This is a genomic window from Paraflavitalea sp. CAU 1676 (genome assembly GCF_029223285.1).
Lineage (GTDB): Bacteria > Bacteroidota > Bacteroidia > Chitinophagales > Chitinophagaceae > Paraflavitalea.
Window position 1 is genome coordinate 1 of the sequence record NZ_JARHUJ010000004.1, and the last position, 57671, is coordinate 57671.

The 57671-nt window shown below is 48.0% G+C and carries 46 protein-coding genes (1 of these 46 running past the window's edge); 26 read left to right on the forward strand and 20 right to left on the reverse strand.

What is annotated here, in order from left to right; translation table 11 throughout:
* The first annotated feature begins 217 nt into the window (after nt 1–217).
* The 8 genes from P2H89_RS13010 to P2H89_RS13045 all read left to right on the forward strand — a co-directional run bounded on the left by P2H89_RS13010 (nt 218) and on the right by P2H89_RS13045 (nt 11350).
* Nucleotides 218–3274, forward strand: coding sequence for a histidine kinase (locus P2H89_RS13010; RefSeq protein ID WP_275827394.1), 3057 nt, complete (start codon nt 218–220; stop codon nt 3272–3274).
* Between the two features lie 2 nt (nt 3275–3276).
* Nucleotides 3277–4020 carry a LytTR family DNA-binding domain-containing protein gene (locus P2H89_RS13015; protein WP_275827396.1) on the forward strand — a complete coding sequence of 248 codons (744 nt, stop codon included), beginning with the start codon at nt 3277–3279 and terminating at the stop codon, nt 4018–4020.
* 215 nt (nt 4021–4235) lie between these two features.
* On the forward strand, nt 4236–5975 hold the full coding sequence (locus tag P2H89_RS13020) for a peptidoglycan DD-metalloendopeptidase family protein (RefSeq protein WP_275827398.1): 1740 nt from the start codon (nt 4236–4238) through the stop codon (nt 5973–5975).
* Between the two features lie 79 nt (nt 5976–6054).
* A complete protein-coding gene (locus P2H89_RS13025) occupies nt 6055–7065 on the forward strand; it encodes an FAD:protein FMN transferase (RefSeq protein ID WP_275827400.1) in 1011 nt (336 codons plus the stop codon).
* Nucleotides 7066–7114: 49 nt separating this feature from the next.
* Nucleotides 7115–8320 carry a Gfo/Idh/MocA family oxidoreductase gene (locus tag P2H89_RS13030; RefSeq protein WP_275827402.1) on the forward strand — a complete coding sequence of 402 codons (1206 nt, stop codon included), beginning with the start codon at nt 7115–7117 and terminating at the stop codon, nt 8318–8320.
* A gap of 15 nt (nt 8321–8335) precedes the next feature.
* Nucleotides 8336–9706, forward strand: a complete 1371-nt coding sequence (locus P2H89_RS13035; RefSeq protein WP_275827404.1) for a DUF1080 domain-containing protein — start codon at nt 8336–8338, stop codon at nt 9704–9706.
* Nucleotides 9707–9803: 97 nt separating this feature from the next.
* Complete coding sequence (locus P2H89_RS13040) at nt 9804–10334, forward strand: NAD(P)H-dependent oxidoreductase (RefSeq protein ID WP_275827406.1); 531 nt, start codon at nt 9804–9806, stop codon at nt 10332–10334.
* Between the two features lie 140 nt (nt 10335–10474).
* A complete protein-coding gene (locus P2H89_RS13045; RefSeq protein WP_275827408.1) occupies nt 10475–11350 on the forward strand; it encodes an SAM-dependent methyltransferase in 876 nt (291 codons plus the stop codon).
* 64 nt (nt 11351–11414) lie between these two features.
* Here the strand turns inward: P2H89_RS13045 and P2H89_RS13050 are convergent, their stop codons facing one another.
* Entirely contained in the window at nt 11415–12671 is a 1257-nt protein-coding gene (locus P2H89_RS13050) for a DEAD/DEAH box helicase (RefSeq protein WP_275827410.1), read from the reverse strand.
* A gap of 535 nt (nt 12672–13206) precedes the next feature.
* On the opposite strand from P2H89_RS13050, the gene P2H89_RS13055 reads away from it, so the two are divergent.
* Both P2H89_RS13055 and P2H89_RS13060 read left to right on the forward strand, forming a co-directional pair.
* Nucleotides 13207–13638: a MarR family winged helix-turn-helix transcriptional regulator gene (locus P2H89_RS13055; protein WP_275827412.1), complete on the forward strand. Its 432-nt coding sequence runs from the start codon at nt 13207–13209 to the stop codon at nt 13636–13638.
* Nucleotides 13639–13650: 12 nt separating this feature from the next.
* Entirely contained in the window at nt 13651–14559 is a 909-nt protein-coding gene (locus P2H89_RS13060) for a hypothetical protein (protein ID WP_275827414.1), read from the forward strand.
* Nucleotides 14560–14645: 86 nt separating this feature from the next.
* Here the strand turns inward: P2H89_RS13060 and P2H89_RS13065 are convergent, their stop codons facing one another.
* Nucleotides 14646–15959, reverse strand: a complete 1314-nt coding sequence (locus P2H89_RS13065; protein ID WP_275827416.1) for a Gfo/Idh/MocA family oxidoreductase — start codon at nt 15957–15959, stop codon at nt 14646–14648.
* A gap of 94 nt (nt 15960–16053) precedes the next feature.
* On the opposite strand from P2H89_RS13065, the gene P2H89_RS13070 reads away from it, so the two are divergent.
* Nucleotides 16054–16917: a diacylglycerol kinase family protein gene (locus P2H89_RS13070; protein ID WP_275827418.1), complete on the forward strand. Its 864-nt coding sequence runs from the start codon at nt 16054–16056 to the stop codon at nt 16915–16917.
* Nucleotides 16918–16967: 50 nt separating this feature from the next.
* Here P2H89_RS13070 and P2H89_RS13075 read toward each other — a convergent pair whose 3' ends face one another.
* The 7 genes from P2H89_RS13075 to rpsF all read right to left on the reverse strand — a co-directional run bounded on the left by P2H89_RS13075 (nt 16968) and on the right by rpsF (nt 23455).
* Nucleotides 16968–17834, reverse strand: a complete 867-nt coding sequence (locus P2H89_RS13075) for a universal stress protein (protein ID WP_275827420.1) — start codon at nt 17832–17834, stop codon at nt 16968–16970.
* A gap of 42 nt (nt 17835–17876) precedes the next feature.
* Nucleotides 17877–19253, reverse strand: coding sequence for an HAD-IB family phosphatase (locus P2H89_RS13080; protein ID WP_275827422.1), 1377 nt, complete (start codon nt 19251–19253; stop codon nt 17877–17879).
* A gap of 573 nt (nt 19254–19826) precedes the next feature.
* Nucleotides 19827–20192 carry an RNA-binding protein gene (locus P2H89_RS13085; RefSeq protein ID WP_275827424.1) on the reverse strand — a complete coding sequence of 122 codons (366 nt, stop codon included), beginning with the start codon at nt 20190–20192 and terminating at the stop codon, nt 19827–19829.
* Nucleotides 20193–20504: 312 nt separating this feature from the next.
* A complete protein-coding gene (locus P2H89_RS13090; protein WP_275827426.1) occupies nt 20505–22127 on the reverse strand; it encodes a L,D-transpeptidase family protein in 1623 nt (540 codons plus the stop codon).
* Nucleotides 22128–22293: 166 nt separating this feature from the next.
* A complete protein-coding gene (gene rplI / locus P2H89_RS13095) occupies nt 22294–22740 on the reverse strand; it encodes a 50S ribosomal protein L9 (protein WP_275827427.1) in 447 nt (148 codons plus the stop codon).
* Between the two features lie 88 nt (nt 22741–22828).
* Nucleotides 22829–23095: a 30S ribosomal protein S18 gene (gene rpsR, locus P2H89_RS13100; protein ID WP_127126808.1), complete on the reverse strand. Its 267-nt coding sequence runs from the start codon at nt 23093–23095 to the stop codon at nt 22829–22831.
* A gap of 3 nt (nt 23096–23098) precedes the next feature.
* Entirely contained in the window at nt 23099–23455 is a 357-nt protein-coding gene (gene rpsF, locus P2H89_RS13105) for a 30S ribosomal protein S6 (RefSeq protein WP_275827431.1), read from the reverse strand.
* 242 nt (nt 23456–23697) lie between these two features.
* On the opposite strand from rpsF, the gene P2H89_RS13110 reads away from it, so the two are divergent.
* From P2H89_RS13110 to htpG, 3 genes are all read left to right on the forward strand, one after another.
* Nucleotides 23698–23907, forward strand: coding sequence for a hypothetical protein (locus tag P2H89_RS13110; protein ID WP_275827433.1), 210 nt, complete (start codon nt 23698–23700; stop codon nt 23905–23907).
* Nucleotides 23908–23969: 62 nt separating this feature from the next.
* Nucleotides 23970–26687, forward strand: a complete 2718-nt coding sequence (locus P2H89_RS13115; RefSeq protein WP_275827435.1) for an alpha-L-rhamnosidase — start codon at nt 23970–23972, stop codon at nt 26685–26687.
* Between the two features lie 140 nt (nt 26688–26827).
* Nucleotides 26828–28720: a molecular chaperone HtpG gene (gene htpG / locus P2H89_RS13120; RefSeq protein WP_345799366.1), complete on the forward strand. Its 1893-nt coding sequence runs from the start codon at nt 26828–26830 to the stop codon at nt 28718–28720.
* Between the two features lie 383 nt (nt 28721–29103).
* On the opposite strand, the gene recJ is transcribed toward htpG, so the two are convergent.
* Together recJ and P2H89_RS13130 are read right to left on the reverse strand one after the other, a co-directional pair.
* Nucleotides 29104–30810 (reverse strand): single-stranded-DNA-specific exonuclease RecJ, encoded by a 1707-nt coding sequence (recJ, locus tag P2H89_RS13125; RefSeq protein WP_275827437.1) that lies wholly within the window; start codon nt 30808–30810, stop codon nt 29104–29106.
* A gap of 122 nt (nt 30811–30932) precedes the next feature.
* Nucleotides 30933–31895 carry a polyprenyl synthetase family protein gene (locus tag P2H89_RS13130; RefSeq protein ID WP_275827439.1) on the reverse strand — a complete coding sequence of 321 codons (963 nt, stop codon included), beginning with the start codon at nt 31893–31895 and terminating at the stop codon, nt 30933–30935.
* 206 nt (nt 31896–32101) lie between these two features.
* Between P2H89_RS13130 and P2H89_RS13135 the strand changes: the two genes are divergently transcribed.
* The 8 genes from P2H89_RS13135 to P2H89_RS13170 all read left to right on the forward strand — a co-directional run bounded on the left by P2H89_RS13135 (nt 32102) and on the right by P2H89_RS13170 (nt 39328).
* On the forward strand, nt 32102–33769 hold the full coding sequence (locus tag P2H89_RS13135) for an OmpA family protein (protein WP_275827441.1): 1668 nt from the start codon (nt 32102–32104) through the stop codon (nt 33767–33769).
* A 140-nt stretch (nt 33770–33909) separates the two neighbouring features.
* A complete protein-coding gene (bamD, locus tag P2H89_RS13140) occupies nt 33910–34737 on the forward strand; it encodes an outer membrane protein assembly factor BamD (RefSeq protein WP_275827443.1) in 828 nt (275 codons plus the stop codon).
* Nucleotides 34712–35053, forward strand: coding sequence for a DNA-directed RNA polymerase subunit omega (locus P2H89_RS13145; RefSeq protein WP_119051715.1), 342 nt, complete (start codon nt 34712–34714; stop codon nt 35051–35053). Before bamD ends, P2H89_RS13145 begins: the two co-directional genes overlap by 26 nt.
* 257 nt (nt 35054–35310) lie before the next feature.
* On the forward strand, nt 35311–36507 hold the full coding sequence (coaBC, locus tag P2H89_RS13150) for a bifunctional phosphopantothenoylcysteine decarboxylase/phosphopantothenate--cysteine ligase CoaBC (RefSeq protein WP_275827448.1): 1197 nt from the start codon (nt 35311–35313) through the stop codon (nt 36505–36507).
* Complete coding sequence (locus P2H89_RS13155) at nt 36500–37423, forward strand: DUF4835 family protein (protein ID WP_275827450.1); 924 nt, start codon at nt 36500–36502, stop codon at nt 37421–37423. Before coaBC ends, P2H89_RS13155 begins: the two co-directional genes overlap by 8 nt.
* Entirely contained in the window at nt 37420–37848 is a 429-nt protein-coding gene (locus tag P2H89_RS13160) for a DUF4296 domain-containing protein (protein ID WP_275827452.1), read from the forward strand. Before P2H89_RS13155 ends, P2H89_RS13160 begins: the two co-directional genes overlap by 4 nt.
* Nucleotides 37849–37926: 78 nt before the next feature.
* A complete protein-coding gene (locus P2H89_RS13165; protein ID WP_275827454.1) occupies nt 37927–38628 on the forward strand; it encodes a CoA transferase subunit A in 702 nt (233 codons plus the stop codon).
* A 37-nt stretch (nt 38629–38665) separates the two neighbouring features.
* Nucleotides 38666–39328 carry a 3-oxoacid CoA-transferase subunit B gene (locus tag P2H89_RS13170; RefSeq protein ID WP_275827456.1) on the forward strand — a complete coding sequence of 221 codons (663 nt, stop codon included), beginning with the start codon at nt 38666–38668 and terminating at the stop codon, nt 39326–39328.
* A gap of 14 nt (nt 39329–39342) precedes the next feature.
* Here the strand turns inward: P2H89_RS13170 and P2H89_RS13175 are convergent, their stop codons facing one another.
* From P2H89_RS13175 to P2H89_RS13195, 5 genes are all read right to left on the reverse strand, one after another.
* On the reverse strand, nt 39343–39918 hold the full coding sequence (locus P2H89_RS13175) for a hypothetical protein (RefSeq protein ID WP_275827458.1): 576 nt from the start codon (nt 39916–39918) through the stop codon (nt 39343–39345).
* Nucleotides 39919–40203: 285 nt separating this feature from the next.
* The gene (locus P2H89_RS13180) at nt 40204–40860 is read right to left on the reverse strand and encodes a response regulator transcription factor (RefSeq protein ID WP_275827459.1); all 657 of its coding nucleotides are present in this window, start codon (nt 40858–40860) and stop codon (nt 40204–40206) included.
* A 181-nt stretch (nt 40861–41041) separates the two neighbouring features.
* Nucleotides 41042–41881: an ATP-binding protein gene (locus P2H89_RS13185; RefSeq protein ID WP_275827461.1), complete on the reverse strand. Its 840-nt coding sequence runs from the start codon at nt 41879–41881 to the stop codon at nt 41042–41044.
* Between the two features lie 35 nt (nt 41882–41916).
* A complete protein-coding gene (locus P2H89_RS13190; protein ID WP_275827463.1) occupies nt 41917–42354 on the reverse strand; it encodes a hypothetical protein in 438 nt (145 codons plus the stop codon).
* 331 nt (nt 42355–42685) lie between these two features.
* Nucleotides 42686–43060 (reverse strand): hypothetical protein, encoded by a 375-nt coding sequence (locus P2H89_RS13195; protein WP_275827465.1) that lies wholly within the window; start codon nt 43058–43060, stop codon nt 42686–42688.
* 905 nt (nt 43061–43965) lie between these two features.
* Between P2H89_RS13195 and P2H89_RS13200 the strand changes: the two genes are divergently transcribed.
* Entirely contained in the window at nt 43966–44625 is a 660-nt protein-coding gene (locus P2H89_RS13200) for a response regulator transcription factor (protein ID WP_275827467.1), read from the forward strand.
* Nucleotides 44626–44777: 152 nt separating this feature from the next.
* Here P2H89_RS13200 and aspS read toward each other — a convergent pair whose 3' ends face one another.
* The gene (gene aspS, locus P2H89_RS13205; protein WP_275827469.1) at nt 44778–46604 is read right to left on the reverse strand and encodes an aspartate--tRNA ligase; all 1827 of its coding nucleotides are present in this window, start codon (nt 46602–46604) and stop codon (nt 44778–44780) included.
* A gap of 223 nt (nt 46605–46827) precedes the next feature.
* On the opposite strand from aspS, the gene P2H89_RS13210 reads away from it, so the two are divergent.
* Nucleotides 46828–47823 (forward strand): zinc-dependent peptidase, encoded by a 996-nt coding sequence (locus P2H89_RS13210; RefSeq protein WP_275827471.1) that lies wholly within the window; start codon nt 46828–46830, stop codon nt 47821–47823.
* A gap of 218 nt (nt 47824–48041) precedes the next feature.
* On the forward strand, nt 48042–48845 hold the full coding sequence (locus P2H89_RS13215; RefSeq protein ID WP_275827473.1) for a zinc-dependent peptidase: 804 nt from the start codon (nt 48042–48044) through the stop codon (nt 48843–48845).
* Nucleotides 48846–48931: 86 nt separating this feature from the next.
* Here P2H89_RS13215 and P2H89_RS13220 read toward each other — a convergent pair whose 3' ends face one another.
* From P2H89_RS13220 to P2H89_RS13230, 3 genes are all read right to left on the reverse strand, one after another.
* A complete protein-coding gene (locus P2H89_RS13220; protein WP_275827475.1) occupies nt 48932–49366 on the reverse strand; it encodes a hypothetical protein in 435 nt (144 codons plus the stop codon).
* Between the two features lie 196 nt (nt 49367–49562).
* Entirely contained in the window at nt 49563–50618 is a 1056-nt protein-coding gene (locus tag P2H89_RS13225; protein ID WP_275827476.1) for an FAD-dependent oxidoreductase, read from the reverse strand.
* Between the two features lie 89 nt (nt 50619–50707).
* Nucleotides 50708–56833 (reverse strand): alpha-2-macroglobulin family protein, encoded by a 6126-nt coding sequence (locus P2H89_RS13230; RefSeq protein ID WP_275827478.1) that lies wholly within the window; start codon nt 56831–56833, stop codon nt 50708–50710.
* Between the two features lie 210 nt (nt 56834–57043).
* Between P2H89_RS13230 and P2H89_RS13235 the strand changes: the two genes are divergently transcribed.
* On the forward strand, nt 57044–57671 hold the 5' portion of the coding sequence (locus P2H89_RS13235) for a DUF4476 domain-containing protein (RefSeq protein WP_275827481.1). The gene runs 224 nt beyond the window's last position; the window shows 628 of its 852 coding nt (coding positions 1–628); its start codon is at nt 57044–57046; the stop codon falls past the right edge of the window.

The window sequence follows — 57671 nt, forward strand, 5'->3', positions numbered from 1 at the left end:
CGAACAGAGTAGTTAAGCCCCTCATGGCCGATGGTACTGCACAACAATGCGGGAGAGTAGGTAGCTGCCATATTTATTGAGCCCTGTAGTAACCCTACAGGGCTTTTTTGTTGCTATACATCACCACTCCCTCGCCCGCCACCCCCTCCCTCATTCCCATCCCGCCGATCCCACCGCAAATCATTAATTTTAGTGGTAACCAACACTACACGATCCCTTGCACAGCGCCAGCATTTGCCGCGTCCTCTGCCTCCTCTGGATGGCCCTTTGCTGCCGCTACGCCAGCGCGCAACACGAGCAAGCCAACCAGCCACCCCTCGATTACCAGTTTACTGAACTCTCTGCCCGCCACGGCCTCCCCACCTCCGAAATACTCTCCCTCTGCCTCGATCATCGCCAGCAACTCTGGATCGGCCACACAGCCGGCCTAAGCCGCTATGATGGCTATAATGTCTACAACTACCTCTATAGCTATAATAAACGCATTGGCAGGGTATACTGCCTCCTGGAAGACACTACCCGCAATACACTTTGGATCGGCGCCGCAGGAGGGCTGTTCTATTACGATGGAACGGAAGTCAACGCCGTCAAACTTCGCGACCAAACGCTCCCTGTATACAGCTTACTCCAGCAGAACCTCCAACTCTGGGTAGGCACCGGCATGGGGCCGGCCCTCCTCGACAGTCAGCGGATCGCTCAAATCATGAAAGCCGACACCGTCAGTCTGATCAATGAAATAATACCGGCCTGGCGTTCACTCAAGCACGATCAACGCGCAAAGCAACTCGCCCTCCACACCAATGGAAACCTGCTCGTTGGTAATGCATCCCGTGTCTATGAAGTTGAGCCAGGCGGAATGAAAGAGATCTGGCGGTCAACACACCCGTCCGATCTACTAAACGGCATCAGTTGTACGGGAAAAGGAGAAGTGATGATCTGTGGCAACTTCAGCGGCGTAAACTATAAAGAGAACAACACCTGGAAAACCCTGCCCATACCATTCATCACGGGAATGGATTTTCACCGGGAACAGGGCAACTGGTATTACTATAATGCAGAGGCGATCTTTCAGGTCGATATAGAAAAGAAAACATTCAAACTGATCGTCTCCATCCCATTCGATCACCGCGAATGGGGCTCTGCCTTTACCTGCGATAAGGATGGTAACTTCTGGATCGCCACCCACGAGGGACTGCTTTATGCAAAGCCGGCAATATTCAAAAGCCACCTGCAGGATGAACCGGAGGGATTCAATGAACTATACAGCCTATGCCTGCTCAAGGACGGAACGATCATAGCAGGAGGCAATCGTGGACGGCTCTTCAAACGAAGTGGGGATCGATTCGTAATGGCAACACCCCGGGATAAGCGGATATTCCCACAGGCAGAAATAAAAAGTATCTGCCAAACCGCTGATGGAGAGATCTGGTACGGGAGCGGTTATCAGGGCCTGGCCCGCCAAACCCCCAAAGGTCTGCAATATTATTATCAGCAGGGAGTCGACAAAACATTCCTGCACGAGCAGCAACTCAGCAACGGAGAACTCTGGACAACGGGCGACAAGAACGTAACACGCATTCATAAGTACTCAAAAGATTCACTCGTCTTTACACAGTACTCCTGGCGTCAGAACATAACCGATAATCCGCAGATCAGGAGTATCGTCGAAAGCCCCAATGGCCGTGTTTACGTTGGCAGTTCCTGGGCGTTGGCCACTGTTCGCGACAGTGCGCTTGAGCCGGTTCCATTGCACAAAGAACAATCATTCGCCATCAACGATATGCAGAAGGACCAGGCAGGTAAAGTGTGGATAGCTACGCAGGGAAATGGCTTATTGCATTGTTCTTTTGCAGGAGATAGCCTCGTTGTAGAGAAACAACTTACGGTAAACGAAGGCCTATCTTCAGACATATTTGTTAAAATACTGGTTGACAAAGACAACATGTTATGGGCACTCGCCTACAACGGGCTCAACAGGATAGAAGAAAGGAATGGTGAATACCATATCGCATCCAGAGAGATCGACAGACAGCTCCTTAAAGGGGATTATCAGAATGCAGACATGCTGCAGGATAATCAGGGTACCATATGGATGGCAACAAGCTCTGGCCTTTTGTCCTTCAACCCCGCGGTCTATACGCAAACACTCTCAGCGCCAACCCTCTTCCTGAGCAGTATTAAATTGATGGGCAACGGACGCACACGCAATCTGCTCCCATACCAGCATGAATTCCTCCCCGCCATCCTTTCGCACAAGGAGAACACGCTTGAAATTCAATTCACAGGCATCAATTATAGTAACCCGGCAGCCGTACAATACGAATACCGCCTCCGGGAGCAGGATACCGCCTGGATCAAATTGCACAACAACAGGCAGTTACTACTGAGCAGTATGCCTGCGGGATCGTACACACTACAGGTAAGAGCAAACGCAGGATCCGATCAATGGAGTAAAACCATTTCCTGGCGCTTTACCATATTGGCACCCTTCTGGCGCACTACCTGGTTCGTCATCCTTGTATTCATAATTGCCGCGTTGATCAGCTTCCTGGTAATAAGAAGTAGAATGAAGAACCTGCGCAATAAAGCAGCAATACAACGCGACTTTGAACGGCAGATCGCAAGAGTAAAAATGAATATGCTCCGCGCACAGATGAATCCGCACTTTATCTTCAATAGCCTCAACTCCATCAATAACTTTATATTGAAGAACGATCCGCAAAACGCCTCCGGATACCTCACCAAGTTTTCCCGGCTCATGCGCATGATCCTGGACAACTCGAGGAACGAGTGGGTGACCCTCGAAAACGAATTGAACGCGCTGGATCTATACATACAGCTGGAGGCGATCCGCTTCGACAATGTATTCAGGTACAAGCTGCACATCGACAAAACGATCAATCCCGCACAGGTGGTTATACCACCGCTCATTATACAACCTTATGTCGAAAATGCGATCTGGCATGGGCTCTTGTATCGGGAGACGCCGGGAGGAATATTAAACCTGGAAATAAAAAGGGTGGGCGATACCCTGGAAATAATCGTGGAAGACAACGGCGTAGGTCGCGAAGCATCGGCCGCCATGCACAGCAGGTCGGCCCTGAAACGCAAAAGCCATGGCATGAAGATTACAGGAGAACGGTTGGATATCGTCAACATGACCTACAATGCCAATACCAGTGTAGCGGTCAGCGATTTGCATGACGAAATCAATAGTGCGACCGGCACCCGCGTGCAGATCACACTGAATTACATTCAAAACAAAATGGCCTGACAATGAAAGCCATTATCGTAGACGATGAAAAGCATTGCCGCGAATCTCTGCAAGCCCTGTTGCAAAGGCATTGTCCACAGGTGGAGATAGTGGCCAGTTGTGCCGACGCCATGACTGCCATCAGTGCAATAGAGCAACACAAACCCGACGTGGTATTTCTCGATATCGAAATGCCGCGCATGAATGCATTCGATCTGCTGGCCCGGATACCCGACATTGATTTCGAGATCGTATTCACCACAGCCTACGATCAATACGCCATCCGTGCCATCAAATGCAGCGCATTGGATTACCTCCTCAAGCCGGTTGATGTAGCCGAACTGAAACAGGCCATCGAAAAGCTGGAACACCGGCCACGCTACCGGATTGGTAAGGAGCAACTGCAGCAAATGGTCAATAACTTCAGCAGTACCGTACAACAGGATTTTAAGCTCATCATAGCCACCCTCGATGGCAACTATTTCCTGCAAACCGACGAGATCATGTATTGTGCAGGCAACGACAATTATACCCATTTTTACCTCACCAAAGCGCGAAAACTGGTCAGCGCCAGGACCCTGAAAGAATATGAAGAATTGTTGGCGGCACAAGGGTTCCTGCGTATCCATAAATCTTACCTGGTCAACCTGAAGTATGCCGTAAAGTATTCAAGAGCCAACGCCACACTGATACTGGAAGACTACACCGCATTGGAAGTGTCCCGGCGGAAAAGGGATGCAGTCATCAATGCATTGTTCAATAAGTAAAAGACCTGCACCAATAGCCCGTTGACCGTTTCCTCAACCACCGCCCGTTCGCTCGCCTGATACAGATTAGGTTGTTTACTTAATCTTACTTTATACCGTCATATTCAATAGCCCCACAGAAAGATCGATTACTATACCTTATCGGATAACTAACCTCGCATTTCTGATAGTAGCAACAACAAGACTGGTTTTACCATAACCTTAAAATATCAACTATGGATCGGAAACTTGTGTATCCGTTACTATTATTACTACTATCGGTTACCTATGCAGGCACAGCCCAGGACTTCTACTCGGGCGTATGGCGAAAAGGAAACGGCAGCACCTACCTATGGTCGGGTGTATCCTGGGCCGACTTCAATAAGAAGTGGGCAGAGCTCGCCAAACAAAATCTTCGGCTCATCGACATCGAAACCTACGAATCAGGTGGCAAACGCTATTTCTCGGGCGTTTGGGAAGGGGGGAATGATGGCTATGCCCTCACACCCGCCGGCCTCGACTGGGCAGCATTCAACAAATTCTGGAGCGACTACAGCAAAACGCTCCGGCTCATCGATATTGAAACGTACGCTGAAGGGGGGAAACAGTATTTTCTGGGCGTATTCAGAGAAGGCAAAGATGGATACGCCCTTACCCCCGCAGGTCTTGATTGGGCAGGTTTCAATAAGTTCTGGAGCGATTACAGCAAGACGCTCCGGCTGATTGATATAGAAACCTATACTGCGGGAGGCAAACGCTATTTTCTGGGCGTATTCCGGCAGGGGAACGACGGATATGTACTGTCTCCCTATGGGATGGACTGGCCACAGTTCACCAAATACTGGGAGGATCGGGGAAAGGAAAACCTCCGCCTCATCGACATGGAGTCCTACAACGAAAATGGCAAGCGGATCTTCCTCGGAGTATGGCGCCAGGGCACGGACGGCTATTACCTATGGCATGGAGCCGACTGGCAAAGTTTTACCTCCAAATGGGCTGAGTTGAACGGCAGCAACCTGCAATTGATCGACATGGAAACCATTGATGGCTCCTGCCCCGCAGGCTGCCTCAACCAGGCATTGATGGCCGACAATCCATCCACCTCGGGGCGAGACACCTATGATTACGGAATATACGCCACCTCACAGCATTGCGAAGAGGAGCCGGCAAACTGCCCAAGTCCGGGATCGGGAGCCAGGGTGTATTATCGCTGGCCCAACCTCAAGCTGGGCAACGATTACTACGTCCGTAATTCTGTGTTGTACGATGCAGACGATAAGATCTTCACCTTACCATTTAAGGAAAAGGCATCCGACATGTCAAAGAACGGCTGGCTGTATTCACCCGGCGCCTGGCACCACGCCATAGACTATTCGAGAAAAGATGGGAAAACCTTTCAGCTCACGGCAGCAGCAGCCGGAAAGGTGGTTTATGCAGGATACGATGAATGGTCTGGCAATACCATCATCATCAGCCACAATGCCGGTGGTAAAAAGGATGCTTACCGAACAATCTATATGCACGTAAGAAATGGCGCCGATAACGACTGCGCCGCTGCCTGGAGTAAAAGTCAGCCCACTTTGAATCAGGCCGCCAATGATCCAACCAGGGTCAAGTACGAGAACCATTTGAAAAATACGGGATGTCCGCTTAAAGTGTCCGACAGGAATCCGGACGCAGGGTGGTGGGGAACCAACTCACAAAAGATCAGTAGTGATTTGGTCGGCAAAAATGTGCAGGCTGGCGATGTCATTGGATGGGCCGGAAGTACCGGACCCGGGGGGCAGGCCGCCAATCACCTGCACATTTTCTTCGCACACCGCGATCCGGGCGATAAGCGCTGGTATTTCTTTGATCCTTATGGCATCTATGGAACCCCCGATTGTTACCCATCGGAAGTAGACGGCGCCATCAACACCCCCTGCGCACGCTACCCGGTGGCCTGGAAGAACGGCAAACCCGATTACGCACAGTAGCCATCAGGTACGGAATCGTTTGCGTAATTTTAAGCAGGATTCCTCATTCTGCAACCGGGCATTATTTATATTTGTCCGGATGAGGAACCTGCTTTTTTTCCTACCCCTTATATTGTGCGGAGCTGTTGTATACAAAGCAGAACCTATTAGGGCATTTAAGATCACAGGCCACGCACAGGGAACTACCTACCAGGTAACCTATTACTCAACTGATAGTCTGGTCACCAAAGCACAGGTCGACAGCCTGCTCACCTCGATCGACTCCTCACTCTCTATTTACAAAACTTACTCCCTCATCAGCCGTTTCAACCAGGCTGAAGCAAACATTAAAATGGATGCTCATTTGGCCACCGTGGTCAATAAATCCATAGAAACCTACCGGCAAACGGAGGGAGTATTCGATATTACCGTCCAACCACTGGTACAGGCCTGGGGATTTGGCCCGAAGAAAACGGACAAGCTGCCGGATTCTGCCACGATCATTTCCCTCAAACAATGCGTAGATAGCCGTTACTTACAGGTAAATGGTCTGCAGCTCACAAAGGCGAAGCCCTGCGTGAAGATAGACGTGAACGGGATTGCTCAAGGCTATAGTGTAGACGTAGTGGCCTCGTTCCTGGATAGTAAACATATAAAGAATTACCTGGTAGAGATCGGTGGCGAGATCAGGATCAAAGGACATCGGCAGCCATCGAATGAAAAGATGAAAATTGGGATCGAAGCACCCGGCGAAGATGAGTTCCAACTCTCATTACTGCAAAAGATCATTTCGCTCGATAGTGGCGCCATCACTACATCAGGAAGTTACCGGAAGTTCTATGAAAGCGGTGGGAAAAGGATATCGCATATCATCGATCCCCGCACCGGCTATTCAAACCAAAGTGAACTGATCAGCGTCACCGTCTATGCACCCGATGCCATGACCGCCGACGCCTACGACAATGCGCTGATGGTAATGGGCCTGCAGAAAGCAATGAACTTTGTAGAGAACAGGAAAGACCTGGCTGCTTACTTTATTTACCGTGATAAGCAAGGTAAGATCAGCGATACGGCAACCAGCAGCTTTAATAAGTTGGTGAACAAACAATGATTCGAAACCATGACGGCGGGCATAGACCCGGCCGCATACAATGCACCATATGAGCAGAAGAAAATTCTTACAACAGGCAGGAGCACTTACCGGCGGACTCCTTTTGCACAATCAGTTGCTCCAGGCCTTTGCCACCCCCTATGCAGAAAAACTGAATGTAGCCGTCATTGGATGCGGCGACAGAGGTACCGGCATCATGTCGGTGATGCGCGAATTACCGGAACTATTCAACATAGTTGGCATTTGTGATATCCTTGATTTTCGCATCGACTATGCACGGAAAGTAGCAGGCGCATCCGCTCCAAAGGAATATAAAGATTACCGCAAGCTGCTCGAGGACAAGACCATCCAGGCGGTGGTGATCGCTACGCCGCTCAACATGCATTACCCGATTGCATCCGACGCATTGAATGCCGGCAAGCATGTTTTCCTCGAAAAGACCATGACCTACAATATACCGCAGGCCATAAAGCTGGTGCAGCAAGTAAAGCAACATCCCGGTCAGGTATTACAGGTAGGTCACCAATACCGGTATGTACCCCTGTACTTCAAGGTAAAGGAAATGATCGAAAAAGGATACCTCGGCAAGATCACCCACATCGATTGCCGTTGGGATCGCAACTGGAACTGGCGCAGGCCCGTACCTGCCGGTTACAACGATAAGGAAGTGAACTGGCGCATGTACAAAGCCTATTCGGGCGGCCTCGTGGCCGAACTCCTGTCGCATCAGATCGACTTCATCAACTGGGCATTCAATACCCATCCCGATCAGATCATCGGCACCGGAGGCATCGACTTCTATAAAGACGGACGTGAAACCTACGACAACGTATCGGTAGTGCTCCGCTACAATAAGGAAAACATGATCGGCAACTTCGGCGCCACCTGCGGCAACGCGCGCGAAGGGTATATATTCAAATTAAAAGGGACGAAAGGAACAGTCGCCCTGTTGGTGAATGAAGGTATATTTTATCCCGAAGCAGCTGCCCGGAAAGAACTGGAAACAGTAGATGGCGTGAGCAGCGCCACCAAAATAGAATGGAACAAAGATGGAGGCATACCCATCCTGAAGGAGCCTATGAAAGACGGCACCTGGTATGCCCTGCAGGACTTCCACAAATGCATCGTGGAAAAACAGAAGCCTGTTTCGAACGTGATCACCGGAGCCACCACGGCCGTTTGCGTACATCTCGCCAACGAGGCAGCGTACAGCCATGCCACACAAAACTGGAAACCAGCCTATAACTTCTCATAATTATTACCACGCGATATGAAAAAGATTCCTTTCCTTTTAGCAATGACCATGCTGGCCGGCGGCGCTTTCGCACAAAAGCAAACCGGTGGATGGACCAATCTCTTTGATGGAAAAACCCTGGATGGCTGGAAGAAGCTATCTGGCAATGCCGAATACACTATCGAGAACAACTCGATAACAGGCATAACCTCCCTCAATACCCCCAATACTTTTCTCGTAACAGAAAAGGAATTCGGCGACTTTGTACTCGAACTCGAAGTATTGATGGAAGATACCACTTCCAACTCCGGTATACAGTTCAGAAGCCACCTCAATCCTGAAGGCAACAACGGAAAGGGCAGGGTGTATGGCTACCAGTTCGAGATCGACCCATCCGCACGCCGCTGGTCGGGTGGCATCTACGACGAAGCAAGAAGGGATTGGTTGTATCCCCTCGATCTCAATCCTGCTGCCAAAACCGCCTTTAAGAATGGCCAGTTCAATAAAGTACGTATCGAGTGCATTGGGCACGATTTACGCACCTGGGTCAACGGCATCGCCACAGCGCATGTAGTAGACACCTTCGATGCCAGCGGTTTTATCGCGCTGCAGGTACATAGCATTGGCAAGCCCGAACAGGCAGGAAAGAAGATCTTCTGGAAGAACATCCGGATCAAAACATCCGGATTGAAACCATCACCTGCCTCAAAGACTACTTATGTGGTCAATACCATTCCCAACAACCTTTCGGCAGCCGAAAAACAAGCAGGCTACAACATGTTGTTTGATGGGGCCAGCACGAAAGGCTGGAAAGGAGCCTACAAACCTGGGTTCCCCGATAAAGGATGGGAAGTGAAGGACGGAAGCCTGAATGTGATGGCAGCAAGTGGAGCAGAATCTACCAACGGTGGTGATATCGTAACCACCAAACAATACGGCGCCTTCGACCTTTCTTTCCAGTTCAGGCTCACTACCGGTGCCAATAGCGGCTTAAAATATTTCGTAACGCTTACCGAGAACAATCCGGGCTCCGCCATCGGATTGGAATACCAGGTGCTTGATGATAAGGTACACCCCGATGCCAAAATGGGCCGCGATGGAAACCGTACCATGTCGTCGCTCTACGATCTCATCGCCGCTAAGAAGTCGGATCGCTTTGTTCGTCCTCCGGGGCAGTGGAACTATGCCCGCGTGATCGTTTATCCAAACAACCACGTTGAGCACTACCTCAATGGCATTAAAGTGTTGGAATATGAGCGTGGATCACAGGCATTCCGCGACCTGGTGGCCATCAGCAAATACAAGAAATGGACAAACTTCGGAGAGGCCAAAACGGGATACATTCTGCTGCAGGACCACGGCAATGATGTAAGCTACCGCAGCATCAAAATAAAGGAACTGAAATAATCTCCGGCGTTTAACAACGCCCGGTAGCATCGATCGAACCTGGTAAGATTTGAAGAACATCAAACTTACCAGGTTTTCTTTTGTAATAGGAAAAGTTATGCAAACCATCATCGCCATATCAGGTAGCCTGCGTTCTGCATCTGTTAATACTACCTTACTCAATATTGTCGCAACGCGCCTGCCGTCTGGAATAGAATACAGCATCTTTGAAGGTATTGCCGACCTGCCCCATTTTAATCCGGATATAGACAAAGGGGAGCCCCTGCCTGCGGTACAACGCCTGCGCGACCGGATCAGGGAAGCCGCAGCAGTGGTTATCTGTACGCCCGAATATGCATTTGGGGTGCCTGGAGTACTCAAAAATGCCCTGGATTGGTTAGTTTCATCGGGCGAACTCAACGAAAAACCCGTCGCGTCGATCAGTGCCTCCCCCCTGTACCGTGGAGGCGATAGGGCTCATGCCTCCCTGTCACTAACCCTGGAGGCCCTGGGCACGAAACAAGTGGCGCGGGTAACCATACCGGCCATCACCACTAAACTGAATGGAGAAGGGCAATTAACCCACCCCGAAACCCTGCAGGAGCTCGATCAGCTCGCCCAGGCACTCGTAGCCACCATACAACCCTGAATCATCGATGGGGAGCCGGTCTTCGGAGCTAAAGCTTGAACGCGCCTGGGGCCCCGGGAAATCTTACACCAGAGGCCCCGCATTGCATATTCGTAGAAACTTGTGTAGCTTAACAGCCTGTTAGGGATCGATACAACAGTATGAAAGCAAATAAAGCCAGCAGAACAGCCCAGTACATGGCCTTATTCAGGGCAATTGAAACAACCCGTCCCCTGGGAATACGGTTGTTCAATGATCCCTATGCTACCGCCTTCCTCAACACAGGCCTTAAGAAAGCTGCGCAGCTGTCCCGGATCCCTTTCATTCGGGATATCGTTCAAAGTATCATCTACCGCAAAATACCCGGAGCCTTGTCGTCCGGAATAGCCAGGACCAAATACATTGACGATCTGCTTTATTACGCCATCAACAACGGTGCGCAACAGGTATTGATACTGGGAGCAGGGTTCGATACAAGAGGCGTAAGATTGAGTTTCCTTAGAAATACATCGGTCATCGAAATAGATCATCCCAATACCTCCTCTCTGAAAATAGAGGCCATGAGGTCGAGTATGGGCAGGCTGCCGGGGAATATCAATTATCATCAGCTCGATTTCAACAAGGAAAGCCTTGACGATATGCTCACCTGGAATCCGATCGATCTCTCCAGGCCTACCGCCATCATTTGGGAGGGGGTAACCAATTATTTGACGCCATCCGCCATTGAAAATATGTTCCGCTTTCTGAGTCGTTTTGCAGGAGGCTCTTATATAATCTTCACCTATGTTCATCAAAAGGTACTCGACAGTCCGGAATCCTATTATGGAGCCGAAAAGCTGCTGAACGACCTGGATAAGATTGAAGAACGATGGACCTTCGGCTTCCGCCCGGAAGAACTGAAAGATTACCTCAACGAACGCGGCTGGGCACTCCTCGAAGACAAAGGCGCTACCGAATACCGCAGAAAATACATGCCCCAGAACACTGAGCGTGGCTACGAGTTTTATAGAGTAGCATTTGCCAAAAAGAGAAAATAAGTGATTATGGCCCAACAAAAAAGCCGTCCCTGACGAGACGGCTTTCTATAAAGTGCGAATGAACTTATCTATTCACGGGGCGGCTGCTGTTCCACCTTTTCTTGAAGTTATTATTCTTATTTCTGTGACCTGCGTCACCGGCTGCCTTTTTTTGAAGAGCAGGTTGTGAAGCCATTACCGAATGCAGGGGTTGAAACGGATGTTCATCCACAACGGGAATGCTTTGCTTGGTGAGCTTTTGAATGTCTCTCAAATATTCCCTTTCTTCTGCATCGCAGAAAGAGATAGCGATACCACTGGCACCCGCACGACCGGTACGGCCAATGCGGTGTACATAGGTTTCGGGTACATTCGGAAGTTCATAGTTGATCACGTGGGTGAGGTTATCAACGTCGATACCCCTTGCGGCGATATCCGTAGCAACCAGGATCCTGATCTTACCATCCTTGAAATTGCTCAGCGCATTCTGTCGGGCATTCTGCGACTTGTCGCCGTGAATGGCGTCAGCCCTGATGCCTGCTTTGGTAAGTGCACGGGCAATTTTGTCGGAACCATATTTCGTACGGGCAAATACCAGCGCACGATCGATGTTTGTATTCTCCAGTACATGGATCAGTAAAGAACGTTTGGTATCCTTATTGGTAAAGTATACCTGCTGTTCGATCTTCTCTGCTGTAGAAGACACGGGCGTTACCTCGATCTTAACTGGTTCTTTCAGGATCGTATTGGCCAGCGACGCGATCTCAGGAGGCATCGTGGCAGAAAAGAACAACGTCTGCCTTTTTACAGGGATACGGCTGATGACGCGCTTAACATCATGAATGAAACCCATGTCAAGCATACGGTCTGCTTCATCGAGCACGAACAGTTGCAGGTGTTGCAAACTGATCAGGCCCTGATTGAGCAGGTCAAGCAGCCTGCCCGGAGTAGCGATCAGCACGTCAACACCATTACGCAGGCTATTCACCTGGTTATGTTGGGAAACGCCGCCAAAGATCACCATTTGGTTAAGACCGGTATATTTACCATAGGTCCGGAAGCTTTCTTCGATCTGGATAGCCAGTTCACGCGTAGGCGTTAGCACCAGGGCCCTGATAGGGCGTGGTCCTTTACCTGCGTTTTGGCGACCATGCAATAATTGTAAAGTTGGGATGGCAAAAGCAGCTGTTTTGCCGGTGCCTGTCTGGGCGCATCCCAGCAGGTCTTTCTGAGACAATACAATAGGGATAGATTGTTCCTGGATAGGTGTGGGATGGGTATATCCCGTTTCCTTCAAAGCCTTCAATAAAGGCTCTTGAAGATTCAATTGATCAAAAGTCAAAATGATAGTTTTAAATAAATAATTGTTAACTATCAACTACGTAAAAGTGATAACGGAGAGAGAGCTAACTGTCTGTTCCTCATCAGCCTATGACTTGATGAGCTTTTGTGCGGGAAAAGTATCGAGTCCACTAAGAGTGAGAATTGGACGCAAAGGTATGCATAATTTATTTAATCTTCTTTAAGAGAACGTTAAGAACCCGCAGGGCAGTATATCAATCACTTACACATGCCCGGCGTCGCCATGTATCAGCTATGTGCAACCGCCCATGGTTACAACTGATCATACCCTTTTTCCCGCCTCTGCATTCACCAGCGCAATCAATCAGATTTTAAGTAGGTCGGGGCTCAGCGGTATGCTATCAGCCACCGTTAAGCCCGGCATTCATCGCTGTGCAAGCCATTACCTTTCACCAGGGTCGGTGTTTGGCGCTGGGCATGTAAACACCTTTCCCCGCCAGACGGGTTTTGGCCTGCCCTCAAAAGTATTCCGGGATTAGAGCAATTTTCATAACTTAGTTGTAGATACAACCAATATGAAACCAGCAGGATTAGACCAGAACATTATTTACCTCTGTGCCCGTTTCTCGCATCAATTTAGCCAATTGATGGCGGCTACCTTTAAACAACATGATATCGACATAACAGCCGAGCAGTTTGCCATCCTCGTAGCATTATGGTATAAAGACGGAGTTAGCCAGAAGGAGATCAGCGAGCAACTGAACCGTGATAAAACGACCATCACCCGGGTGCTCATGAACATGAAGAAGAATAAGCTGATCAGGCAGGTGACAGATGCGGCAGACAATCGATCCAACCTCATCTACCTCACCGAAAAAGGGAAAGCAATACAAGCAGCTGGCGTTCAGGTATCCGGTCAGCTATACAAACAGGTATTGAAGGGGATCACGAAGTCGCAGTTGCAGGAAGGGGTCAATGTGTTGCAGAAAATGATCCACCAATTATAAAACCCATCCGCCATGATACAAAACAAAGCTTCGTTCCTGACTTTTCTAATCATCCTTGCTGCCTGCTCTGTTACCATTGCACAGGATAAACCAATCGCCGGTAAACTGTTTCCGAGAAAGTACAAAATGGGCGATGTTTACCGCTACCGGCTAACCACCGAACAACTTTATAATGGAAAGTGGAATTCGACATCTGTGGTAGAGCTGGAATTGAAAGTAGTAGCTGACAGCGCCGGCCATCCTGCCGATGAGGTGCGTAGTATCTCGAAACTGGTCTATACGCCCAAAGACACAACTGTTGCCAATGCTGAAGCGCTCTCGGTAAAGCCCTATCAGATATCCTTACATACCGAAGGGAAGTTGGAAATACCGAAAATAGAAGTGCCCGGCATGACTGGCCCCATTACCGACTTTATCACTTTTTTTGTAGCAATAAGCCCGGCATCGCGAATTACGACACTGGAAAAGGCAGGAGATAGTTTGATCCGCCAGGAAACAGCCCGCGGTAATTTCGCCAATGGCAAAACTATTCTGGTGGGCGATGATTGCCTGGCTATAAAGGCATACATCACCGGCATCACACAGAAAGAGGTGTTTGTCCGCACAGCCTTTCTTCCTCCGGCAGCCACCTGCCTTACGTTCCTGTTAGAGGATATGAATAAACCTGTCACCAGGGGAGTGCTCAATAACTTTCAGATGGTACAACCTGCAGGAGTTGATAAATTCAACGTGCAGTATGGCAACGAAGAGTTTACGATCAATAGTGCCGTTGCCAGGGAGGATGGTAAGCTGTTGAGCGCATCAATGTCCAATACCTTGCAGTTGTCTTTGCGGATGCAGTGCAATAAAGAGTATAAAGACTGCAAAATGGAAGTGCCTTTTCACATTCAAAGAAATCTTAAGCTGGAGCTCTTTCCTTGATGTGGCTTGCAGATGTTGTGGCTCCCACCGGAGGCAAATGGCGGGCATTGGGTCTGTTATCATTCCCCAATGCCCGCCAGCTTTTATTAGATCTTAGGCTCCCAGCCTTTTTCGTATTGTCGTTTCCAAAGCTTCATCGCCTGCTTGTCGTGCAGAATATGTCCGTTGGTGGGGTCGGTAATAAGTGTCCTCCCTGTGCGTTGGGCAATATTGGCCAGCAGACAAAGCAGTACACTCTTGTGACCTTCATCAACAGGAGAATTGATTTTTCCTTCTCCACGGATACCACCAATGAAATTGTTGAAATGATGAAAGTCGAGGTTTCCTGTTGAGCTCACCAGATTGCCTGAATCCGCTTTTGCGTCCGATTTCACTTCTTTGATCAGCTTTTTGTTGTTATCGAAGATCTTATAGTTATCACTGCCATAATTGACCAGGGTGCCTTTATCGCCGTAAATGATAAAGCCCCTGCCGGCGCCTTCCACCGGAAAGTCGTTGCAGCTCCTGCTTTCCCAGGTAATGGCTTTGTTGTCACCAAATTCAAAAGTGGCCACCTGGGTATCCGGTGTTTCCCAATCGTCTTTAAAGGCATACCGGCCACCGGCCGATGTTACTTTGGTCGGAAAGTCTACACCCAGGAACCAGCGGCAACAGTCTATTTCATGTGTGCCGTTGTTGCAGGTTTCAGAAGTACCCCAATGCCAGAACCAATGCCAGTTGTAGTGCACCAGGTTATCCTGGTAATCCCTGCGGGGCGCAGGGCCCTGCCATAGGTCAAAGTCAAGCGTCATGGGTACCGCTACCTTCTTGCCAAAGCCAATGGACTTCCGGTTATTGGCATACCATCCTTTCCCGAGGTAAACGTTGCCAATGATGCCTTCTCTGACTTCCTTGACGGCATTGATAAGCGTAGGGAACGATCTGCGTTGATTACCCATTTGGATCAGCTTTCCATGCTTGTTCATAACTTGCACCAGCAACTCTCCTTCATAAGGATTGTGTGCGCAGGGTTTCTCAACGTATACATGCTTGCCATGTGTTACACCCAAAATGGAAGCAGGCGCATGCCAGTGATCGGGAGCGGCCACCACGAGGGCATCAAAGTCTGTCTTTGCAACCAGCTCACGGATATCTTTGATGACGGTTGGCTTACGGCTAGCCTTCGCAAATGGCTTCAATCCATTTTGAATGGCTTTCTCTTCAACGTCGCATAGGTAGGCAATTTCAACATTGGGTAATTGAGAAAAACATTCCGCGAGGTAAGCACCCCGGCTGTTGACGCCCATCACAGCAAGCACCACTTTATTACTGGGTGCGTTTTTGCCAAATACGGGAAAGTTGAGGATGGTGATGCCGGCTGTAGCCAGCGAGGTAGTTTTGATAAAATCCCTTCTTTTCATATAGCGTAACTGTTTAAGTAGTTTCGAAAGAATGTTGTCTCATTGACACCAAAAACACTTATCTTTTGAGCTAATCGACTGACTGACTTGCCTTATGATCCATTCTTTTAATATTGCTATCGTATGCAATACCCTGGCCGGTAATGGTTACTCCGAAACGCTGTCCGACCAGCTACAGCAACTCCTCAATAAACAACAGATACCCTGTACAGTATTCCGGGACACATGGCCTGCGCAGTTCTCAGGATATTCGGATGTTTTCATATTAGGGGGTGATGGCACGCTAAACCGTTTTATCAATCAGTATCCAAATATATCCATTCCATTGTCAGTTTTTAAAGGAGGATCCGGAAACGATTTCGGCTGGAAGCTTTACGGCCATCTTTCGTTTGAAGCACAGCTCAGCCAGGTACTGTCATCATCTCCCAAACCGGTGGATGCGGGCAGCTGCAACGGACGGTTATTCCTGAATGGAATAGGGGTAGGCTTTGATGGGGAAGTCGTGAAGTCGATGGGCCGTAAACGTTTTTTTGCCGGCCACCTGGCTTATCTCGGCACTGTAATCAGGAAGATATTTTTCTTCAGGGAAAAAGAGCTGGAGTTGGAGTATGACGGCCGTAGGGTGAAGGATAAATACTTTATGATCAGCATAGCCAACGGCTCGCGGTATGGCGGCGGTTTTTTGGTAGCGCCTCAGGCCACCGTGAACGATGGCTTGCTCGACCTGGTCATGATCCGCAAGATACATCCGCTGAAGCGGTGTTTCTACCTGCCCAGGGTCGAGAAAGGGAAGCATATGAACCTTCCCTTCGTAAAGGCCGAAAGGGTGAAGGAAGTAACCATAAAAGCCGCGAGCCCTGTACCTGGTCACATCGATGGAGAATTATTGGAGGAAAAGGAATACAGGATAACGGTATTGCCAGGTAGATTTCTATTCAGGGGGCAGCATACGGCATAAAAAAAGCACTGCCATTGCAAGCAGCGCTTATCTAACCCATAAAAATCTATTTAGGAAGCCGAAACAGACTCGTTTTTCTGATCTACCGTAATCACGGGAATATTTGAGCCATAAGAAAGTATCTTCCTGGTAACCCGGCTCCACCAGCCTGGCAGGTGAAATTCTTTGAAAGGATTGGCCATAATAAGATCGGCATTGATGCGCTTCGAAAACTCAAGGGTGCTCTTTGCCAGGTTCTTTCCTTCCAGCAAAAATGACTGAACCGGAATAGTTGAAAGGCTTTGTACTACTTCGAGGGCCTTATCCATAATGTTCTCTGCGGCATTGCCGTCTTTATCGTTGCGCAGGGAAACCAGGTACACGGTAGATTTAAAAGAGCGGGCAAGCATAGTAGCCAGTTTGATGCGGTGTATCGGCAGTTCATCTGTCAGCGGCAATACGATCTTCTTGAAATGGCTTACGAGGCCGCTTGAGCGTACCGCCAGTACAGGAACATTCGTTTTACGGGCCAGTTGACCGATGGATACCGAAGAAAGGATCCGGTGGATGAGGTTGAAACGGGCAAGCCCAACTACCACGAGATCCATATCAAATTGCTCAATATATTTTGACAGCTGCTGACTGGCGTTACCCTGCAACAGGCTTATTTCAATTTTGCCGCCTCCACACAAGTGCTGCCGGTACATATCTTTCAGGTGCTCCAGTTTCTTCCGCGAATTGTTCATTTCCGAAGCCCGCCCTGGCATATTCAAACTTGTTTCGATTGGGAGCAATGGCAACAGGTTGCTCGATACCACATGAACGAGGTGGATATTACAATGGAAAGTATTGGCAAGCTCTATCGCTTTCGAGATGGCCCACTTATTCTTTCCGGAAAAGTCAACCGGTACCAGGATATTGTAAAAGGTTTTAGGCATACGCGGTTTTTTTTAAGGTTTACAAATGAGTGATTGTTGTTTTTAAGCAAGGGATAGTAACGGTTGAAAACTGTTTTCCCTGATATTTTTCATCGCGATCGTTTCGAGTAATTCATCTTTGGTGCAAAACGCAACGCCCTTGCCGGCATGACCGATCATGCAGCGGTCGTCGCGGCTATCTCCGACAACCATGCAGTTCTTTACCTGTACCCTGTATTTATCACAGGCAAATTGAAGTGCATTGGTCTTACAGTAGGAATGGCCGCAGATACTTTCGGGCGAACCAAAGAAATAGAAGGGCAGGTTGACCTCTCCCGTGGCTTTCCCTTCAAAGAATTCAAGTTGGTTGGCATACGAGAAGTCGGCGTCGATCTGTTGGCGCACATAGTTGGTAATAAGTGTATAGCTGTTGCTGATAATGCCTATGATATATCCGCGGTCTTTCAACTGCCGCACTACATCTTTAATATCCGGTACCATCGGGATCTTGCTGGCTACATTCAGCAGGTCGTCCATCGTGCGGCCTTTCAACAACATGCCAATCCGTTTGGTGAGGATGATAGAGTCTTTCTCCTGCGCACGCAGGTCTTCCAGCTTGCCGGTAAACCCAAATTCCTTTGCACAGGCATCGATGGTACGTCCCATGAGGATGGTGTCGTCCATATCAAAAACAACCATTTTGTGAAAGCCGCTTAGCTTCTCCCGCAGGGTCTTGTTCATTTCACTGTTGATCGTTTCGAGCGAGTGGATCTCTTCTTCACTGATCTCTTCGGGATGCTGCCGCTGGGCCTTGCTGATGATGGCCCTGGATACTTCTTTGCTCATCTTGCCCAGCGCCTGCCAGGGCTTGCTCTTATTTTCTATGTAGCCGATGTTGACCTCCTTGATACGCGCCTTCATCAGGTACATATCTATCAGGATGCCGATATCCACGCCATAGTCATTGAAGAAATCAATTTTTTTGAAGTAAGCTTTCTTGCCGGCGATCATGCCGCTCAAAGGTTGCGAGAAGTAAGACAGGCCGGGATAGAAGATATTCAATAAGGGTTTTGCCACCAGTTCGGTAACCCGGCCGGCATTGCGTGCGAAGCTTCCTTTTACAAAGTCTGCCTCATCATTGATCAGCGGGTCCGATAAGCCCGTGATCGTGCCCTCGGGATACGGATCTATATCACCGTCCAGGAAAATAATGAACTCGTTGGTGGCCTGCAGAATTCCGTCCTTCATGGAGATACCTTTGCCGCGCACCTGACTGGTGATCACTTTGGCGCCGGCAGCTGCTGCTACAGATGCTGTGTTGTCTTCCGATTTATCGTCAACCACAATCACTTCCGTTACGGAAGGATGTTGAAGACAGAAAGCGACAACACGTGCAATCGTCAATTCTTCATTCAATACTGGTATGATAACAGTTAGCACAAGTACCTCCTTTTAAGATTCTACGATTAAGAATGGTGAAATCTGCAGCTTTTATTCCACACAAAACGCCCCATGGTCTGGGGGTTATGTTATCTTGACAAAAGCCATGCCCCGAGTGGCCTGATGATGATTAATTTTTTGTTTCCGGGTTAACCTGCACCACCTTATTTATTGCGTTTCGAAAAACAAATAATATCAGGTACTGATCTTTAGGATCGATTAGAACGATATTAAAATGGAATTAAACGTTCGTGCTTAAAATCAAGAATGTCCGGAAAGCGATGAGCCTGGTTTTGACAGAGGGGGTAGGGAATGTTGTAGGTCATGAAGTATAACACTTTCGGTGGGAGCACTGCAGCAGAAGCCCGATAAAGGTTCCAAATTTGCCCGGGTTTATATATACAGGCGGTCTGGCATTAAATGTTCCTATTATCCATTCTATTAGGCCGCGGCGGGCTTTATACCATCGCTGGGAGGAGGCGTGGGTATCATGTATTGCTGAGGAAGCTTATGGGCAAAAAAAATCCTCCTGATTGCTCAGAAGGATTTCGTGTATACAAAGAGATGATTTGATTAATAATCCCTGTTGTAACCGCCGCCGCCGCCACGGTTGAAGCCACCTTTCTTGTAGCCTCCACCGCCACCGCTACCGCCGCCGAAGCTTCTTTTCTTAAAGCCTCCACCGCCGCCACCTTGAGGTTTAGGCTGTGCTTCGTTAACGATGATCTTTCTGCCGAGTACTTCTGATTCGTACAGGCTGCTCAGTGCATTTTGAGCTTCACCATCTTCGGGCATTTCTACGAAACCGAAGCCTTTGCTACGGCCGCTTACTTTGTCCTTAACGATTTTTGCAGAAGTAACAGAACCATATTGCTCGAATAAGGTTCTCAGATCCTCGTCGGTCATTTGCCAGGAGAGGTTCCCTACGTAAATGTTCATTGTAACTAAAATTTTTAAAGTGCTGAAAAAACGGATAATGACAATAGTTACTGCTATGAACTGAGGAAACCAGGATATTAGGTAAGACACTTCAGAACAAGAGAACTAAGTACATTAATCAACTGTGAAGATAGTGAAATAATTATGTAAACAACAAAATTATTCCGCCTGCCCTTTACTGGGGCGGATTTGGGAGGTTTCGCCTATTTAAAACGTTGTAAACGTGTAATAATTGTTCCCATCTGTTACATTGAAATATATCAAATAACTGGTGACCGGAATGTCTGTTGAATTCACGGCCATAACCCGGCATTATTGCATCATCGTTTTAGCTAAACGACCATCGCGGTTATAAACATCCTGCCTGAAATTCAGTTTCCCGTCGGAAGTAACAAACGCCGTGAAATAACCAATGTACACAGGCATCGGTTGCTGAAGGGTAACGTATTGCTCCTTCCCGGCATTCATGGCCTGGGTAATGCGGGCACTGGTCCAGGAGGGATCGTTTCTAAGCAGGTATTCAGCCAGTTTTTTGGGTTCCGCCAGTCGGATACATCCATGACTGAAAGCGCGGCTTTCGCGCCCAAAAAGGCTCTTGGAAGGCGTATCGTGCAGGTATATGTTGTAGCTGTTGGGAAAGAGGAACTTAACCTGTCCCAAGGAATTGCCGGGCCCTGGCTTCTGCCGGTAGGTATTGCCCACTTTTTCCATCCGGTGACGTGTCAAATAGTTAGGGTCGCGCCTGATGCCCGGCAGCACTTCATTTTTGAGAATGCCTGGCGGAATATTCCAGTAGGGACTAAAGACCACATATTTCATCTCCCCATAAAAGATAACGGTTTTATGTATAGCCTGTCCAACCACCACGTTCATGCTCCATAGCACGGAATCTTTATTGTAAAGACGCAGCTTGTAATCCGGAATATTGATGGCAAGGTATTCACCTGCAGGTTTGGCTGGCACCCACCGGCAGCGCTCCATGTTGATCATGATCTGCTCTATGCGTTGCCTTACCGGTACATTCATCTCTTTCAGCACGGCAGGTCCCGCAACGGCGTCCTCTTTCATGCCCAGCCTGCGTTGAAATGATTTCATACCCTGTGCGAGGCTTGAGTCGAACCTGGAGCTACCGTTATCGGTAGGTAGGTCGCCGGCCACGAAAAGGTATTGGCGAATCTGCCTGATTGCAACGCCGGTATCTCCCAACTGATATTTCTTCTTATCGGCTTTGATTGTGGGCCACCCACCATTGGACGCTATGGTGCGGTAATCCTTCAACTGATCTTTCAGCTTGTAATACTGATAGTACAGAGGTTCATCGGCCAAAAAGGAATCTGTGGGCGATCTTAACAGCGAATCCAGCAGTTCATCCTGTTCAATTTTCTTACGGGGCAGGAACCAATCGAGCGCTTTAGTTTCCTTTTCCGATAGCCCTTGCCATACATGCTTTGCGTAGTAGAAGTACTGCGCGGTGAGCATAAGTTCCGCGTTGGCATCGACAGAGGGAGGGGTGTTCCGGTCGCTCGTTTTCAGCTGCTCATCGGTTACCAGGGTGTCAAAAGCGCCTAAATACAGTACTTTTTTTGTGACGCCCTCATCGCCGATGTTCGACACCCGGTTCAGCAGGTTGCCGGCCTGCTCGATGATGCCCAGACTGTCGAACCAGGCATAGGCAAACTGGCGGTTACTATAGAACTGGCGGATATCGCCGGCAAAATCATTGAACTGCGGGTATTCTTTCAGGAATTGATGAATGTGACTGGAGTCGAAGTGCAGCGACCGTTGAGTGCTGAAATTACCCGGAATGGATGGATCGATATTGCTCCGGGCAGGAAGGGTGTCTTTGGCCGTTCGGATAAAAGGTTTTTTGGGGGACTCCTGGCAAGCTGGATAAAGCCATACCAGCAGAAGGCACAGAAATGAATATTTACGCATCGTGAAGGATTGTTATATAAATATAAGGGAATCAGCACAAAGGCTTACGGGTAAGCTGGCCAAGAATATATAATCCATTGAACATCCTTCGATAGCGTTGGGCAGGCACCAAAAACAAAAACCTTCCCGGAAGGGAAGGTTTTCAATGAATTGTATCAGACGAGGATTACTCGGCTACCACTTCAAATTCAACTTCAGTGCTGTTGCCATTACCGAAGTCTACGGTTGCTTTGTAAGTACCCAGTTCTTTCACTTCATCCACGATAGAGATCTTCTTGCGGTCGATCTCGTATCCTTTTTGCTCACGGATAGCGCGGCTGAGTTGGAGAGAAGTAACGCTACCGAAGATCTTGCCGCTGGTACCGGTTTTAGCACCGAGTTTCAGCACACCATCTTTCAGTTTTGCGATTACTGCGTTCACCTCTTTCAGCATGGCTGCCTCTTTCTTGCGGATCTGCTTCATCCTTTCTTCCAGTTGTTTCAGGTTGGAAGGACTGGCTTCTACTGCAAATTTTTGAGGAATGAGGAAGTTGCGGGCATAACCGTTGCGAACTTTCACAACTTCGTTAGCACCACCCAGGTTGTCTACGTCTTGTATCAGAATGATATCCATGATGCTGTTTTTGTTCACCGTTCCCAATCGATCCGGTTATTGCCGGGAGCCGACTGTCTACCCGTTCATCACGGGATTAGGGTGAGGTTTACTTTAATAGATCCGTTACATAAGGCAGTAATGCCATCTGGCGGGCTTTCTTAACAGCCTGAGCCACTTTACGCTGGTACTTCAGAGAGTTACCAGTGATACGGCGGGGCAACATTTTACCCTGCTCGTTCAGGAATTTTTTCAGGAACTCCGCGTCTTTGTAATCGATATACTTGATGCCATATTTCTTGAAACGGCAGAATTTCTTCCGGGGTTTCTCGGTTTTAATGGCGGTCAGGTACTTAATTTCATTTGCTTTTGCCATGTGTTATCCCTCCACTGCTTTTTCAACTCCTGTAGGTACACCACTTCTCTTTCTACCATTGTACTCGACGGCGTATTTATCGAGTGCAGTGAACATGTGACGGAGCACGTTCTCGTCACGCAGCAATTGAATCTTCAATTGCTCATTGAAGGTGGATGGCGCATTGTATTCCAGCACCCAGTACAAACCAGTGGTTTTTTTCTGGATGGGATACGCCAGTGATTTCAGACCCCAGGGATTGGTGTGCACCATTTGACCGCCATTTTCAGTAATGTAGGCAGTAAATTTTTTCTGAGCGGCTTTGAAGTCGTCTTCAGAAAGCACAGGGGTAAAAATCACCATCAATTCATAATTGTTCATGATCCCTGTTTAAATTGTTTTAGAAAAATTGATAAATCCCCGCCGCTATTGAATTCCAACCCGAAGATGGCCAATTTTGGCTAAGGGGCTGCAAAGATACAAGGTTATGAGGACCTGGCAAACAGAAGTTCTAAAGTTTTAATCGCGCTCAAAGATACAGCATCGTATTAATAACCAATTGGTTAAGGTTTTTTCAGGAATCGATCGCCTCCATCAGGCCGTTCCCGGCTTTATTTAGGCGGATGGAATTGCGCAGTCAGGAACGGCCCGCCAGCACCATGCAGGAAATCCTTGCCGGTTCCGGTACCTGCCGCCTTATGTCCGCTTTTACCTCCCCCGCATTCCTGACCATACCTACGGCCGCTCTGGCATTTTGCTCCTATACGCACTTCCGCTTCGACACAAGTCCCAAACCCATCAAGTCCAAACCACCTTCTTATCCCTGGCTATAACCATTTAGTACTACAATAACCAGTATCTTACGAAGCATAAGTATTTCCTCAGCTCAAATTATATGATGAAAAGTTCCCGACATCCGGTCCGGCTGTTTGCCGTTATGCTGGTGCTGGTCTCCCTCACCGCAAAGGCCAACAACCTGGTGACAGCCAGCGGCCTCAAATGTGAATACCTGGTAAATCCGATGGGTATCGAGGCCCAGCATCCCCGCTTTACCTGGCATCTTGCTGATTCCCGCGCCATGGCACGCCAAACGGCCTGGCAGCTGCTCATTTCGACCGACTCGCTCGATTGGAAAAAAACACTCGTATGGCAAACTCCTAAAAGCCCCGGTAGCAATAACCTGGTAACCTATTCAGGTAAAGCCCTGCAACCTTTTACCAAATATTATTGGCGCGTAAATACCTGGGATAAAGATGGTGTATTGACCACCTCACCCACGGCCAGCTTCGAAACCGGTATGATGAACCCTTCCAACTGGAAAGGCGCCTGGATCAGCGACGTCAGTGAGGTGTCGGTCAAACCTGCCGGACAATTCAGGAAACAATTCGAAGCCCCCAAAAAGATCCGTTCCGCGAGAGCCTATATCGCGGTAGCTGGTTTATATGAGCTATATATCAATGGAGCCCGTATCGGCACCCAACGGCTCGATCCCATGTACACCCGGTTCGACCGCCGTACATTATATGTTACCCACGATGTAACCGATCAATTGAAGACCGGTCAAAACGCGATCGGTGTGCTCCTCGGCAACGGTTGGTACAACCACCAGTCAACGGCGGTGTGGAACTTCCATCGTGCTCCCTGGCGCGCCAGACCAGCCTTCTGCCTCGATCTCCGGATCACGTATGATGATGGTACAGTTGAAACCATTACTTCCGGCAAGGATTGGAAAACATCCTTCTCGCCGGTGGTCTTTAACAGCATCTATACGGCTGAGCACCACGACACACGTCTCGCTCAACCGGGCTGGAACACGGCGAATTTCGACGACAGCAAATGGAAATCCGTGATATACCGCGCAGCGCCCTCCAACAACATCGTTGCACAGGTGCTGCACCCCGTTAGGGCAGTCGAAGAAGTCCCCGCTCATTCCGTAAACAAGATCAGCGACACCGTGTATGTATTTGACCTGGCACGAAACATTGCAGGCGTTAGCCGCTTGAAGCTACAAGGCCCTGCTGGTACGATAGTAAAACTCAAACATGCCGAACAGATTTACCCCAATGGTCGTGCCGACCTTTCCAATATCGACGTTCACTACCGGCCAACCGACGACAAAGACCCTTTTCAAACAGATATATTTATTCTTTCCGGGAATGGTGAAGAAACCTTCATGCCCCATTTTAACTACAAAGGCTTTCAATATGTAGAAGTAACCAGCGATAAACCCATTACCCTTTCCAAAGAAAGCCTTACAGGTTACTTCATGCACAGCGATGTGCCGCCGATAGGTACGGTTAAGTCATCGAATCCTACCATTGATAAAATATGGTCTGCTACCAACAACGCCTATTTATCCAACCTGTTCGGGTACCCGACCGACTGCCCGCAGCGGGAGAAGAATGGCTGGACGGGCGACGCACAGATCGCCATCGAAACCGGTTTGTACAGTTTTGATGGAATAACGGTATATGAGAAATGGCTGGCCGACCATCGCGATGAGCAGCAGCCCAATGGTGTGCTGCCTTCCATTATTCCAACTGGTGGGTGGGGATACGAATGGGGAAATGGGCCCGACTGGACAAGTACCATCGCCATTATTCCCTGGAATATCTATTTGTTTTATGGCGATACAAAACTGTTGGCCGACTGCTATGATAACATCAAAAAATATGTAGACCACATCGATGAGCTGTATCCCGGCGGACTTACTACCTGGGGCCTGGGCGACTGGGTACCGGTAAAATCGAAGAGCCCGGTGGAATTTACTTCCACGGCTTATTATTATGCAGATGCGCTCATCCTGTCCAAAGCAGCCGGCCTCTTGGGTAGAAAAGTCGACCAGCAAAAGTACCAGGCACTCGCGGAAAAGATCAGGAAAGCATTCAATGATAAATTCCTCAACCGTCAAACCGCACAGTATGGTTCGGGCCTGCAAACCGAAATGAGTGTGGCGCTGTATTGGGGGCTGGTTCCTGACGAACTGAACGCCAGGGTTGCTGCCAACCTGGCTAAACGGGTGGAGTTGGATAATTTTCACCTCGATGTAGGGCTGCTAGGTACCAAAGCCATCCTCAACGCGCTTAGCGCCAACGGTTATGCCGATGTTGCCTACAAACTAGCTGCGCAGGAAACCTTTCCCTCCTGGGGATGGTGGATCAAAAATGGTGCAACCACCCTGTACGAGAATTGGGATATCAATGCCAAATCCGACCTCTCCAGAAACCACATTATGTTTGGAGAGATCGGCGGCTGGTTGTACAAAGGAATCGCCGGTATTAAGCCCGATGAGGCTGTGCCCGGTTTCCGCAACATTATTCTGGAACCCCATTTTGTGGACGGGCTTACTTTCTTCGAAGCGACCCATGATGGGCCTCACGGAAAGATCACCGCTGCCTGGCAAAAAGAGGCAGGATCGATCAACTGGACTATCACCATACCGGCCAATTCCACTGCCACCCTGGTGTTGCAGCTGGAAAAGGGACAGCAACTGTACGAGCAGGGAAAGGCTATAACCGGTGCCGCCGGTCCTGTCCGGTCCACTGGCCACAGGGCCAATGGGAAGGCCACTTATTTTGCACAGGCCGGCACTTACCACTTTGTCATCAGGTAGATAAAACGAAAGGCAAGAAAGTCTGGGACACGCGCCGCCCAGCAATCAAGCCGGTTTGGGGCCCTATCCTGACATTTTTTCCGGTTGGTGCTGGCTGGCATTTTCTTTGGTAGCTTCAGTGAACAAAAACTGCTTTAATCATGCAAAAAGGAACTATACGGGTACAAACGGAGAATATTTTTCCCATCATTAAGAAATTCCTGTACAGCGACCACGATATCTTCCTTCGTGAGCTGATCAGCAATGCGGTGGATGCCACACAGAAGTTGAAAACACTGTCTTCGATCGGTGAGGCGAAGGGGGAATTGGGCGAATTGAAGATCGAAGTGAAGCTCGATGCTGCCAAAAAGACGATCACCATTTCCGATAGAGGGGTGGGTATGACAGCCGAGGAAGTTGAAAAATACATTAACCAGGTAGCGTTCAGTGGTGCCGAAGAGTTTGTGAAGAAGTACAAAGGACAGAACGAGAACAACATTATTGGTAAGTTCGGTCTGGGCTTTTACTCGGCCTTCATGGTAAGTGATCGAGTAGAGATCTTCACCAAAAGCTTCCGCGATGGCGCACAGGCTGTTCGTTGGGAATGCGACGGCAGTCCCGAATACACACTCGAAGACACCGAAAAGGCAGACCGTGGAACGGACATCGTATTGCACATCAATGAAGAAAGCAAGGAGTTCCTGGAGGAGCAAAGGATAGAAGGCGTATTACGCCGTTTCTGCCGTTTCCTTCCTGTACCTATTTTCTACGAACCCAAGGCCGGTGAAGAAAAAAAGGAAGACAGCCCTGAGCCCGAGCAGATCAACAATGTTCAGCCAGCCTGGACCCGCAAGCCTTCTGAGCTTACCGCCGATGATTACCAGAACTTTTATAAGGAGCTTTATCCTTACCACGAGCCGCCGCTGTTCTGGATCCATGTAAACGTGGATTATCCCTTTAATCTTACCGGCATATTGTATTTCCCCAAGATCAAACAGAGCTACGAGATCCAGAAAGATAAGATACAGTTATACAGCAACCAGGTTTTTGTAACCGATGAAGTAAAGGATATCGTGCCCGAGTTCCTGATGTTGCTGCATGGTGTGATCGACTCTCCCGATATACCGCTCAACGTTAGCCGTAGCTACCTGCAGGGCGATCCCAATGTGAAGAAGATCAACAACCACATCACCAAGAAGGTGGCGGACAAGTTGGAAGAGATCTTCAATAAGGAGCGTCCTTCTTTCGAAGAAAAATGGGATAGCCTCGGCCTGTTCGTGAAGTATGGGATGATGACGGATGATAAGTTCCTGGAAAAGGGCAGCAAATTCCACATCTTCGAAGCTACCTCCGGCGACAGGAAGTTCTATACCCTGGAAGAACTTCGGTTGGCCACAGAGACCTTGCAAAAGAACAAAGACGGAAAGCTGGTTATCGTCTACACTACGGATGCAGTACAGCAAGACGCCTATATCAAATCGGCAGAAGGAAAGGGATATATCGTCGTTAAAATGGATACGCTCGTTGATGCGGCGTTCCTGAATACGATGGAGCAAAAATGGAACGATGTTCATTTTACCCGGGTAGATGCCGACATCGTGGATAACCTGATCGACAAACAGGAGAATGTTGAGTCGGTACTCAGCAAAGACGATGAAGGTAAACTCAAGGATCTATTCAATATTCAACCAGCGAACTTACATGTAACCGTGGAAGTGAAGGGCCTGAGTACGGAAGCACCGCCGGTAGTCGCAACGCGCCCTGAGTTTATGCGTCGTATGAAAGATATGGCTGCCATGCAGGGGCCGATGGGAGCGTTCTACGCCAACATGCCCGATGAAGTAACCCTTACGGTAAATGGCAACCATCCTATCTACCAGCGGGTACTTGCCGAAGACAATAAGGAGAAACAATCCATGACAGTCCTCAACCTGGCAGATCTTGCGCTGCTGTCGCAGGGGCTGCTGAAAGGTGCCAATCTTACCAATTTCATCAACCGCAGTGTGGAACTGATGGGGGGCGAAAAGAAAGGAAGCACCATCCTGGAAGCTTAATATTACATAATGGGCTCGCAGAGCCCAATCGAATACCGGGGCTGACCTTAAAAAGGGCAGCCCTTTTTGTTTTAGGGATACCAGCTACGGAAGCGGGCAACCGCCTGTGTTTCCGGCCTCCTTATTTCATCATCTTAGGGTCATCCTAGGGTCATCCTAGGGTTTTCCCAGGGTTAACTCAGGATATTTTGCCTGTCAGGACCCTGCAATAACCCTAAGTAGACCCTAAGATGAAGCCAGAAACACAGGTATAACAATCAGCTAATCCTGGCTTTTTGCCAAAATAAGTGAGGGCGGCTCCGGAAGGGCAGCCCAGAATATTCCATGATTTGCAAACTTTCGGTTGGAAACTGGACGGGAATTATGTGAGCCCATCCCGCAGGTCAGGATTCTGAAAGCCTGAAGTCAATCACTTTCAATTGTAGATGTTTTTCATCATTCCAGACATTTTCTTCCAGGGTAAATACCACATCGAGTGGTTTCTGCTCCTGGAGCAGGTAGAACTTCCTGGCCATATTAAACCCTATTCCGTTAAACAGGATATTTTCCTGGCGGAGGGAAAACTTGATGTGGTTATCCTTTACTACCCTCGAATAGCCGCTATTCATCACATTTTTCGTTACCCATACCGGTTTTGAGTTATCCGGTCCGAATGGTTCCATTTGATGAATGATGTTGTAAAAGGGCTGCTTGAGGTCCCGGAAGGGAATTTCTCCATCGATAATGATCTCCGGCACCAGCAGTTCGGGGGTAATGGTGGCTGCCACGACCTCTTCGAACCGGGCGCGGAATGCTTCTACGTTGCCGGGCTCCATGGTCATACCGGCTGCATAGAAGTGTCCGCCATAACCCAGCAACAGGTCTTTACATTGGTGTATGGCTTCGTAAACATTAAACCCCGCTACGCTTCGCGCCGATCCGGCAACATATTCGCCCGATTGGGTCAGTACGATGGTGGGTCTATAATAATGGTCTATAAGGCGGGAGGCCACGATGCCCACAACGCCCTTATGCCAATGAGGCTGGTATATAACGGTAGATTTGCGTGCGCGAAGTGCTTCATTCCCCTCGAGCAGGGCGAGTGCTTCATCGGTGATATTCTTATCAGCTTCTTTACGGTTGGTATTGTCGGAATGGAGCATTTCCGCAAACTGATGCGCTTCCTGCTGGCTGGCGGCGATGAACATCTGCACGGCTTTCCTGGCATCATCCATACGCCCGGCCGCATTTACCCGCGGGGCGATCATAAAGACAAGACTATTAATGAATAAGGCCGATTCCAGTTTGCTCAATTCCTTTAGTGCGCTGATGCCGTAATTGGGGCGCTCATTGGCTTTTTTCAAGCCATAAAAGGCCAGAATACGGTTTTCACCGGTCATGGGCACTATATCTGCGGCGATGGCGGTGGCCACCAGATCGAGGTACTCTTCGGCTTCAGCAGAAGGAAGATCCATCCGCTCTGTGAGGGCGGCTATTAGTTTAAAGCCAACCCCGCAGCCGCACAACTCCTTGTAAGGATACTGGCAGTCGGGTTGTTTGGGGTTGAGGATGGCTACAGCTGGTGGTAATACGGCGTCGGGGGTGTGGTGATCGCACACCACAAAATCGATCCCCAATTCGCGGGCGTAACTGATCAGGTCGACCGATTTAATGCCGCAATCGAGTGAGATGATCAGGGAAAATCCTTCGTCGCGTGCAAAGTCGATTCCCTGTTTGGAAATGCCGTAGCCTTCCCTGTACCTGTGGGGAATGTAGAAATCGATCCGGGATGGCTCATAATGTTTTTGCAGAAAGCTGAACATGCATGAAACCGAGGTGATGCCATCGACATCGTAATCTCCAAACACCAGGATTTTCTCCTGCCGGTCGAATGCCTGCAGGATGCGGTCAACCGCTTTTTCCATATCCTTCATCAACCAGGGGGCGTGAAGGTCTGTCAACTGAGGACGAAAGTATTTTTTTGCTTCTGAAAAATCTTCGATCTCTCGCTGTATCAACACTTTACAGAGGGTGGGGTGTATTTTTAGCGACTCATACAAAGACTTTACTTTCAATTCATCCGCCGCAAGTATGTTCCATCTTTTCTGCATGGTGTCAATTAGCTATAAGTTGAGACCGCCAAGCGGTAGATAAATGTAGAGAAAGCTGTAAGTAACTACCGATCCCAATGCTTGCAGCACGGCCGGTTTGAAGGGCAGGCTGTCGTGCAGGATCAGAATTTTCTATCCGTCGTAAACCTGACCAGTTCTTCCAGGCCCTGTTGCACTTCGGGGTTTTTAAATTCCTGTAATATACTCAAAGCCTCGTCACGGTAAGCAAACATCTTTTGTTCGGTGTACTCTATGCCGCCTGTTCGTTTAACGGTATCGATAACCTCCTGAACCTTTTCGGCATCCTTATTGTGATTTTTGATAATGTAAATGAGCCGCCTGCGGGTGGTGGCATCAGAATTGTTAAGGGTGTATATAAGAGGCAGGGTGAGCTTTTTTTCTTTGATATCGTTGCCGGTAGGTTTGCCGATGGAGTCGCTTCCATAATCAAACAGATCGTCTTTGATCTGAAAGGCGATCCCCACCTTTTCACCAAAAAGTCGCATCTTTTCGGTGATCGTTTCATTTTGAGTGACCGACCAGGCGCCGGCGGCACAGGCCGAAGCGAGCAGGGAAGCCGTTTTACCGGTAATGATCTCAAAATAGATATCTTCTTTGAGGTTCAGCGTCCGGGACTTTTCGAGTTGCAGTAACTCTCCTTCGCTCATTTTTCGAATGGCGTCCGAAAGTATCTGGAGGATCCTGAAATCATTGTGATCGAGGGATAGCAACATACCTTTCGCCAGGAGGTAATCGCCCACCAGTACTGAGATTTTCGTTTTCCAGAGCGCATAGGTTGAAAAAAAGCCCCTGCGTTCCAGGGACTCATCCACCACATCATCGTGTACCAGCGTTGCAGTGTGGAGTAGTTCCACCAGTGACGCAGCCCGATAGGAGGAAGGTGAAACAGGTCCGCATAGTTTGGCGGAAAGCAGCACGAACATGGGGCGCAGTTGCTTGCCTTTCCGGTTTACTATGAAGCGCATGATGCGGTCCAGTAAAGGCGTTTGGCTTTTGACTGCTTCCCGGAATTGTTTCTCAAATTCAGCTAATTCGTCGCGTAGTATAGCCTGTGATAATTTCATTTAGTCCAAAAAGGAACGGCAAATTACTATTTTACTTTGTAAGTGAGACAGTAAATTGGTCCTACATATAGGAGTCTTATTGAATGATTGACAGCAAGATAATGGGCGCAACGTTAGCTAAAAAAATTTGGTATTTAGTTTTCAATTAATATTTTTGTGACTAATTTGGACATTGGTTTTCTTAATCCTTCACATAAACTTTAGTTATGGCAAGCAAAAAGTACACAGGTCTGTTTGGCTTACTATGCCTGCTCACGTCTGGCGCGTTTGCTCAAATAGGCGGCAGCTACGATGTACAGGATTCCTCTGTAATACCATCAAAAAGATTACCTCAGCACAGTGAATTTATGGCTAACAATTACCCGTTCCCGGCCAAGCCCAGGAATAGTTGGGAAATTGGTATTAAAGGCGGCCTCGCCAATGTAATCGGTGACGTGCGTTCACGTTTCGGTTGGGGCGCTGGTTTACACGTTCGTAAAGCACTGGGTTATGTATTCTCTTTGCGTGGAGATTTCAACTATCTGAATACAAAGGGTATGAACTTCCAGGCATCACACAATTATCAGAACAATCCAGCTTGGAACGCATATCCAAGGCCAGTTGCTGGTGGACCTCAGCACGTGTTCTACAACTACAAGACAAATATCTATGATGCGAGCTTGCAGGCTGTATTCACTTTGAATAACATCCGCTTTCATCGCGCCAAATCCGGATTCAATGTTTATGCATTTGCCGGTCTTGGTGGTACAGTGTTTGACGCAAAAGTTGACGCATTGGACGCGAACGGCGCTAATTACAGTGCCCTGTTCACCCAGGTGTATAACAAGTATGCACCTACCAGCTTCCCTTACAAAGACCGTAAAGACATCCGCAGCGATCTGAAAGACGGTATGGATGGCGATTACGAAACTGAAGCTCAAGAAGATAACGGCCAGGCTAAGCTGTTCGGCGAACCTTTCCGTCCCAACCTGAACTTTGGTCTCGGTATGCAATTCAAGCTCAGCAAAAAACTGAGCCTCGGAATCGAGGATAAGGTTACACTGCCCAAAACCGACCTGCTCGATGGTCAGCAATGGCAAGAGAATGGAATCGCAGCTACTGCCCAAACAAGGGACATGGACCTGTATAATTTCTTCTCTGTTGGTCTGAACTTCGCAATCGGTGGCAGCAAAGCTGTTGAGCCCCTCTGGTGGTTGAATCCCCTGGATTACGCTTACAACGAGATCAACAAACCTCGTCACATGAAGCTCCCCAAGCCGATCCTGGATGATTCCGACGGCGACGGTGTTACCGATCAATTTGACAACGAACCAAATACTCCTGCAGGTGCTCCTGTTGACGTTCGTGGTGTAAGCCGCGATACTGATGGCGATGGCGTTCCTGATTACAAGGATAAAGAACTGGTTACTCCTACTCAGTGCCAGCCTGTTGATGCTGATGGCGTTGGTAAATGTCCTCCTCCTGCATGCTGCGATGAGCTCGCACGCAGACTGGACAGCCTTGGTCCGATCAGCCGTTGCAACATCGGCAGCCTGCCAAGCGTAACCTTCAAAGGCAAATCTGTAACCCTGAGCAACGATGCGAAAGCCCTGCTGGCCAGCGCTGCTCAACAGATCCGCAACAACCCTGCTTGTAAGATCGCTGTAGTAGGCTACTGCTCTACTAACAAGTCTGAACAGCAGCTCAGCTGGGATCGTGTTAACTCAGTTATCACTTACCTGGTTGAAAAAGAAGGTATTAGCTCAGATCGTTTCATCTTCAAGTATGGTGAAACAGGTGGTGAGTGCACTACCGTTGATCTGCGCGACGGAACTGGCGAAGAAGGTCCTAACACAGTACCTGCTCCGCACCCGAACTTACGCCGCAGAGGATAGTACTTTTGCTGTCAACTCTATAATATATAACCCCTCCTTGTTCTAAGGAGGGGTTTTATATTTATCTTAACGAACGGAATAGACCCATTTTACATTCCTTTCCTATTATTGCACCTAATACCTTAACTTTGCCCACCTTTATGAAGTCAGCATTTTTGATTGTATTTTTCGCGTTGGGACTTGCTTCCTGCTCAAAGTTTGCTAAAGTGCAGAAAAGCAATGACTATGACTACAAACTGCGTATGGCGGAGAAGTACTACGTTGCCAAGAAATACAATTATGCCAAGCAACTTTATGAAGAGCTGTTTCCGTTGATGAAGGGACAGCCACAGTTTGAAGATCTATTTTATAAGTTTGCGTATTGTTCTTATTATCTTCATGATTGGATGAATGCTGAAAACCTGTTCAAACAGTTTGTGGAAGTATTTCCCAACAGCCCCAAGGCAGAAGAAATGGATTATATGAGGGCTTATACCTATTACAGGCAGTCGCCTAAGGTAGCGCTGGACCAAACCACCACCGAAAAGACCATTGGTTTGATGCAGACTTTCATTAATACACACCCTGGTTCGACCCGCATTAAAGAAGCGGGCGAGATCATTGATAAGTGCAGGCTGAAACTGGAGGCGAAAGAGTTGCTGAGCGCAGAGTTATATTATAATATGGGTAAATACCGTGCTGCGGCTATTGCCTATACCAGCCTGATGAACGGTTATCCGGATTCTCAAAAGAGTGACCAGTATAAGTTCCAGATCATTAAATCCTATTACCTCTTTGCTTCCAACAGTATAGATGAAAAGAAGCCAGCGAGGTTTGAACAGGTAGTTACAGAATGTAACGATTTTGCCGACCGGTTTCCGGACAGCAAACTAATTAAGGATGTGGAGCGTTATTCTTCTTTGTCTCAGAACAATATTAAAGAAATCAGTAAAGTCAACAATAATGAGCAAGTTAAGACGACAAATTAGCGCTAACACCGCTAACACGGCGGAAACCAAAGATCTGAACGTGATCAAAGGCAAAACCGGTAATGTATACGAATCCATTGCCATCATTGCCAAGCGCGCTAACCAGATCAATATTTCCCTGAAGGAAGAGTTGCACAACAAGCTGGAAGAGTTTGCCAGCCATACTGATAGCCTGGAAGAGATACACGAAAATAAAGAGCAGATCGAGATCTCCAGGGCCTATGAGCGCATGCCCAACCCATCCTTGCTTGCTACCCAGGAGTTCCTGGACGACAAGATCTACTACCGTAAGAATGAAGACGATCTGTTTAGCTAGTCAGGATCAGTAATAATATTCACAAGCGATAGGACCTTCCTGTCGCTTTTTGTTTTTGCATGCCAGACCGGCGCCATTATCTGCTACCCGCTACCGGTTGATCCGGAAAGCAACACGATTTCCGGTACTGTAGAATTCTTGGTAGGCTGCACCGGCTTCTTGCGCAAAACTTCCTGCTAAATGCGGATTTATAAATAGATTTGAGCACCGACCGCGAACTCCGTCACCCTCAAGCTGTTCAAACGAAACCTATCAACATGTTTCAGGATAAAAAGATCCTCTTGGCCATCACGGGAAGCATAGCAGCCTATAAATCAATACTGCTTACCCGCCTGCTTATTAAAGCGGGTGCCGAAGTGAAGATCGTAATGACCCCGGCAGCCCGCGACTTTGTTTCCCCTTTAACATTGTCAACCCTCTCCAGGAATCCCGTCGTCATTGACCTTTCGAATAATGAGTCCTGGTCAAACCATGTGCAACTGGGCCGCTGGGCCGACATCATGATCGTGGCTCCACTGAGCTGCAATACGATGGCAAAAATGGCCCACGGGTTATGTGATAATATGTTATTGGCAACTTATTTGTCTGCTACCTGTCCGGTAGTAGTAGCACCCGCGATGGATGAAGATATGTGGCACCACCCCGCCACCCGGAACAATTTGCAGCTACTCGAATCATATGGAAACAAAGTAATTCCGGTTGGCAGGGGAGACCTGGCCAGTGGCCTGTATGGTGATGGCCGGATGGCGGAGCCCGAAACGATCATGCAATTTATTCAGGAACATTATTTTATAAATCAAGACCTTGCCGGCCGCAAAGCCTTGGTTACAGCAGGACCTACCTACGAACCGATCGACCCAGTTCGATTTATCGGTAACCATTCCTCGGGAAAAATGGGATTGGCGATCGCCGAGGAACTGGCGCGCCGGGGAGCAGCGGTACAGCTGATTTTAGGCCCTTCCTCCGTAAATACCACGGTAGCAGGCATAAAGGTCCATAAAGTACAGACCGCGCAACAAATGTTCGATGCCTGCTTACAGGAGTTCGCCGGTGCAGATATAGCAGTAATGTCGGCAGCTGTGGCCGACTTTACACCCGTCACCACCAATGCTGAGAAGATCAAAAAGACTGCAGGTAGCCTTACAGTAGAACTTACTAAAACCCGCGATATATTGAAATCATTGGGGAAGGAGAAACGGCAAGACCAGGTTTTAGTGGGATTTGCCCTGGAAACCAATAATGAAAAAGAATTTGCCCGGGAGAAGCTAAGCAGCAAGAATGCCGATATGATTGTGTTGAACTCCCTCAACGACGAAGGCGCGGGATTTGGCTATGACACCAATAAGATCACTATTTTTGAACGAAGCGGCCTTGAACTGCCTTACGAGCGTAAACCAAAACAACAAGTGGCCCACGATATCGTTGATAGAATTGTAAACATGTTGTATGCGTAAAAAACTGTTAGCGCTGATCCTTCTTCTTACTGGTTTGCAGGCCGTTTTGAATGCCCAGGAACTGCAGGCCCGGGTAAGCATCGATGCCCGCCAGGTAAGTTCACAAACGGATAAAAAGATATTCCAGACCTTACAGAACTCACTGAATACATTTCTCAATAACCGGAAGTGGAGTAATGAGACATTTCAGACAAATGAGAAGATCGTTTGCCAGTTCCTGGTAGTAGTAAGGGCTGCCTTGCCCGGCAATGTGTACCAGGCCTCTTTGACTGTGCAGGCCACCAGGCCGGTGTACAATACCAATTACGAATCCCCATTGATCAACTTTCAGGACGAATCGTTCAACTTTAAGTATGTAGAATACCAGCCAGTAGAATTTAACGAGAACAGGGTCTCCGGTTCCGATCCATTGGTGTCGAACCTCACCGCTACACTGGCCTATTATGTATACGTGATCCTGGGGCTTGATTTCGATTCCTTCGCCTTGCGCGGAGGCGATAGCTACTTTCAAAAAGCGATGTCGATTGTAAACAATGCGCCCGAAAACAGGGACATTAATGGGTGGAAAGCCTTTGATGGATTACGCAACCGGTATTGGCTTATTGAAAATTTGACCAACAACCGCTACACACTGGTGCATGACGCTATTTATAGTTACTACCGATTGGGTATGGACGCTATGTACGAGAATGAAAATGAAGGACGAAATGCAGTCTTGAATACGCTGAACATTCTCAATACGCTGAATACAGATATCTCCAATACCATGATCGTTCCATTCTTTTTCCAGGGCAAGTCTAACGAAATGATCAGGATCTTCAAGAAAGCGCCGCCCGAAGAGAAACAAAAGGCCAGGGAAATATTGATGCGGGTCGACATCACCAATGCCAATAATTACAAACAGGAATTAAAATGATGCAATTCGGACGAGGATTGAATAAGCAGCTGAAAGTACTGGGCGCTGGTTGTTTCTATTTATTGGTATTTACCGTAATTGGGCTGGCGGTAGCCTGTTCCAATAAAAATAAGATACCATCGGATGTAATGGCGCAGGATAAAATGGAAAAAGTGATGTGGGATATGATACAGGCCGATCGCTTTTCATCGCAATTCCTGGAAAGGGATTCTGTAGCGAAGAAAAATATCAAAGTGGAGAACCTGAAGTTATACGAGCAAGTATTCCAGCACCATAAGATATCCAAAGATGAATTTCTTCGTAGCTTTCAGTTTTACCTGAGCCGCCCCGACCTGAATAAGCCAATCTTTGATACCATGTCTGCCCGGGCCGACCGGCGGAGAGCCGAAATGTACAAGTCTGATACGGCAAAGGCTTTAAAATAGAGCGCGTACTGCACCATGAGGGAACTGTTCATTTTAATGGGTTCTCACCTGTAGAAATCAAAAACGAACTTTCACCATATGAATAAAGTTGTAGCTAACGCTGATGCTGCCATCAACGATATTCCGGATAACGCGACGATCATGCTCGGCGGATTCGGACTATGCGGTATTCCCGAAAACTGTATAGCAGCCCTTGTGCGCAAAGGCATCAAAGACCTCACCTGTATTTCAAATAACGCCGGCGTAGATGATTTTGGACTGGGCCTTTTATTGAAGACCAGGCAGATCAAAAAGATGATGAGTTCCTACGTAGGCGAAAATGCAGAATTTGAAAGACAGCTGCTGAGCGGAGAACTGGAGGTAGACCTTATACCCCAGGGTACCCTCGCAACAAGGATACAAATGGCAGCCATGGGTATTCCTGCCTTCTTCACTCCGGCCGGTTACGGTACCGAGATCGCAATCGGAAAAGAGGTACGGGAATTCAATGGCAAAATGCACCTCATGGAACATGCCCTGCATGCCGATTTCGCTATCGTGAAAGCCTGGAAGGGCGATCACATGGGTAATCTCGTGTTTCGGAAAACCACCCGCAACTTCTCCACCTCGATGGCCAAAGCCGGTAATATTACGATCGCCGAAGTAGAAGAACTGGTACCGCCCGGCCAGTTGGATCCGGATCAGATCCATGTAGCAGGCATCTACGTGCACCGTCTATTTGAAGGCACGGATTATGAAAAGCGGATCGAACGTAAAACGGTTCAGATCAACAAAGGATAAACCCACTCTACTCTTCCGAAAATAAATACGAACGATTATGCCATTGGATAAATTCGGTATTGCAAAGCGCATCGCCCAGGAACTTCGCGATGGAATGTATGTGAACCTCGGTATTGGTATTCCCACACTGGTCTCTAATTATGTCCCTTCAGGTATTTCAATTATGCTGCAATCGGAAAACGGTATGTTGGGCATGGGGCCTTACCCCGTTGCGGAAGAGATCGATCCTGACCTGATCAACGCGGGTAAAGAAACAGTAACGGTACTCCCGGGAGGTGCATTTTTCGACAGCGCAGAAAGTTTTGGAATGATCCGCGCAGGTAAGGTTGACCTTACGGTACTGGGCGCCATGGAAGTTTCCGAGCAGGGCGACATTGCCAATTGGAAAATACCAGGCAAAATGGTGAAGGGAATGGGAGGTGCCATGGACCTGGTAGCCAGCGCCAAGAATATCATTGTGGCCATGATGCACACGAATCCCAAAGGCGAATCGAAAGTGTTGCCTTCCTGCACGCTGCCGCTGACCGGTGTTCGCTGTGTAAAGCGCATAGTCTCAGATCTGGCTGTGATGGATGTATTGCCCGGCGGAGGATTTCAGCTGATAGAACGGGCCCCTGGCATTTCGGTGGAGGAAATAAAGGCCAAAACACTTGGCAAACTGATCATTCAAGGCGAAATACCGGAAATGAATATCAATTAGGGAAGACGGCCACGCTAGAACAAGGAAGAGCTCCGGTCATTAGAATCTACTTCTTTTATTGGGTTAAAGCAGTAAGCGGCGGCGATGAAAAAACCGATCCTGATATCATTGATGATAGAAAGCAGGATCATCTTTTCCTGCTGCTGGATAGTAGTGCCTTTGCCCTGGGCAATGACAAAACCCGTAAGCAGGTACATGGTGAAGTAACAAATATTGCCGCCGGCAATCCAGAACATGGGCGATTGGAAGATAAACAATTGCTTGTCGCGGATTAGCTGAACCAGGGCTATTATAGCAGCTCCCAGCAGGATCATAGCCCCTGCCATCGACAGAATGAATGAATATTGACCGATGCCACGCAATGCATAGACCGTAATTGACACTGATGAAAAGGCAATCAAGATTGTATACAGCAGATTCTTTAGCCAGGCTGGTTCAACCATCGTCCTGAACAGGTAAAGCAACAGCGCAAAAATGCCCAGATCAAAAATGCCATTAATGAACGCAATATTACCGGGAACCAGTTGAGGAATGTATACCATTAAGTGGTTCAAAAAAGACAGCAGGCAAACAGCTCCCAGTATGATCATTATATCCTGATGTCCGTTACGGCGTGCAAAAATGATCAAGATAGGGATCAGTGGCAAAATGATTGCCAGCAACGCAAGTGCTAAAGGTATGATTGTACCGGTTTGTACCATAGTGAAAGGTTCGGAAACCGGTTTTCCATAGAGAAGAAACTTTCTCCCGTTCTACTCCCGATTATCCTGACAGGGCAGGGGGTGATGACTGTAATGTATTGGGATTTACTGGCTACATATATCAGTGGGCAAAACGACCATTAGTTTGATATATGTCGGCTATAGCTGCTAAAATTAATCAATTAAGTTGTTTTTCACTGCAAAGAAAACCAGACCTGCGGTATTTTTTGCACCAAAACGTTCCATGAGTCGGTCCTTGATCGCTTCAACGGTACGCGGGCTTACTTCCAGTTTCTGGGCTATTTCGTGCGCAGTGAATTCCATACAGATATACTTGATGACATCCCGTTCGCGGTCGCTGAGGGTGATCTCATTATTCAAAGTGGGTACCACTTTTTGGCGGGCGTGTGATTTTTTCAATAATATCCTGTTCACGAAGTTGTTGAGGTAATATCCTTTACTCATGACCTCCATGATGGCCTTTTTGATCTCGGCCGGATCGGCACTTTTCAGTAAATAGCCGTTGGCGCCAATTTCCATCATATGGCTCACGAACCGCTCGTCTTCGTACATGGTGAGAGCGATGACGTGGATCTGGGGATATTGCTTGGCGACTACCTTGGTTGTTTCAATACCATCTTTCTGAGGCATACGCAGATCCATCAGGATCACATCCGGTTGCTCGGGGGCGGCGGGAAGTGCGTCCAGTAGCTCCTGGCCATTTTCTGCTTCGAAAACAAACTTGATGTTGGTATAAGGTCGTAATGATAGGATAACACCCTTCCGGAATATCTTGTGGTCGTCAGCGATAGCAACTTTAATGGGTCCCATTGTTTTTATGATATTGGCAGCTAAAATTACTGAAAAATGTCCGTTATAACGACTGTTCATACACCTGAAAATCGGGAGATCGTATTGATTTTCAATTGTTCAATACAGCCAGCCAACGGCGCACAAATGTAATTAGTTTTAATGCTTCAGCGACTGATTAAATTCGGCCTGGGCATTATAATTATTCCGCTGCAGGTTCTTCTTCCAGCTTCGGTATCTCAATCGTGACCTTATAGTAGGTCTGGGACATGTCCTTTTCGAAAAAGATCCTGCCCTGCAGCAGTTTCAACCGGCTCTGAATGTTCTTCAGGCCCAGTCCGACATTACTTTTGTTGAGTTTTTCAAAATCATTCTGGGTAATCCCGCGACCGTCGTGATGCAAGCGGATATAAAGTTTGCTACCGCCCAGATTTTGGGTAAGGTGGATGAAGCTGGCATTACTGTGCTTCAGAATATTGTTGACCAGCTCTTGTATAACGCGGAAGATGATCAGTTCCTGATCGGGGTGGAGCCTTTCGCGGTAGTCATGAAACCGGCAGCTGGCGTTCATGCTGCCCGAACCGCTGATCTTTTGAAAGAGATCATTTACTGCCGACTCCAGACCGAAGTTCTTCAGGGTGGGTGGCATCAGGCTATGAGAGATATTTCGGATGAGCTGAATAGTGTCATCGATGATTTGCTTGGCATTGTAAATGCTTTGCAGTTGGGTGGTTTTATCGAGGTTTACCAGGTTTTCGTTGAGATATAGACGGGCAGTGGCCAGCAACGGGCCAGCATCGTCGTGGAGATCGGCAGCTATACGTTGCCTTTCTTCTTCCTGCAGGCGTATTGAAGCGTTCAACAACATTTTCTGTTGTTCCTGTTCGAGGCGTTGAAGCCTCATCTGATAGCGGATAACCTTACGTTGGTGGAAGATGATGAAAACGATAAGCCCGATCGTAAGGGCCAGCATACCCACAGTACCAAAGAAAAGTACAAGGGACACAGGACTGTCGGGGTTATTGATTTCGAGCAAGAACATGGGTGGTGCCTTGCGGCAGGGGTTGGTTTTTGGGGTTAAGTAGCCGAATTCTCAAACTCAAACAACTCATCACTAAAAGGCCGCTCATTGGTTGGCTGCGGCTTATAATTAGGTATTATGAATGCAATCGTTAATAAAATATGTTTTAGCAGGTTAGAGATCGAATTGATAAACCAGTAAGATCGCCTTTCTTCCTGAGATACAAATTCGGCCGCTATGAAAAGGAAAAAGGTTGCCGACATGTAAACGAGGATCGCCACGACGATCCAGAAGGTTTTGGACGAATAAATGAATGAAACCTGCATGTCCCTGATCTGTTCGAAGAAAAACCAAACACAGAATACGATGATGAGCATGGATTCTACAGAGGCAGGGATGGCGTCAAAATTATTCGACTGATCCTTATTGAGCATGTAATAGAACACGATGGCATAAAACACAGGGAGTGACCCAAGGATCACCTTTCTGATCATGCCCGGTTTTATGTTGAGGTATAAAAAGATTGAAAAAAGCGTATACTCAACAACCGTAAAAAAGCTAAAGAAATAAAACTTGATCTGCGAATTTTTGGGAAAAAGACTCATCGTAAAGTCCGTAAGGAACGATAGGAGTACGTACACAAAGATTACCCATAGTTTTTTCTCATTATTCCTCTTAATGAAGATAAGAAAGAAAACTATGGGTAAGATTCCCGATAATCTGCTAAGATTTGCAAGTATGTCTCTGGTGAGCAAGGCCTTTTAATGTTTCTCAAATATAAAAGGCATTTACTTAATAGTCAAGTAATCAGGAAAAAAGACTTTATTAAAGACCGAAGATCCATTTCCACCAGGAGTCGCCGTCGCCGTCGGTTCTGTCACCAACAACACCAGCTTCGCTAGTAATATTACCTTCGTTATTTACGGCAGTGTATTCGAAAATGTTCTTGCCGTTCTTGTCGATACCTACGTATACCAGGGTCTTTTTACCATGCTCGTTGATAGCATTGTAAAAGTGAATGCCTTCGCAACCAGGTTGAGCGAGGATCTGCTCGATGATGTTGCGGCCAATCACATACGAAAGTGCTTCGTTAGGGTTGGCATTCTTGTAGTTAGCGATAAATTCAGTGCCCAGTTGATAGCCAATTTCCTCACCGATTTCTGCTGTCGGACGCTTGGTGATGAGTTCATTTTGCATCATAGTAGTAAGTTTTTAGAGGTTTAGAATAGTAGTTTGGAGGTCCAAAAAACCTCTAAAAAAAAAAGCTATACAACGGGTGGTAATCCTGATCAAAATGGTTTAAATTGCCTGCAATTCAATAGGGTAGTGGATTTGCGAGGATTTAACTCGTAACAATACGAGATAAAAACGAGTAAAAGCGCGGCGTTTTGATAGTATTTCTACTAACGTACAATGCCCAGGTTGACGGGGTAGTCTTACTAGAAAAGGGAGTTATCAACAAAATGACAAAGAGTGTGGATAAGTGGTAACTCTTAGAGGTTTGTGAGGTGGATTTTAAAAACGGGACTATCTGGTTTGAATAAACTACAAATACTGTGCTGTTTTTTGCTTCCCGGCTTTTGAACAGCACTTTCCGGAAAGATGAACAGGTTTTCAGCTAAGCGGACCGGAAAAAGAAGAATAAGATCAACAAACGCATACAGGCAGGTATCAAGCAACAAAAGAGGGGAGAAGTTGACTGATATTGGATTTGACGGTGGTTTTCATAAGATAAATGGAAATTATTTCTGGACGGTAACTCTGGACATTGGATGTGAGAGGTTGCCTATCCTTCCATCAATCAACTTCAAAACAAAAATACCCGGATACAAAATACAGGTCAAGAGCACTTTTGCTCATTTTTATTCGTTCAGTATATACACGGTCGGACGTAGAAATTCAATATCCTGGCTCGAAAAACTCCGATTGATCTTAATCAACTAACTTTTGCTGAATACAACAGGTAATTTTTTTATACGATATTGCCTGTACAGGGTAGCCTCGTGAGTTGGAAAAAAATATCCCCCTGGCAATTGTAGTTCAATTTCATATACCGGATTTATGTAGCCAATTAACCCGTTAATAAGCCAAACCCGCCAACAACTATGAGTGCTGAACTGGTAATTAAAGTTTCACTTGCGGATGATCATAAAATCTTTCGCGATGGTATCAAAATGGCTCTGAAAGGTAAAGAATACCTGAAAATCCTCTGGGAAGCCGAGGATGGCAAAGATCTGATGCACAAAATGCAGCTCAAAAAACCCGATGTCCTGTTGATGGATATCCGCATGCCGGAAGTAGACGGGGTTAATGCGATCGGGATCCTTCGCAAGGAGTACAACGATGTCAAGATCATTGTGCTTACCATGTACGACGACCAGGAAATGATCACCAAAATGATGGAAATGGGGGCGAATGCCTATCTCACTAAAACTTCCGATCCAGACGAAATATACCAGGCGATCCTAACCTGTATGAACGACGATTTCTATTTCAATGATCTCGTCAATAAGGCAGTACTTTCCAAGCTGCAGACCAAAAAACAGGTGCGCCAGTTTTATCCCAATCCCATTAAATTCTCAGAAAAAGAGGTCCGCATCCTCAAATTACTGGCCGAAGACAAAACTACCGAAGAGATATCCAAAGAAATATTCTTAAGCCCACGTACGGTCGAAACTATCCGGCAGAATATGAAATCCAAGGTGGGAGCCAAAACAATCGCCGGCCTGATCATGTACGGTATGCGTAACAAATTAATCGACTAAGCTATAGATACTATTTACTCTACTTTCCTTATTGCTCCATAAAAAAAGGTACAAGCTACTATCTGCAACTTGTACCTTCCGGTCTACATGAAGACCTTTTTATCTCTCTCTTATCCCGGTAATCAGCCAAGCCGCATAACGGCCGCTTTTCCCTACGACTTAAGATTCAGTTTTATTCGTAACTCATCCAGCTGTTTGTTATCGATGGATGACGGGGCATCGAGCATTACATCACGGCCGCTGTTGTTTTTGGGGAAAGCAATAAAGTCACGAATGCTTTCGCTGCCACCGAGAATGGCGCAAAGTCTGTCGAAGCCAAATGCAATACCACCATGCGGCGGAGCACCATATTCAAAAGCCCCCAGCAGGAATCCAAATTTATGCAGTGCCTCATCTTTACTCATTCCCAACGCTGCAAACATCTTTTCCTGCAGGTCTCGCTGGAATATACGGATCGAACCACCCCCGATCTCATTTCCGTTCAACACCATATCATACGCGTTCGCTTTAATATTGGCATACGGATGCTTCAGGTATTCCGCAGCATTTTCGATTACGGGATTGTTATCGATCATCGTGGAGATCTGGTTGGGCTTAGGTGCTGTGAACGGATGGTGACGCGCTACCCAGCGATTGTCTTCCTCACTGTATTCGAACAGTGGGAAATCAAGCACCCACAGCAACTTTAGTTCGTCTTTCTTACGCAATCCGAGCCTTTCGCCCATTTCAAGGCGTAGTTCACTGATCGCCTTGCGGGTTCTTTCTTCCAGACCTGCCAGGATCAATACCAGGTCGCCGGCTTTGGCCCCGGCGGCGTCGGCAATGGCTTTTAATTTGTCTTCCGAGAAGAACTTATCTACGCTGCTTTTATAAGTACCGTCTGCATTGCATTTGATGAATACCAGGCCCTGCATACCTATTTGGGGTCTTTTCACCCAATCGGTCAATTCGTCGGTCTGTTTTCGGGTATACTCAGCACAACCCGGTACCGCTATCGCCACCACTGTTTCGGCATCATTGAATACTTTGAAGTCGACGCCGGCCAGCAATGCCTCATTGGGTTTCAGCCTATCCACGTTGAAAGCCGATTTGATGTTCAGCAACTGCATGCCAAACCGGATATCTGGCTTGTCATTACCGTATTGCCACATGGCATCTTCCCAGGTCATGCGTTGCACCTGTTCAGTATAGTCAACACCTTTTACCGTCTTGAAGATATGTTTGATCATTCCTTCAAACATGTTGAGGATATCTTCCTGCTCAACAAAACACATTTCGCAGTCGATCTGGGTGAATTCCGGCTGGCGATCTGCACGCAGGTCCTCATCCCGGAAACATTTTACCACCTGGTAGTAACGGTCGTACCCGCTCACCATCAGCAATTGCTTAAAGGTTTGGGGAGACTGTGGCAGTGCATAGAACTGGCCAGGGTTCATACGTGACGGAACTACGAAATCGCGAGCGCCTTCTGGTGTACTTTTGATGAGGAACGGCGTTTCAATATCCATGAACTGGTTTTCGTGCAGATAGTTTCTTGCTGCACGGTTAACGGCGTAACGCAACTCCAGGTTCCGCTTCACCGCATTGCGGCGCAGATCCAGGTAGCGGTACTTCATGCGCAGGTCGTCTCCGCCATCCGTATCGTCCTGGATAGTGAAAGGTGGCGTTACCGATTTATTCAGGATGGTAAACGAAGTCAACCTGATCTCAATATCGCCGGTTGGCAGATTGGGGTTCTTGTTGGTGCGTTCGGTCACCACCCCTTTGGCCTGGATCACAAACTCCCTGCCCAGCGGCTGTTGGTCCAATTGCGGATTAAGTTCTTCTCCGAATAAAAGCTGTGTAATGCCATACCGGTCGCGCAGATCAGCGAATGTGATGCTGCCAAATTTCCTAACCGTTTGAATCCAACCGGCGAGCGTTACTTCCTGGCCGGCCTGTGCCAACCGAAGTTCGCCACAGGTATGCGTTCTGTACATTGCCTATTGTTTAATTTTATGTGTTGCTGGTTACAATGAATACTGAATGGGAACGTTGTTTACAGGATCGTATGGAACCTACCGGTTTCTGCATCCATAAACAATTAATATTCAACATTCAATTTCAAATTGGTCAAAATGACCGGTGAGCGGCAAAGGTAACAGAAAACAGGTTTCCCACCGCTGCCCGGCCACCAGCCTTAAATGATTATTTTCGCTCCAGATGCCGCAGGATTCAACCTATAAATACCAGGTACCGCAAGGCGATACCGTCTCCCACCATTCCGGGAAAAAGGCGTCTCCTGCCGCAATCGACACCGCACTGGCCGGGATACCCTCGGCCGCCCCCCTCAAAAACGTTCAGGTGCAGCTTACGCCTGAGCAACAATTATCCCATGAATTGGGCAATTGGTTTTTTGGTGCGTTGTTTCTGATACTCCTGGTGACACTATTCTTTCCCCGTCTCTTCAAAAGGCTGAAACTCCTTTTTTATTCGCGCCGGGCAAAAGCCGTTTATGATGACCGTCAGCCCGATTACCACGCACTGCTGCTGCAATACCTTCCCTATTACCGGAATCTCGCAGCCGATCAGCAAACAAGGTTTCTCCAACGTACGGTCGTGTTCATGACTTCCAAGCAGTTCGAGTATGTTGAAATAGCACCGGAAGAAAGGATGCCCCTGCTCATCAGCGCCACCGCCGTGCAATTAACCTTTGGACTCGAGCACTACCTGATGGAGCATTTTGAAAAGATATATGTATTGCACCATGACTACCATTATGGCTTAAACAGCGTTCCCTTCCAGGGCCACGTAGCGCACGATGGTATTTACTTATCATGGAGCAACTTCCTGAAAGCGTATGATGATTACCATGACGGCGATAACGTCGGTTTGCACGAAATGGCCCATGCGCTCGCCTACGTGAACTTCAACGTTAGTGAAGGGCGCGATGACGGATTTCATGACCGGTTCATCCGTTTCTCATCAACAGGCAGAAAGGTATTCGATAAAATGCAGGACGAACTCTCCGGAGGTTTTCTGGGTAGTTATGCTGCCAGCCGTTACGAAGAGTTCTGGGCTGTTTGTGTAGAGAATTTCTTTGAGCGCCCCACCTCTTTCAAAATACAATTGCCTGAGTTGTATGAGGCTATGTGTTTGTTGCTGAATCAGGATACGTTGAAAGCAGGCGTTATCCTGAATCCAATAGAAAATGCTTAGATTCAGTGTATTATAATATGGTCATAAAATTATGAAGCAGGGCTTTCATTTATGAACTATTGTTTTTACTTTGTACCCGGGTTTAAGTGCCCGCAAGACAAAAGCCCCCTCTATTCTTTAGTTCCATTCTCCCCGAAAGACCGTTTTTTCTAATCCAAACTTTGTGAAACCAATCCGTTGCTCAAGTACCTATTCACAAAAAGAAAAAATGGACCCTTATGGAAATTCTTATTATTTTCCTGGTGGTGTCGAGCATCCTCATTCTCCATAATCCGGTGAGTGAATGGATCAACCGCCTTCATGTTAAACGCCAGCATAAATCATTTCTCAGCCAGGAAACATTCTACCACGCTATAGTATCCCGTTACTTTCGTTATTATAACAGACTCAATCACGAAGAACAGCATAAATTTCTCTTCCGCACATACCTGTTTCACAAGGCTAAAAAATTTCACTACATCGAAGTAAAGGAGACTGCTGAGATGCCGATCCTGGTCAGTGCGGCTTCTATTCAACTCACCTTTGGACTTGATAAATTTCAACTGAATTACTTCCGCGATATTTATGTGATCAAGGACGATTATCATTATGGCTTTTATTCGCGCCCTTTCATGGGCCACGTGGATCTTAGTGGTATATACCTTTCATGGGATAACTTTCTTAAAGGCATTAAAGGTGAATCACCTAATTGTAATGTAGGTCTGCACGAAATGGGACACGCACTTGCCTGGGTAAATTTCATTACCCAAACTGAGGAGGACAAACATTTCAAGAAAGAGTTTAAGAACTTCTCCAAAGTGGCCCGCCCCATCTTTGAGGCCATGCAGAAAGGCGCCAAAAATATTCTCGGAGAATATGCAGGAAGCAACTACCATGAGTTCTGGGCAGTGAGTGTTGAGGTGTTTTTTGAGAACCCGATCCGCATGCGTCATGAGCTACCGGAATTGTATAAAGCAATGAGTCTCCTGTTACGGCAGGACCCTTCGGTGATTGTTACCGCAGCCAATAAAATTGCAGCCTAGGGATTCCATTTATACATTATTATTCGGATTGGATTGCCGGTTGAGCAGTTGGCTTATGAAGCCTGCTGAACAACCGGATTTTTATTTTATACTTCTTCCGCAACAGGAGTTGGGGAAGGTACAACAGCTGCTTGTATAACTTCGATATGCTCTTTTCTTCTTTGCAACGGTGCATAGATCAGGTAGTAATACAACAGAATTACGATGCCTATTGAGAAAGGGATAATGCAGTAGGGCTTCACCGTTTCATCCACACCGTAGAATTCGGCCACCATCCACATGGAGTTGGCCATGATCCAGATCGTGATGGCCAGGTTGTGCGCCAGCTCGGCTATAATATGCCTGTTCTTCCAGGTGATCCACATCGCTACCAGGAGGGTAGGGGCGATCATCACAATGCCCAGCGGCTTAAAGAGCAGGCACCAGCAGAGGTCTTTGACCAGCCAGAAGAGGATGTGCAGGTTTTCCAGTTTGCGGAACTTGGCCGGGACTACATACAGCTCCTTCGATTCCTGTGACACGGCAATAAATTTAAAATGACAAAGGGTGGTGAACGGTGCAAAAATAAATAACTGAACAGAATGCGTGGGGTAAAAGTTGCTACCCTTTTTAGGGGATGCCATACCTGGAATCACCGGGTAAAGATCCCCCTGGCCGGCCATCAACAAGTCTGCATTGCAAACCCGGCTTCACAGGGCTGGTCGCTCCCTCTTCGAATTACCTTGTCAGTATCCGCTGAAAACGCCTGATGTCTGCCTCGGGCGCCAGCGGGGCGCCGGTTTGAAGATGTTGTACCAGCTGACGGGCAAACCAGGGTCCCAGCGAACAGCCCTTAGTTCCCATACCATTGAAAAGACCTATGGCAGGATATTGAGGGTGAAAGCCTACAAAAGGCCGGCGTTCCAGGGTGGCAGGCCGCACCGCTGCTTTGTGGTCGAGTATCTTAAATGGCAGTTTCACCGTCTGTAAAAGCCAGTTATGGGCAAACTGTTTGAAACCAGGGGTAGGATTGTCGTTGTCAAACTCCCACAGATATGTTGATCCCAGCCAGAAGATATTGTCCTTCCAGGGCACCAGGTTGAATCCCTTTTTGAATATATGGGTGGCTGGCAATCCATCTATCTCGGCCCAAACGGCCTCTCCCTTATTCAGGGCAAAAGGCAGGTTTTGGAAATAACTATTGCTGGCTGCCGCAATACCATCACTGAAGATGATCCGCGAGGCCGTCAGGTCTTTATAACGAATGCCATCGGGTTGTACCTGCAGGTGCTCCTGTTCAAATAGTTCTTCCCGCAAAAGGTCTTTATTAGCCAGGTGAGTCCGGTACGCGGGCAAAATATCCTGCAACCTGATCAGGTAGCAGGGATCGATCTCACCATAACCAAAGTCATAGTTGAACAGGTGTCGCCAGTAGTTTTCATCCGACGGCACTGCCAGGTATTGCTGATCATCCTGGTACCTTTTTTCAAAAGCCAGCTTCATTTGCGGCGTTGCGTAGAAGTCGACAATACTTTTTTGTTCGATCGCGGTGATGCCGAGTTCGGCACCCAGCGAATTATAAGCCTCATGGGCAAAAGGCATCACCTCTTCGATCATCCAGGTCTTTACGATCCGCCGGCCGGTAACGGGGTTGATGATCCCCGCCGCTACTTTCGAAGCGGTATTGGCCTGCAGTTGATCGATCACCAGGTAAGAGATTCCTGCTTGCTCCAGGTACCAGCTTAAAAATGTACCGCAAATGCCCTGGCCCACGATAAGGATGTCTTTATGCATGGTGCAAAAATAAGCCGGCCACCCTTTCGATGAGTGGCCGGCGTAAAACATGTTATCGAACACAAACAGGATACGTTCTCTCTTTTCTGCTATTTTCCATCTACCGTTACTTTTACCCCTTCCGAATGACTGCCAAATTCAGGGGCATACATACACTGAATGCTGGTGATGCCATTGCTGTAGGTGCCTGTATGTGTTACGAACAGCGGATATTCAAATACCCAGGTGCCCTTAGGTAATGAGCCAAAGAAGAAATTGGTGCTTGCATCTTTGGTGCTTTCGTAATACCCAAGACCACCCTGCCATTTGTATTCGCTTAATACATTCACAGGTTCCAGGCAGGCAGCCCGCATATCCTTCATGTGTACATACTCCATATGACGGTCCACACGCAGTTCGATGCGCACTTTCACTTTATCGCCCACCTTGAGGGCATCGCCTTCATTCACCGGCTGCAATACCGGACCACGATCAGTTAGCTTCTCTACAAACAATTTCTTGCTCAGCTTCAGCGGTGTGCTGATTGCTGTGGTGATCTTGTCGAGGTTCTCGAAGTACTGCCAGTAAACTGCTCCCCAGGATACCGACTCGGCAGCAGCAGCGCCAGTTCCGGAAACCGTTACTTTGATATTGCCCATATCGGGTTTAACATCTTTACCGTCGATCACCTTTTTGAAGTAACCCGTGCCCGCTTCCTGCGTTTGTTCGTTGCTACGGATAGCGTAGCTGCCCAGATTGATCTGCACGGTTGGTTCATGGTTGAGCCAGTCAGTTCCTTGCAGTAACAAGGCATAACAGGCATCTGCCGTTGCCTTGGTGGTCTTCCAGTTCTGCGTTTGCTTTTGCTTCAACAGCCAGGTCTTCAGATCTGCCACTGATTTATTGTCTTTGCCCACTTCCATAAAGGCTTCTATCAGTAGCGACTGTGTTTCGATCGGATGCTGGTACCAGTAATAACCGGCTGATAGGTCTTTCCAATACATACCCATTTCTTCATGCACCACAGCGTTTTGTTTCAGCGAAGCCAAGATGCCTTGTGGAGTTTTGATGTCCTGCGTGCGGTGCAAGGCCAGGGCAATCATGCCCTGCATGTATTTGCTTTGCTTGAGCCAATGCTTTTGTGCTTGTTTCCTGAAATAAGTATAGGCTTTGGATACTTCAGCCGGAATGTTTTGCTCAGGGAAGAAGCTGCGCATATAGAGGTATTGGATCTGCATATAACCCAGTCCATTCTCTGGTTCTTTTTGCTTGTTGTTCTTCAGCAGCTCATCATAATCTCTTTTCAGGGCTTTGTCCAGGTAAGGAATGGCAGCCTTTACGATCGCTGAAATGCGGGCGTTTGCCTTTTGTGCATTCAGCTTTTGCAGGTGACCAATGCCGGTAAGGATGTATTGGGTAATATACCGGTCGTCGGGGCCGCCCTGGAACCATACGAAGCCACCATTGGGACTTTGCAGGTCCTGCATATGGCTGAGGGCCGATTCCTGCTCCTTACTCATGCGTACCATATCGAAAAGCAATCCGATATTCCTTTTTTGTTGCGCCTCATTCTTAGCCTCCAGCACCCAGGGCGTCTCTTCCAGCAGCACCGCCTTCAGCTCCTGGTTCTTTTGCAGGTTGCTCAACAGGGCAGCGGTATCGGTAGTTTTCCAACGCTCGAAGATGGCCTTTACCCGTGGAGAAGCATTGGCGATAGAAGTAGCCAGCGTGTTGGCATAGTAGCGATTGAATACCTGTTCGGCACATTCATATGGATACTCCATGAGGTAAGGCAGCGCCTGTACCGCATACCAGGCAGGGTTGCTGGTGAATTCAACGGTCAGCGCGTGCTGGCTCAGGGTTTCACTCCGGCCGCTTTTGATCAGCTTGTCGAAGCTGAAGTTTTTGGTGGAATTACCACGTACCGGTAAAGACAGACTCTCTGTTACCAGCATGCGGTTGCTCACCACCGGCAGCATATTTTCTTCCCCGTCGCTCAGGGCCGATTCGTTGCCGCTCGCTTTGGTGGAAGGGATCAGGCGATAAGTAACCGGTTTGTTATATTGATAGGGAATTTCCAGTGAGAAGTTCACGGGTATGCTTTGGCCGGCAGCTACCGTAAAGAACTGGTTGGGGAATACATTACGGAACCAGCCGTCCACTGATTGGTTGGTGGTAGGATCAATCAACTGCAATTCGACCTGGCCGGTAAGCTCCTTGCTGCTCAGATTCACAATCTTGCCGCTGAAGTCCATCCGGTCGCCTTCGCGCATAAAACGCGGGGCATTGGGCTGCACCATCAGGTCTTTCTGCGTAATGATGCTTTTGGTATTATAGCCAAAGGCCAGGTCTTTTGTATGTGCCAGTGTCATCCATTTCCATTCGGTAAGCGCTTCAGGCATGGTGAAAGAAAATTCAATATTGCCTTCTGCATCGGTATGCAGGTCGGGGAAGAAGAAAGCAGTCTCGTTGAAGTTTTTCCGGACTTGTATGGCACCTGGGGAGCTCGCCTGATTGCCATCCACCGGAGGAGCCACTATGCCTTCGTCTTTCACGCCATCCTGGCTGATAAGTCCATAAGTTACTTTTTCATCATCATTGCGAAGCGATCTTTTTACCTGCGGAAGTGCAGCTTCAGGCGCTGGAGCCACAGAATTAAACATCAGGGTTTCTTGTTTCTGCATAGCCATACCCCTTATCCGTATCTGGCCTCCACCGGCCCTTGCCAGGTTGCCCCCCATCAGGCGGTCATATTCTTTCTGGAAATACCGCGTTGGTTCTGTACGATACTTCTCCTGCGATTCCTGCAGCCGGAAGTTGCCGCGATCGATCCAGGCGGATTGCGGATAGTAGTTATGCCAGATGGATGGAGTGTTCCAGCCATGACCTGTAAACTGATCGAGCGATGCATCGTACATGGCGGTAAGCATTTCCGCGGCCACCTGGTCACCCTTGATACCACTGATCTTTACCTTCCATTTCTCAGCACTGCCCGGCAGCGTTTTATCGCGGAAGGTGGTATAGTCGATCTTCAGTTGCTTATTGGTAAAGGGAATATCAATGACATCGGTTTGGGTATAGACCCGGTTGTGTTTCACAAAAGCGATCTGAACGCCCAATCCGCCACGGTCATTTTCAGTTACAGGCAATTGATACGGAGTGCTTACTCCATTCAGTGTAATGAATTTCCTTTCTTCCTTAGCGCCTCTTCTGTTGATATCCTGTATCACGAACAGGTTATCGAGGTTGCTGGCCAGTTCGAAACTGGCGGTTTCGCCAGGCTCAAAACTTGGCTTAGACATTTGAATAGCGGCATAGGCTATTGGGTTACTTTCGCCGGCTTTGTTAAACAACTGGATGTAGTGGATCGCTTTTACCGGTTCGCCAAACTTGTCTTTGGTAGTAACCTCGATCACATACCAGCCTGCCGGCAGGCTGCTCTTGCCCAGGGCAAATTTTCCGGAGGCGGTAGTTGTGTCTGTCACCTCCAGCACTTTCTCCATTCTTTCCCAGGTGCTCACTTCCGTTTCGTTGGCGTAGAGGTCGTATGGGAAGAGGGCCCTGTATTCTTCTTTCGTCATCACGTATTGATCGGCCTGCTCCCAATAGCGGCTGCGGAACACCCGCTCTGGTGTTTTGAGTTTGTAGATGCTGAGCGTTACGCGCGCCTGCTCGAAGAGATCGTTGAAATTGGTGCTGCGTACGCCGATCTGTTTCAGGCTATCGCTGTGCAGCTTGTTGGCGGCATCTATGTTCAGTCGCAGTGCCTGGTAAGCTACCGAAACATAGGTGCTCCCGCTCCTCGTTTCGCCGTTGATGTCGGTTACATCGGCACTTACTTCATAGGTGAAGGTGGGCTGATCTTTTTTGTCTACGCTAAGGTCGGGCAGCGCCTTGAAGGTGATTGTGAAACCTCCATCGGTGCCGGTGGTAGTGGAGCCATGTGCTACCTCCACCGTTTCGCGGCCATAGGGAGGCCATATCTTACGGCCCCAGCCATACCACAAGGGCATGATCGTTCTTCTTACTACGCGGTATCGTACTGTAGCTCCATCGATGTTATTACCCGCATAAGCTTTCGCTGTCCCTTTCACCACGATGCTGTCGTTGAGCCGGTACGAGCCCGCAGGTTTGGCGATCTCCGTCATAAACCGTGGGCGCTTGTATTCCTCAACGGAGAAATAAAGCGAGCTATTGGTGCTTTTATCCTGCAGCCTGAACTGACCGTTCAATAAACTGGTGGGTAAGGTAAACTTGCCCGAGTAGGAGCCGTAGGCATTGCTGGTTACTTTGATGGAATCCACCAACTGACCATTAACATCGAACAGGTCGATCTCGGTAGTGAAATTGGCCACCGCAGCGTTTTTATTGGTCGAAGGTTGCTGATTGATCACGATGCCTTTGAAATAGACGATCTGCCCGGGGCGATAGATGGCGCGGTCGGTAAACAGGTAGCTCTGGTTGGCCGAACGGTCTTCGTTGTCGCTTGCATACCGGTAACTGTATTCATATTCATCTAAAGAAAGATGATCTTCTTTGGTGCTCACTTCTATCCGGTAATAATTATCGTTGGACGATTTGGGAGGGTAGAGTGCAAAGAAGCCATTTTTGTCGGTGAACAGATTCTCTCCCTTGCGTTCCTTATTCTTGCGGTCGGCATAATCATATGCACGATAATAGACCTGCACCCCTGCCCGGGCAATGGGGGCGCCGGTTTCGCGGTCCAGTACAATGTAATCATTGCCTTTATTGATATAGGCAAGGTTGGAGGTATAAAAAGCCTGTACTGCCAGCACGTTGTCCTTCGTGCTGAAATCTTTTTGACTACTCACGAAGAAAGCATATTCACCAACAGGTAAGCCGTCTGCTTTCACTTCTACGCGGTGCTGCTGGAAGTCTTTGGTATCAGGTAAGGTTTGGGCAAAGGATTTAATGACCGGCAGGGCTGCCAGCTTTTTCCAGTATTCCTCGTTGTAGGTATCCGTTCCCAGGTCATCTTTTGTCTTCTTGTCAAACTTCACTACCCGGAAATGTAATTGCGTAATATTCCTATAGCTCACTGATACACGGAAAGGCTGGTTAGGTATATTCACGCGCTCTGTTTGCAGGTTTACTGAGGCCCGGCGTATCTGGGTAACCAGGTTGAAGCAATTAACCTGCCCTTCACTCTCTTCTTTTTGGGCAACGACCGATTCGCATATCTCCAGAGCCTTCAGGTAAGCAAAGCGATGTGTCGTGTCTTTAAGCGGATGGTAGGACGCCGCTTCTTCACTATAGGTTCCTGCCAACAGGTACCATGCCTGTGCGGCAGTTGGTAATTTACCATGTGTTGCCGTAAGCTGTTGCAAGGCTTTTCTATAGAGCTCCTTCTTATTTTCCTGAACGGAATAAGTATGTACGAATTCCAACCGGTCGATATCGATATCGATCAAAGCATCGGGTTTGGCATCGGTAAGGTGAAAAGTGATCAACCGTTGATAAAGCTGTAATGCTTTGCCGTGCAGCGAGCTGGTATCTGCGATGATAAAGCGATGGGTGGCGAAGCTGCGGGCATCGGCAAATGCGGCCGCGTCGTTGATCTCGAAAGCATCGGCGGGTTTGTTCAGGTTCCTTTCGTCGGTTTTGAAATATTCAAGGGCCTGGTTGGCCAGCAGATCGAACAGGGTAGGGCGCAAATGGCGCATATTGCCCTTGATGATGATGGGCTCAAAAGTTTCCAGCTTTACTTCCTTTAACTGCTTTTCTTGTTGAAGCGAAGCGAGGTATAGCTCGCTGATCTTATGGTTGAGATCATCAATACTCCAGGTGTCGATATCGGTCTTGGCAAAGTTTACCGTGGTCGTGCGATTGTAGAACTTCCACCGATTCTGCTGCAGGTACATCCAGTACATGCTGGCCGTTTGGCTTTGCAGGATGGCTTTCGCCGGCCCGGTAGCTTTCGCGATCTCTGCTTCCATGGCTGCAATGGTCTTCTGATCGGCATTCTCCTCCTTCATATCACGCAGGCGTGCACGATAGATGAGCGCTTTGATCAGTTGCGCGTCGTTCTTCTCCTGCTGCGCCAGCGCATACAGCTTGTTTACTTCCGTTAAAGCAGAGGTGGGAAGCCCTTTCTGCTCTATCAGGCTGTCGATCTTTTTCCAGGCTTTGTCGTAATTGTTCATTTTTTGCTGACCGGTTGCTGTAAAGAGAAATAAAGTGGCTAATACTAAGAAACAGACCTTTTTAACGGGCATACCATCGATTTTAATACAAGTTATATAATCTGCAATATTTTGCACCATTGTGCGTTTTAGAAAGCGTGCTACCCTGTTATGATGCAGTTTTTAATCCAATTACATACACCCAACAACCCTATGCCCCTAAATAGCATTCCTTTAACATATTCCTACTAAACGAATAACGCACTGCGACTTCTAAACTCAAACAACCAACAGGAGGTTTATATGAAAAAGATTTTTACCCTTGCCTTACTGGTGATCGCTTATACAGTATCAGCCCATCCCAATGATGGAAAAATGAGTGTTACCAACCTTAGCAGCCAGCGAATAGTGGTTGAATTGGATGGTAAGAAGTTTGAAGAGCGCAATGACGTGAATGACAAGTTTTTCCTGATGCCCGATCTGCCTGCCGGTTTTCACACCCTTAAGGTGTACGTGCTCGAGATTGGCCGTAGCGCGGTGCGCATGGGTATGCGTAAGCAAACCCTCATCTTTCAAAAGAATGTCAATGTGCGTCCCCAATACCATGTCGATATCGTAGTGAACCGTTTTGGCAAGGTATGGTACGATGAGTTGTCCATGCGCGACCCGAAATACATCGATACCGATGGCGGTGACTGGAACAATAACCGTGATGATGATTACCGTCCCGGTCAGCCTTCACGCCCCGACCGTGATCCTAATCCAGGCAACGGCAACTACCCTGGTAATGGTACCCCCGGCAACGGCAACTATCCCGGTAATGGCACACCTGGCAATGGCAATTATCCCGGCAACGGATATATACGCCCTATGAACGACCAATCGTTCGCCGCCTTGAAAGAAACCCTTTCCAAAGAACGTTTTGATAATT

Excerpts from the sequence above, each read along its gene's own strand:
- P2H89_RS13015 (WP_275827396.1), top strand. The coding sequence starts at position 3,277 with ATGAAAGCCATTATCGTAGACGATGAAAAGCATTGCCGCGAATCTCTG.
- P2H89_RS13020 (WP_275827398.1), top strand. The coding sequence starts at position 4,236 with ATGGATCGGAAACTTGTGTATCCGTTACTATTATTACTACTATCGGTT.
- P2H89_RS13025 (WP_275827400.1), top strand. The coding sequence starts at position 6,055 with ATGAGGAACCTGCTTTTTTTCCTACCCCTTATATTGTGCGGAGCTGTT.
- P2H89_RS13030 (WP_275827402.1), top strand. The coding sequence starts at position 7,115 with ATGAGCAGAAGAAAATTCTTACAACAGGCAGGAGCACTTACCGGCGGA.
- P2H89_RS13035 (WP_275827404.1), top strand. The coding sequence starts at position 8,336 with ATGAAAAAGATTCCTTTCCTTTTAGCAATGACCATGCTGGCCGGCGGC.
- P2H89_RS13040 (WP_275827406.1), top strand. The coding sequence starts at position 9,804 with ATGCAAACCATCATCGCCATATCAGGTAGCCTGCGTTCTGCATCTGTT.
- P2H89_RS13045 (WP_275827408.1), top strand. The coding sequence starts at position 10,475 with ATGAAAGCAAATAAAGCCAGCAGAACAGCCCAGTACATGGCCTTATTC.
- P2H89_RS13055 (WP_275827412.1), top strand. The coding sequence starts at position 13,207 with ATGAAACCAGCAGGATTAGACCAGAACATTATTTACCTCTGTGCCCGT.
- P2H89_RS13060 (WP_275827414.1), top strand. The coding sequence starts at position 13,651 with ATGATACAAAACAAAGCTTCGTTCCTGACTTTTCTAATCATCCTTGCT.
- P2H89_RS13065 (WP_275827416.1), bottom strand. The coding sequence starts at position 15,959 with ATGAAAAGAAGGGATTTTATCAAAACTACCTCGCTGGCTACAGCCGGC.
- P2H89_RS13070 (WP_275827418.1), top strand. The coding sequence starts at position 16,054 with ATGATCCATTCTTTTAATATTGCTATCGTATGCAATACCCTGGCCGGT.
- P2H89_RS13075 (WP_275827420.1), bottom strand. The coding sequence starts at position 17,834 with ATGCCTAAAACCTTTTACAATATCCTGGTACCGGTTGACTTTTCCGGA.
- P2H89_RS13085 (WP_275827424.1), bottom strand. The coding sequence starts at position 20,192 with ATGAACATTTACGTAGGGAACCTCTCCTGGCAAATGACCGACGAGGAT.
- P2H89_RS13090 (WP_275827426.1), bottom strand. The coding sequence starts at position 22,127 with ATGCGTAAATATTCATTTCTGTGCCTTCTGCTGGTATGGCTTTATCCA.
- rplI (WP_275827427.1), bottom strand. The coding sequence starts at position 22,740 with ATGGATATCATTCTGATACAAGACGTAGACAACCTGGGTGGTGCTAAC.
- rpsR (WP_127126808.1), bottom strand. The coding sequence starts at position 23,095 with ATGGCAAAAGCAAATGAAATTAAGTACCTGACCGCCATTAAAACCGAG.
- rpsF (WP_275827431.1), bottom strand. The coding sequence starts at position 23,455 with ATGAACAATTATGAATTGATGGTGATTTTTACCCCTGTGCTTTCTGAA.
- P2H89_RS13110 (WP_275827433.1), top strand. The coding sequence starts at position 23,698 with ATGGAATTGCGCAGTCAGGAACGGCCCGCCAGCACCATGCAGGAAATC.
- P2H89_RS13115 (WP_275827435.1), top strand. The coding sequence starts at position 23,970 with ATGATGAAAAGTTCCCGACATCCGGTCCGGCTGTTTGCCGTTATGCTG.
- htpG (WP_345799366.1), top strand. The coding sequence starts at position 26,828 with ATGCAAAAAGGAACTATACGGGTACAAACGGAGAATATTTTTCCCATC.
- recJ (WP_275827437.1), bottom strand. The coding sequence starts at position 30,810 with ATGCAGAAAAGATGGAACATACTTGCGGCGGATGAATTGAAAGTAAAG.
- P2H89_RS13130 (WP_275827439.1), bottom strand. The coding sequence starts at position 31,895 with ATGAAATTATCACAGGCTATACTACGCGACGAATTAGCTGAATTTGAG.
- P2H89_RS13135 (WP_275827441.1), top strand. The coding sequence starts at position 32,102 with ATGGCAAGCAAAAAGTACACAGGTCTGTTTGGCTTACTATGCCTGCTC.
- bamD (WP_275827443.1), top strand. The coding sequence starts at position 33,910 with ATGAAGTCAGCATTTTTGATTGTATTTTTCGCGTTGGGACTTGCTTCC.
- P2H89_RS13145 (WP_119051715.1), top strand. The coding sequence starts at position 34,712 with ATGAGCAAGTTAAGACGACAAATTAGCGCTAACACCGCTAACACGGCG.
- coaBC (WP_275827448.1), top strand. The coding sequence starts at position 35,311 with ATGTTTCAGGATAAAAAGATCCTCTTGGCCATCACGGGAAGCATAGCA.
- P2H89_RS13155 (WP_275827450.1), top strand. The coding sequence starts at position 36,500 with ATGCGTAAAAAACTGTTAGCGCTGATCCTTCTTCTTACTGGTTTGCAG.
- P2H89_RS13160 (WP_275827452.1), top strand. The coding sequence starts at position 37,420 with ATGATGCAATTCGGACGAGGATTGAATAAGCAGCTGAAAGTACTGGGC.
- P2H89_RS13165 (WP_275827454.1), top strand. The coding sequence starts at position 37,927 with ATGAATAAAGTTGTAGCTAACGCTGATGCTGCCATCAACGATATTCCG.
- P2H89_RS13170 (WP_275827456.1), top strand. The coding sequence starts at position 38,666 with ATGCCATTGGATAAATTCGGTATTGCAAAGCGCATCGCCCAGGAACTT.
- P2H89_RS13175 (WP_275827458.1), bottom strand. The coding sequence starts at position 39,918 with ATGATCATACTGGGAGCTGTTTGCCTGCTGTCTTTTTTGAACCACTTA.
- P2H89_RS13180 (WP_275827459.1), bottom strand. The coding sequence starts at position 40,860 with ATGGGACCCATTAAAGTTGCTATCGCTGACGACCACAAGATATTCCGG.
- P2H89_RS13185 (WP_275827461.1), bottom strand. The coding sequence starts at position 41,881 with ATGTTCTTGCTCGAAATCAATAACCCCGACAGTCCTGTGTCCCTTGTA.
- P2H89_RS13190 (WP_275827463.1), bottom strand. The coding sequence starts at position 42,354 with ATGATCAGAAAGGTGATCCTTGGGTCACTCCCTGTGTTTTATGCCATC.
- P2H89_RS13195 (WP_275827465.1), bottom strand. The coding sequence starts at position 43,060 with ATGATGCAAAATGAACTCATCACCAAGCGTCCGACAGCAGAAATCGGT.
- P2H89_RS13200 (WP_275827467.1), top strand. The coding sequence starts at position 43,966 with ATGAGTGCTGAACTGGTAATTAAAGTTTCACTTGCGGATGATCATAAA.
- aspS (WP_275827469.1), bottom strand. The coding sequence starts at position 46,604 with ATGTACAGAACGCATACCTGTGGCGAACTTCGGTTGGCACAGGCCGGC.
- P2H89_RS13210 (WP_275827471.1), top strand. The coding sequence starts at position 46,828 with ATGCCGCAGGATTCAACCTATAAATACCAGGTACCGCAAGGCGATACC.
- P2H89_RS13215 (WP_275827473.1), top strand. The coding sequence starts at position 48,042 with ATGGAAATTCTTATTATTTTCCTGGTGGTGTCGAGCATCCTCATTCTC.
- P2H89_RS13225 (WP_275827476.1), bottom strand. The coding sequence starts at position 50,618 with ATGCATAAAGACATCCTTATCGTGGGCCAGGGCATTTGCGGTACATTT.
- P2H89_RS13230 (WP_275827478.1), bottom strand. The coding sequence starts at position 56,833 with ATGCCCGTTAAAAAGGTCTGTTTCTTAGTATTAGCCACTTTATTTCTC.